Source organism: Streptomyces phyllanthi, assembly GCF_009377205.1.
Taxonomy (GTDB): domain Bacteria; phylum Actinomycetota; class Actinomycetes; order Streptomycetales; family Streptomycetaceae; genus Streptomyces; species Streptomyces phyllanthi.
In genome coordinates this window covers 1-46,516 of sequence record NZ_VJZE01000017.1, presented here as the reverse complement: position 1 = coordinate 46,516, position 46,516 = coordinate 1, and the positions used below count along the sequence as shown (strand labels likewise).

Genomic DNA, 46,516 nt, shown 5'->3' with positions numbered 1-46,516 from the left:
CACCCGGAGCTCCCACGCCCCCTCCCGCGCCGTATGTCGTCCAGTTCGGGTTCGACCGGCACCACGGCGGCCCCGGGCCGGACACCCGTCGAACCTCCTGCTCGACGAGGCCGTCGCCGACGCCCTGCCCGCACACGCGCGACCGCCGCAGCCGCCGCTCCGGACCCCGCGGGAGGCCGACCTCGCGACGACGACTCGGCCCTCGAGCGGATGGCCGACTGGTCGGGAAGTTCAGCGCCGAGTCGAGCGCCCCGGCCGCGGTCGTCGTGCTGCCGGAGGAGTCCGAGCTGCCGGCCGCCCGTCTGCGGGAACACCTTGGGCTGGGCGGGATGAGCACGGACCCCTCACGACTGCTGCGCGACAAGGCCCAGCGGGCCCGCCGCGAGGGGGGGCGAACCTCCGTGGCGGAGCCGTGCACGGGACCGTCGGTCAGACCTGGGTCCGGTCAGGCCGGTCGGGAAGCTTCGGCGCCGCCACCAGGCCTGTGTCCTCGATCGCATCTGTAAGGGAGCCCGCGGCCGACAGAGCCGGCAGCAACAGATGCATTCGGTTCCGGGCTCCGGTTTTCGCGCGTATCCGGCGTATACAGGTGTCGACGGTATGCGGACTGACGTTCATGCGCCGGGCGGTCTCCCCGTAGGTGTCCCCGCGCGCGACGTGTCCGAGTACTTCTCTTTCCCGGTCGCTGATCCGGCGGACAGCTTCCCGTAGTTTACCGCTCACGGATCCGGGCGCCCTTTCTCTGTGTCATTCCTGCGTTCCGGGCCCTGTGGATGCCAGGCTCCGGAACACACCACGGGCCGGTTTCCCCGTACGCACACGCAGGTCATCCCGGGAGACGACCCCAACCGCTGTCGCCGGGCACGACGGAGGACGTCGCCGAGGTGTCGGCGCGGCCGGTGTCGGCGGCAGCAGTCCCGGCAACGGCGCCGACCACCATCATGCAGAGAACGGTGACCACGAACGCGCGGACAGACTTCATGACTTCTCCCGGATTTCAGAGTGAGGAATGCTTGAAAAGTCCCGGCCGGTGTTGTCCGGCCGTTTCCCTTCCGCTCTTCCATGATGGTGGGCGCCCGTCCCGTAATCCACCGACGGAACCATTCACCAAGTTCTCTGGCACTAAAGCGGGGGGTGAACGAAACACCCGCAGGATCTCAATCAAGGTCAATACGGACGGATTGGCTTCCGGTGGCGTCGTTGCGGTTGCCTACGGTCAACGCAACTCGTCAGCTCCGGCTCACCGAAGGCTCTTGACACATCTCCCGGAGCTTCGCCCGGTCGATCTTTCCGTTCCGCGTCGACGGGAGCGCATCCAGTTCGGTGAAGTGTCTGGGGACCATGAACCGGGGCAGACGGGAGGCACAGGCACCGATCAGGTCGTCCTGACCGACCTCCGCGCCGGTCACGCGGGTGTAGAACGCCGCCAGCTGTGTGGAGCGGGCGACCTTGACCCCGACGACGGCGGCTCGACGCACACCGGCGACCCCGGCGATCACGGACTCCACCTCACCCGGCTCGACTCGATAGCCGTTCACCTTGAGCTGGTCGTCGAGCCTGGAGACGAAGTGGAAGTCGGTGCCGTCGAACGTGACCAGGTCTCCGCTGAAATAGCAGCGGCGCATGCCGCCGTCTCGATGTTCGACCTCCCGGAATCTCTTCGCGGTGAGCGCGTCGTCACCGGCGTACCCGATCCCGACGCAGTTACCGGCGATCACCAGCTCCCGTGTCTCGCCGGCCTCGAACGGGCGCAGCCGTCCGTCCACATGGCACAGCAGCTCCGCGTCGACGACCGCGGTGCCGATGGGCGGCCGGTCGGGCCAGTGGGTGACGTCGCCCCTCAGCCGGTACTGAGTGACCACATGGGTTTCGCTCGGCCCGTACTGGTTCACCAGCGTCAGGCCACCCTCGGCACAGAACTTCCGCACCTCGTCGTTGATCACCAACTGTTCGCCTGCCACCGAGATCTCCCGCAGACTCGGTGTCCTTCCGCCCGCGGCACACGCGGCGGTGGCCAGTCCGTGCAATCCGACCACTGGCTGGAAGAGCCGGGCGACGTCATGCTCGCGCATGATGTCGAGCAACGTGAAGGGATCCAGCCTGTCCTGGTCGTTCACCACGATCAGGGTCGCACCGGCCAGCCAGGTCGCCACCATGTCCTCGTACACCATGTCGAATCCGATGGACGACATGTGCAGGGTGTTCGGGGGCCGGTCATGGCTCCACCGCTGGACGTGCCAGTTCCCCAGATCCGCCAGGACCACCGGCGGCACCGTGACAGCCTTGGGTTCGCCCGTGGACCCGGAGGTGGGGATGACGTAGCAGACCGGTCCGGTCGCGAGCTCCTCCCGCCTCGTTCCCCGAATCGATCGGAAGGTGTGTTCCGCGACACCCGACTCGACCGGTGCGCACTCGTCGGCCCGCAGGATCATGGCGCAGCCGGCGCTGCTCACCAGTTTGCCGGTCCAGGCGGGCGGCATGGCCGGGTCGATGGACAGCACGCCGGCTCCGACGCGCCACACACCGAGCACCGCCGCGCAACGGGACCACGAACGAGTCGCATGCACGTCGACGACGTCACCGGGACCGATGCCGTGTTCAGCGAGGCCGCCGGCGATCTCGGCCGACAACTCGGCGAGTTCGGCGTAGGTATGGGCGACGCCGTCGTCGACGACCGCCACCGCGTCCCGGTGCCGGGCGATGGCGTCGACCAGCGTCCGGATCAGTGAGACATCGAGGTCGCTCATGCGATCAGACCGCCCTCGACGAGTCCCAGCGGCCGGTAGTCACGCGACGCCACGAACTCCGGACGCGGGCTGGGCACTTCGCGCAATTCGTTGTCGACACTGTTGTAGGTGACGAACGCCATGGTCCGGTCGGTCGGCGACATGTTCGCACCGGAGCCGTGCGCGATGCAGGGGTGGAAGAACAGCAGGCTTCCAGCACGTCCGACAACGGACCGGATCTCCGCCTCCGCGGTCACCTTGGCCATCTGTTCGGCGTCCAGCGCGAACTTCAGCTTCGCCGACAGGTCGGCCTCCCACTGCGACGAACCCTCGGACTCGGGACTCCACGGGGCTAGCACGCCGTTTCGATGCGAACCGGGCACGACGAGCAGCGGGCCGTTGTGCTCGGTCGCGTCGTCCAGCAGCAGCGCGACATTGACCGCCCGCGGCTCCGGCATACCGTCCTTGGGCCCCCAGACGCTGTAGTCCTGATGCCATTGCCACACTTCTCCGCGAAGCGCCTGCTTGGCGTTGACCTTGCACTGGAACACATGCAGCTTGCTCTCCAGCAGTTCCTCCGCCGCGGAAAGCAGCTCGGGCAGCCGCACCAGCCTGGAGAACAGCGCGCCCGTGGTGTGGCACCCGTGGATGCCCCGCACCGTGGTCCCGTCCTCCTCGAAGATCCGCCCAGGGTGCTCGGTCGCGTAGAGATCGGCCACCTCACGTCGCAGAGCGGCGATCTCGCCGACGTCGAAGACGTCTTCGAGGAGCAGGAATCCTTCGGACCAGTATTCCGATATCTGACTTTCGGTGAGCATAGTGCGATGACCTCTCTGCCTGATTTCTGCGGAGCGATGAAAATCGTTACGTAGGTCTGGTACGGAAAGAAAGGGTTTTGTCCGGGCGGAACAGGCCAGGACGCTTTGCGACAGGGTGCCGCCGTGGCATTACAGCCGCAGCCCCAATTCGTCGATCACCATACTGATGCTGATCACACTCAGCCGCGTATCCCATTTGCCCTCGACGCCGCGGGCCGCGATCCGTTCGAGCGCGTCCGTACGGAAGACACCGCTGGCCGCGACCAGATCGCGCCACCTGGTCATGAGGTGGTCGTGTGCGAGCGCGGACAGACCGTGCGCGGTGAATCCCTGCTTCGCGCGTCGCAGCACGGTTTCCGGGACGATGCCGGCGTAGGCCGATTTGAGGCAGGCCTTTCCCTCGAAATCGGTGACCTTCTCGTCGTCGCCGACGCGCAGCGCCAATTCGACCACGGGATTGCCGAGGAACGGGTACCGGCCCTCCACGGAATTCGCCATCAACATCGCGTCGCCGTGGTCGCCGAGCAGATGACTCCCCAGTTGGACGGAAGTATCGGCCACCGACCGCATCTGCATCGGAGTGAGCAGCGCGGTTTCACCGTCGGAGAACGGAATCAGCCTGTCTCTCCAGAACTCCTGACCGCCGAGCGCTTCGATGCTTTCCGGGGTCAGACCGTCCGACCGCCGGTGGTCCACCTGCCGCCAGTCGACTTCCCAGGAGAAATCGGCCCGCCCCCACGCACTCTCGTTCTCCTCCCGGCTCTGACGTGGCCCCCGGCCGTGCCCGTCGAACGCGTACGAGTCGTAGCCGAAGAACAGCTCGTCGGCTCCCTCCCCCGACAGCACGCCCTTGAGCCCGCTCGACCGGACCTCACGCGAGAGCATCAAGGCCGCCACGTTGTAGGTCTCACGCTGCGGATAACAACAGCGGCGCACCATCTGCTCGAACTCGGCGGTGATGTCCTCGCCGAGACAGGAGATCTCAAGGTGCTCGCTGCCCACCGCGTCAGCCACCTCACGCTGGAAGCGGTGTTCGTCCAGCAGGACGTCGCCGAACACCACCGAGTACGTGCGAAGCGGTTTCTCCACGGCCGCGGCGGCCTCCATGACCAGCGTGGAGGAATCGAAACCGCCACTGAGAAAGGCCCCGATCTCGACGTCCCCGCGCAAACGATCGCGTACCGCCTGCCGGACCCCGTGCCGGATCTCCTCCGCGGTCACCGGGTGCCCGTCCGTCTCGAACTCGCCGTACCGCCAGTAGCGGACCGTCTCACGTCCGCGCCCGCCGAACCGCACCACACTTCCGGGCGGCACGGCATGGACGTCACGCACCAAGGTACGAGGCGCCACGATGTTGCCGAGCTGGAGATACTGATCGACGGCGCCGAGGTCCAGCCGCCAGGTGCCCGGCACCGACCGCACCAATGGTCCGAGTTCCGAGCAGAAGTGCACCTGCCCGTCCGACTCGGTGTAGTAGAGCGGGCTGATGCCGAAGCGGTCCCTGCCCAAGTGGAGGGTGTTCTCGGCGCGATCGTGGATCGCGGTGGCGAACTGCCCGTCGATCAGGCTGAGCCCGGCGGGCCCGTGGCGTGCGAACAGCTCGGGGATGACCGCCACGTCGACACGATTGGCGGTCCGCGCCACGCCGAGCCGGCTTCGCAGCGCGTCGGCGTTGTAGATCTCACCGTTCGTGACGGCGACGAACCGCCCGCCGCTGTCCTCGGCGGGCTGCCAGCCGTCCTTGAGCGCGGTCATGCCGAGGCGGGCGAGTTTCGCCGTCAGCACGGGTGTGCTCAGCGAGTAGGTTTCGTCGGGTCCGCGGTGGATGAGCCGGGAGTGCATGGTCGCCGTGACAGTGCGGTCAAGGCCGCCGTCCGGCGCGAAGGTCCCGCAAAGGCCGCACATCGCGCTACACGCTCCGCTGTCGCAGCTGGTCCGTGAGCGCGCGCAGGTCCTTCGCGCGCAGCACGTCGCGCACCCCGGCGTCCAGCCACCCCAGCTCGCGCAGCTTCGCGACCAGTAACAGCGTCGACGCCGAATCACCGCCCAGCGCGTAGAAGTTGTCGTCCAGCACGGCGTCACCGATCCCGGTGAGGTGGCCCACGAGGGCGAGCACCTGCTGAACGGGGGTCGACACGGCGTCTTCGCCGAGGATCCGATTTCCCCGCAGGGAATCGCGGTCGATTTTTCCGTTCAGGGTGTACGGCAGCGCTTCGACGCGCTCCAGCACCGAGGGAATCTTGTACGGGTCCAGGACCCCTTCGAGATGGCGCCGGAGTTCCCTCGGGTCGGCGCCGCCCAGGTAGTAACAGACCAACGCGTCGCCCCCGGCGGCTTCCGAACCGTCGTGCGACTCCACGGTCACCACCGCCTCGACGACCGATTCCGCCTGACACACGGTGTTCTCGATCTCGCCGAGGTCCAGCCGGTAGCCGCGGAGCTTCACCTGATGGTCCAGCCGCTCCACGAAATACAGATTGCCGTCGCGGAGCTCCGCGATGTCGCCAGTCCGGTATTCCGTACCGTCGCCCGCCGGCCCGAACGGCCGCACCTCGTGCTCGGTCAGGTATCCGGCGGCGACGGCGGGGCCCGTGATGACGATCTCGCCCCGGCGCACCGAGCCGTCGGTCCGAGCAGGCGCGGACCCTTCGTCGATGTCGCGCAAGTGGTAGGCGCAGTCACCCACCACGTCGCCGAGAGGCACCCCGTCACGGCAACTCGCCGGGTCCAGCGGGCCCGTCAGCAGATTGCACACCGTGGTCTCCGTGGCACCGTAGGCGTTGTGCAGCGCGGCCACCTCGGACCATTTGGCGACCACCGCCGACCGGCACGCCCCGCCGCCGTTGATCACGTGGCGCAGCCGCATCGCGCCGCTGGGCTCGGTCGCGGTCAGCGCGAACGGAGTGGTCTTGAGGTGAGTGATGCCGAAGCGCTCCAACGTGTCCCGCAGCTCGGTGCCGGGCGCCAGGCGTGCCTCGTCCAGCACCACGAGGCAGGCGCCGGCCGTCAGGGTCCACAGGATCTCGGTCATGCACCCGTCGAAGGTCAGGCGGGCGAACTGCAGTGTCCGCGAGTCCGGCCCCACGGACAGCCGCTCGACGTGATCCCGGACCACCGCGGCAAGCGGGGCCGGGCGCACCAGAACGCATTTCGGCTCGCCGGTCGAGCCCGAGGTGTGGATGGCGTAGCAGAGCTCGCCCTCGACGTCCAAGACGCCACGCGCGAGATCGGATTCGTCGGCACGCCAGGCCTCCGGGACGTCGGTGAGGTACACATCGCCGTCGTCCCGCGACCGGGCCAGCCGTCGGACGCCGAGCAGTCTGACCTTCTCGGAGTTCGACGCCACACTGTCGCGGCTGTCGAGGAACACGAACGGGCGCCGCGCCCGGAGTGCTCCGATCATCGCCGTGATCGCACCGAGCCCCTTGCTTGCCTCGATCCCGACGAACCCGCCGGGTGCGACCTCCGCGCGCAGGTCCTCCGCGAACACCTGGCTCAGCTTGTCGAACTCGCGATAGCAGACCGTCCGGTCCGCCGTCCGCACGGCGGCACCGTCGGGATTCTCCCGCAGAGCGCGTTCGAACGCGTGTATGAGGGACATGTGACTCCAGTTCCACTCGCCGCCGACTCGCAGGGTCGAGCGGGCTTGAGACAGCAGCCGTCGCAGCGGATCCCGGTACCCGTGGTGCAGGCGGCGCGATCGCTCGCGAGGAGCATCGACCGCAGGGCCTGTTCCACCTGTCCGGCGGTCAGCAGTACGACGTCGTACGGGGCGTTTTCGGCGACCCGCGGCGGGCATGCCCACCTCCGGGTCAGCCGACGGGGTGGGTGAGCGTGCCGACGCCTTCGACCGCGGCCCGCACCGTGTCCCCTGGGCTGATCTGGACGGCACCAGGGGTTCCGGTGCAGATCACCGTTCCCGGTACGAGAGTCCGGCCCATGGTGAAGTACTCCACGAGGTAGCCCAGGTCGTATTTCATGTCCCGCGGCGTCGCCGCCGCGATCACCTCTCCGTTCCTGACGGTGGAGATCCGGATCCCGTCCAGGCTGTCGCCGGGGAACTCGTCCAGGGTCACCAGGGCCGGGCCGATACTGCAGAACGTGTCGAACCCCTTCGCCCACGGGATGTAGCGCGGGTTCCGGCGGATGGCGTCTTCCGCGGTCATGTCGAGGACGGCCGTCACTCCGGCGATGACGGACCGCCACCCGTCGCGGGGAACATCCTTGCAGCGGGTGCCCACGACCAGTCCCAGCTCCGCCTCCGCGGTCACCCGTCGCGACTGTGCCGGCAGCCGGATGGTTCCGCCGTTGCCGATGAGGCACGACGTGGGCCGCAGGTACGATCCGGGGCCGTAGCCGGGCTGTTCGGTGTCCAGGTCCTCCGAGTGCCGCCGGTAGTTGAGCCCGGCGCCCCAGATGCCGGCGTCGCTGTCGACGATGGTCGCCGCGTTGGACAGGTCGACACCGAGGCCGTCGGAACCGGCCGCCTGCCTCCTGACCTGTGCCTCCAGGTCGCCGAAGCGCCGGTCCCCGACCAGGTCCCCGACGCGGGTGAGGCTTTCGTAACCGCTGATCTCCCGCAGCGGGAACCAACGGTCGTCGATTCCCACGAAGACGTCCTGCCCGTTGCCGCTCTTGGCGAGCTTCATCGCGTCGTCCCCTCAGTTCGCCAGCTGCAAGGAACGCGGGCTGTCGCTGTCAGCGATTCGGGCCGCCGCCGCGTGGAAGTCGGCCGCTCGCGGGCTTTCCGCCGCCATCCCGACCGCGGTCTCCATGAGCTGGGCCGGATCGGTGTGGTACTTGGCGGCGAGTTCCTCGACCAGGCCGAAGAAACCCGAGTGGATGCCGATCACCGCGCCGAGGACCTGCATCTTGCGCTCCGCCCCGATCACCTTCATGTTGACCCGGCAGAATTCGGCGAGTTCGGCCAGTTCCTGGTAGTCGAACCGGTCCCTGCCTTCCATGACGTTGATGATCGCGGCGAGGGATTCGGTGGCGGCGTTGCCCGAGCCACGCCCGATTCCGTAGAGCGTCCCGTCGACAATGGTGGCGCCCGCCCGGAAAGCGGTGACGGTGTTGATATTGGCCAGGCCTAGATTGTCGTGTCCGTGGAAGCCGACGACCGGGTACCGTTCGGCGACCGCGCTCACATACCTTTCGACGGTCTCGGGAGTCATCGCGCCGTAGGAGTCGACCACGTAGACGCCCGCGATCTCCGGCCCGACCCCGTCGAGCATGTCGAGCAACCGGTCGACCGGCGTGGCACTGGACTTCATCAAGTTGACGTAGACCTCTCCGCACGCGTCCGCGACCTGCTGGAGGTAGGGCAGGTGATCCTGGACGCGATCCGGTTCGACACCGACCCGGATGAATGACATTCCGCGGTCACACATCTGCCGGATCGTCGCCGGCCGAGTGAACTCGGGCTGCGCGAACATTCCCCATGGTTTCGTGGTCAGCGTCGACCGGGCGAGCTCACACCAGGTGAAATGATCGATGTTTCCGGCTTTTATGCCGGTGCGCTCGGCCTCCAACCCGATCCCGTGACCGATCTCGACCTTGGAAACGGGGGTCTCGTTGAGTCTGGCGAGAAGTTCGACCACGAATTTCTCGTCGAACTCGAAATCAACGGCGTAGGCACCGTCACGCAAGGTGCAGTCGAGCAGTTCCATCTCGGACATCGCCCGGGATCGGCTGTCTTTCATAGGCCTTCGCCCTTCTCGGCTCAGCACGGACATACACACGGACAAACAGATGGCGCGGAGCTCTCCTCTGCCTCACCCCCAGGAGAGCCCGAGTTGCCACTCACGACGGATCGGGTGCGGCCGTTCTCAGATGTGCTGCCGCATCGGGGTGAAGTCCACGAGGATCACCGCACGCTCGCCCGTCTCCGCTCCGGCCCCGCGCCTGATGGGGGACACGTAGTGACTGACCTTCTCGTCGGTGACGGCGTAGGACTCCAGCGGCTTGGTCAGTTCGAACTCCGCCAGAGCCTCGCCGTCGGGCACGTCCGAGGGCAGCTTGCCCCGGTATTTCGGTGGCGCGATCACGTTCACGCCGCCGACGACGTTCCGGCGATAGACCAGATGCGCGAAGACGAACGGTTCGCCGTCCTGATGGAGTTCGTTGGGCGAGGAAATGGCCTCGCGTCCCGGGTCGTCCACCGCCAGCTTGATCAGATGCACCCCGACGTGCAACGGGAACGCCGCGTCGTTCTGCGACCATCGCGTCTGCGCGAAGTCGAAGGAAAGGATCTTGTGGATGATCGGGTTGTTCCGCGCGGATTCGCTCATGGCGGGCAGTTTGCGGACCACGCCGACATACTCGGGATTGTGGTCGGCCTGGTAGTAGCCGTTCATCCAGCCCTGTTCGCCGAAGTGCGTGTTCGGAATCCAGCTGAACTCCCCCGACCATGGGTGGAAAACACCGCGGGCGAAGCGGCGGTTGCGCCCCGCCTCCGTCGCGTAAGGGTCCGGTGGCAGGTCGACGAACTCGGCGCGAAGGCTCTGGAAGGCGGCGTCGGATTCGGCGATCCCGAATTCCTCGGCGAGGTCGTAGCGGGCGAATCCGTGCTCAACGAGGACGGGCGATTCGGTCAGTGTCTGCATGACTGTCCCAAGCAGTAGTCGAATTGGGTGGACTGTGGTGGGCGACGGCTCGGGCCGTCAGACCGTGGCGAGCCCGCGGGCCGGGCGGACGACCACCTGACGCCGGCGTCCGCGCCTGGTGGAGAACTCCACCCGCGGACTGTCGTCGAAGAGGTCGAGGCGGAGCAGCCGTTCCTCGCTCCAGCCGAGCAGCCGGAACTCGCCGGCGCCCAGGTGCAGCAGCTCCACCGGCGGGCGCCCTTCGACGCGCAGGACGAGCCCGTCGTCTTCGGCGGTCACTTCGGCGACGAGGTCGGTGTCCTGGTCGTCGACCACCGCGAGTCCCCACTCCATGAAGGAGAACGGGACGGCGAAGCGGCAGCTGAACTCGGCGAGTTCGGGCGCGGTCAGCGGCAGAACGGGCCGGTAGTAGGCGATGTCGCTGGCCGGCAGCTCCGCCCGGAAGCTCTCCGGGAACAGGGCCAGCAGCCTGTCGTTGGTCGCGCAGTCCGCGACCAGGTGGATCCGGGCCCGGTCACCGGTGTTGCGCACGGAATGCGGTCGGTCGAAGTCGGCGTACCAGAGCGTTCCCGGCTGCCACCGCTGTTCGACCCCGTCCATCACCAGCACCGCCCCGGGATTGGTGACCAGCGGGATGTGCAGCCGTACATAGCCGTAGGGAAGGCCGATCGGGGTGTCCGAGTGTTCCGCGACGGACACCCCGGGAGCCAGGGCCATCAGGCGGACACTGCGCAGTTCTGTACCCAGTTCGGACAGGATCTGACCGAGGTAGGGTGCCTTCGCCATCAAGGGGGTGTCGGCGAACCGGTCACGTCCCGGACCGCCGGGGTCGGTTCGCTGGGGGTCCCCGCCCGGCGCACGCAGGGAAAGGACCTTCCAGTCCACATCGGATTCTTCCCCGACGACGCCGTCCTCGAAGGACCGCTGCAATGCCCAGAACTCGGAACCGCTGAGCTCTGCGAGATCCGCGTTCAGCCGGCCGATATCCAGGTCGTCCCGCAACATCACCGCGGCCGGAAGGTTCCTCAATGAGCCGCCGTCTTGCATGAAAACCTCGCTTCAATGAGCCTTGTTCGCTTTGGCTTTGCTATCGGTATCTTACTTCTGCGCCACGCCGATAAAAGCGTCTGACAGCGTGCGGAAGCGGCCAGGCCCCTTTAGGACATGACCTTTCCGGCCTCGGCTGCAAAAATCGCACGCTCGGATTCGGGGAAGTCACGCATTTTTCGGATCGGGCTGAATAGCAGAATGACCGTCGACAGTACTTGCAAGCCGCTCATCATCCACAGCGTTTCCCGGACACCGGACAATTCGCCGAGCGCGCCGCCGAGCAACCCGCCGACAGCGATGGCGCCGAAGCTGATCACGGCCGCGCTCGCACTGATGCGCCCGATCAGGTCCGGCGGGCAGTACCGCTGGCGGAAGGTGTCGGTGATGATGCTCGCCGCGACCACACCCGCGCCGCCACCGACACCGCCGACGACGAAGAACGCGAGGCCGGCACCCGGGCCGGTCAGCGGAAAGAGCAAGGTGAAGGGCGCGGCACCCACCTGACAGATCAGCGCGGCCCGTGCGGTGCCGAATCGCTGGGACACCCGGTTGGACAACAGCACTCCGAGGACCCCGCCGAGACCGCACAACGTCAGCACCGCGCCGACCACGGCCTCGCCGGCACCGACTGTCCGGACCAGGAACGCCACCTCGATCGAACTCATTCCGGTCAACGCGATGTTGGACACCGCGCTGAAAACCGCGAGGGTGCGCAGAACGGGGTCCTGGAACAGGAATCTCAGGCCGTCGCCGACCTCGGTGCGCAGCCGGCGCCGCCGGACCGCCCGGGGCGGCGGCTCGGTCGTCCGGACAGCCCGCAGACAGAGCCAGGACACCGCGAAACTCAGCGCGTTGGCGAGCAGTCCGGCGACGGCGCCGAAGGCCTGCACCAGCAGCCCGGCCAGGCCGGGGCCGATGACCTCGGCTGTCGACTCACTGCCCTGCAACCGCGCGTTGCCTGCCAGCAGCTCCGCGTCGGAGAGCAGTGTCGGCAGATACGCACGGTGCGCGGTGGTGAAGAAGACATTGGCACAACCGCCGATGAAGGCGGCCACGAGCAGGTGGGGAATGGTGAGTACGCCCGCCCAGGCGGCGACCGGAACACTGCCGAAAGCGACGAAGGAAACGGCGTCGCAGAACAGCATCACCGGGCGGCGGGGCAGGCGGTCCACCCACGCCCCCGCGGGCAGACCGAGTACCAGCCAGGGCAGATAGGCGACCGACGTCAGCAGTCCGATGACGAAGGTGTCCGCGTGCAGCGTGACGACGGCGACCAGGGGCAGCGCCACCACGGCGATCCCGTTGCCGAGCAGGCTCGTGGTTTCCCCGAACCAGAACAACCGGAACTCGCGCCCGGCCACCGAGCCCTGGTAGGGCTTGCCGGTCATCGTTCTCCCGCCGTGGGCCGCGAACCGTCCAGCAGGGCGAGTTTCCCGGCGAGGACGGCGCCGATCCGCGCGATGTGCTTCGCCTGGGTGATCTCACCGTGGCCACAGGCGATCTCGTGCACCTCAAGCCGTCCGGTCACGTGGTCGCGCCAGGATTCCGGCGTGGGCGCATCCTCCGGTTTCCCCTCCGTGGCGGAGAAGAACACCATGTCCCCCCGGTACGTCCGGGGCCGGAGTTCCTCGTAGATCCGGTCGTTGTCCACGAACACCCGGGCCAGGGCGGCGGCCTCCGACTGCGTCAGCCATTCGAGTGTGCTGCCCGGCCGGCGGACCGTCCGCTCGTAGTCGTCGTAGCTCAGTGGTCCCCCGCCGAATGCGGAAAGGTCGTACCCCAAGGAGTCCAGCAGCTCGGTGAACGTCTCCGAACCGCCGTCGACGAGGGGCCGGTAGCCGGGTACCGAGTCGGGCGGGTAGCCGTCGAGCAGTGCGAGCAGGTCGACCTCGGCTCCCCCGGCCTGCAGATCGGTCGCCATCAGGTGAGCGAGCACGGCGCCGAAGGACCATCCGACCAGCCGGTAGGGCCCTTCGGGTTGGACGGACCGGATCTGCTCCACGTAGTCCTTGACCATCTCACGCCAGGACCGGCCGTTCGCCGTCGCATCGGTGAGGCCCTTCGCCTGCAAGCCGTACACGGGGTAGCCGGCGTCGATGTGGCTGAGCAGCCCCGCGTAGACCCAGCTGATCCCGGCGGCCGGATGCACGCAGAAGACCGCGGGCCGATCGGCTCCCGTCCGCAACGGGAGCAGGGACGACAGCGGGTCGTGTCGCGCGCCGTCGGCCAGCCGGTCCACCAGGTCCGCGACGGTGGGCGCCTGGAACAGGTCCAGGATGGTGAGGTGCCCGCCCAGCACCGCCCGCACCCGGGAGAGCAACCTGGTGGCGAGCAGGGAGTGACCGCCCAGTTCGAAGAAGCTCTCCTCGGCGCCGACCCGGCTCAGCCCCAGCACCTCCGCGAACAATCCGCAGAGGACTTCCTCGTAGGGTCCGCGCGGGCCACGCGACGCCGGACGGTGCGCGAAGTCCGGGGGCGGCAGCGCGTCCCGGTCGAGTTTCCCGTTCGGCGTCAGCGGTAGCCGTACCACCGACTGGAAGAAGGACGGGATCATGTGGTCGGGCAGGATCGAGGACAGCCGTCTGCGCAGGTCGCGCGTGTCGAGCTCGTGGTCCGCGGCCGGCTGCACATAAGCCACCAGCCGCTTGTCGCCCCCGGCGTCCTCGCGCACGGCCACGGCAGCCTGCGCCACATCCGGGCACCGGGTCAGCGCGGCCTCCACCTCGCCGAGTTCGATCCGGAAGCCCCGCACCTTGACCTGGTCGTCGATGCGGCCCAGATAGTCCAGCCTGCCCTGGTGATCCCACCGGACCAGGTCACCGGTGCGGTACATGCGGCTGCCCGTCTCCCCGTCCAGGACGTAGGGGCAGGCGACGAACCGTTCGGCGGTCGTGGCCGGGCGGTTCACGTAGCCGCGGGCCACGCCGGGTCCGGTCACGTACAACTCGCCCGGGACACCGGGCGCGACGGGGCGCAACCGCTCGTCGAGCACGAAGACCCTGGTGTTCCCGATCGGCTTGCCGATCAGCGGGTGCGGGCTGTCCGCGGCGTCCCACCACAGCGCGTCCAGGGTGCATTCCGTGGGACCGTACAGGTTGTAACAGAGCGTCCCGGGCGCCTCCCGGACGCGGGTCCACAGCGACTGCCCGGCGGCTTCCCCGCCGAGCAGCAGCACCAGCGGCGCGTGCGGTCCGGACATCAGGCCCTCGTCGAGCAGGTGTTCCGCGTAGGTGGGGGTGACGTCGAGGACGTCGATCCCGGCGGCCCTGACGTAGGCGGTCAACGCGACGGCGTCCCGTCGGATGTCGTCGCGGACGACGTGCAGTTCGTGGCCGGCCAGCATCCAGAACAGTGCCTCCCACGACGTGTCGAACGACAGCGAAGCGGTGACGGCGGACCTCAGCTGCCGGCGCGCGGTGGCCTCGGTGCGCGCGAGCAGACCCGCGCGGTGGAAGGCGTACAGGTTGCTCAAAGCGGAATGCGGCGTCAGTACGCCCTTGGGGCGGCCGGTGGATCCGGACGTGTAGATGACGTACGCCGCGCTTTCCGGCAGTACGCGACAGTTCAGGTTGGCCACGGGACCGGCCGGCGTCTCGATCCGGTCGGCGAACACCGCGGGCAACTCACCGAAGCTGTGCGCGGCCGCGGTCACGGTGTCCGTGACGACAGCGACCGGCGCGGCGTCCCGCAGCATGTGCCCGATCCGGTCCGGTGGATATTCGAGATCGACGTGCAGATAGGCCGCACCGGTCTTGAGTACCGCCAGCATCGCCACGACGGACTCGGCCGACCGGGGCAGGGCCAGCGCGACCAGCCGCTCCGTCCCGGCTCCCTGAACGCGCAGTCGGCGCGCGAGCAGGTTGGCGCGATCGTTGAGTTCGGCGAAAGTGAGCCTCGTGCTCCCGCACACCACCGCGGTCGCTCGCGGCGTTCGCGCGGCCTGCGCCTCGAACACCTCCGGCACGGTGGCCGGCGACGCGGGCCGGGCAGTGTCGTTCCACGCGACGAGGACCTGGTGGCGGTGCTCGGCGGACAGCGGGTCGGCTTCGCCGATGGGCCGTTGTGGCGCTGACACGAGTTGCCGCAGCAACCGGGGCAGGGCATCGGCGATGTGGTCGGCGGTGGCCCGGTCGAACAGGCCGGTGGCGTACTCGAGGGCGCCGTCGATGCCCGCGGCGCTCCCGTCCGGGGTGTAGTGCTCCCGGAAGTCGGCGGACAGGTCGAACTTCGCGACCTCCCAGTCCAGTCGCTCCTCGGTGCAGGTCAGGCCCGGCAACGAGAGCGTGGCCTCCTCCCCCCTGGACAGGGTCAGCATGACCTGGAAGAGCGGATGCCGTGCCAGTGACCGTTCCGGGTTCAGGTCCTCGACCAGCCGCTCGAAGGGAATGTCCTGGTGGTCGTAAGCGGCGAGATCCGCGTCCCGCACCCGGTGCAGCAGCTCGCTGAAGGTCGGATCACCGGACACGTCGCTGCGCAGCACCAGGGTGTTCACGAAGAAGCCGACCACGCCTTCCAGCGCCTCGTCCAGCCGCCCCGCCACCGCGGTGCCGATCGGGATGTCCGTACCGGCCCCCAGCCGGGACAGCAGTACCGCCAGCCCGGCTTGCAGCACCATGAACGTGGTGCACCCGTGGTCGGCGGCGACCGCGAGCAGACGGCGGTGCAGCTCACCATCGAGCTTCAGCGGTACCGCGTCCCCGCGGTGATCGGCCACCGCGGGGCGCGGCCGGTCGAACGGCAGGTCCAGCTCGGCGGGCAGCCCGGCCAGCTGCTCCCGCCAGAAGGCCAGCTGCGTCGCGAGCAGGCTCGCCGGATCGTCCTGGTCACCCAGCAGCTCCCGCTGCCATACCGCGTAGTCCGGGTAACTCACCGGCAGTGGCGTCCACTGCGGGGACTCACCCGCGGCCCGGGCTTGATAAGCGGTGGCCAGGTCGGCGAGCAGCGGCTGCCAGGACCACTCGTCGCAGGCGATGTGGTGGATCACCAACGCCAGCACGTGTTCCCGTGGCGCCGGCGCGAACACCGTCGCTCGGATCGGGAGATCCGTCGTCAGGTCGAAGCCGCGGTCGAGGGTGGAGGCGAGCGCGTCGGCGAGCCCGGCCTCCTCGCATGCGACCACGTCGAGCTCAGGTCGTCGGGCGAGCACCCGCCGTACGGGTTCGCCGTCGACCCCGGGGTATACCGTGCGCAGCACTTCGTGCCGGTCTACCAGGTCGGTGAGCGCCGCTGCCAGGGCTGTGCGGTCCAGTTCGCCTCTCGCCCGGATCACGAGCGGGCAGTTGTAGACCGCCGACCGGCCGTCCACGCGATTCAGGAACCACAGCCTCCGCTGGGCGTAGGACACGGGGGACACGGGTCACTCCTCAGGAGGCAGAGCCGGACGCGACGGAATGGATCGGAGCGATCCGGCTCGGGAGGGCCCGCCAGATCTCCGGGGTGTAGAAGTGGCCGCCGCCGAGCACGTCGTGCCGGTACGGGCCGGAGGTCAGTCCGCCCCACCGGGAACCCACGTCGGCGCTGATCAACGGATCGTCGGCACCGGAGAACACCTGCAGCGGCACGCTCACCCTGGCGCCGGCATGGACGAAGGTGTCCCGGACAGCGATGTCGGCCCGCATCACCTCCAGCGCCAGCTCGGTCAGGTCGTCGTCCTCACGGACGTGCGGGGGCAACAGGCCGTATGTCCCCATCCACTCCAGCAGCCGCTCGTCGTCGTCCTGGTGTGTGGGAAAACGTTCGCTGTCGGTCAGGCCGCGGTCCGGGGCGTTGCAGGAGGACAGGACGAGCGCTTCGGGCTTCCGCGCCTCGTCCGTCTCCAGCCGGGCGGCGACGTCGAAGGCCATCCAGCCGCTCATGCTGTGCCCGAAGAGGACATACGGGCCGAGATCGGCCGTGCGCAGCGATTCGGTGACGCCGGTGGCCAGTTCGTCCCAGTCGCGGGCGAAGGGCTCGGTGAACCGCCCCTCCCTGCCGGGGTAACAGAGCACGACCAGGTCCGTCCCGGCGGGCATGCCCGCCGTCCACGGCCGATACGCGGCCGTGCCGCCGCCGAAGAGGCTCAGGCCGACCAGAGTCCGTCCGGCGTCCGGCGTCCGGTGCAGGGGCACCATCGTGGTGTCCCGTACGCCGCTCACTGTGACACCCCGGTGGGCATCGGCTCGGCGTGCCGGTGATGCCCCGCGCGCGGCCGGGCGCCGGTGTGGCCGGCGTCGCGGAACCGGCCCGGTTCGGCCACGGCGGGCCTGTCCTGTTCGCGGGTCACCGGCACGGTCTCGAACCCGGCGGCACCGCTCTCGCTCGCTGCCATCGATCAGGCCTCGCCCATCGTGGCCGCCAGGCCGGCGGGCCGCATGTCCGTCCAGTTCTCCTCGACATACTCCAGACAGGCGGTCCGCGTTCCCACTCCGAACACGGTGGACCATCCGGCGGGCACGTCGATGTCCGCGGGCCACAGGGAATGCTGTCGCTCCGCATTGGCCAGAACGAGATAGGAGCCGTTCTCGTCGTCGAACGGGTTGTTCATGGAACTGTCCTTCCGTGGTGATCAGGCCGGACCGTGGAGATCGGCCCGATGATGTGACGTGACGTCAGAGTCGCGATGCGACCCGCCCGTTCGGCGGTCAGAGCCAGCCGAGCCGGGCGGCCTTGACCCCGGCCTCGAAGCGGCTGCGAGCGCCGAGGCGCTCCATCAGCGCCGCCATCATGCGTCGAGCGGTCCGGTGCGAAACATGCAACTGGCCTGCGGCGGCGGCATCGGTACACCCGTTGGCGACCAGCCTGAGCAGCGCCCGTTCCGTGCCGTTCAGGGTGTCGCCCGCCGCCGGCCGCTGGGCATCCAGCGGTGTGGCCAACGACCAGGTCTGTTCGAACAGAACGACCATGGGGGCGACGAGGCCGGGATCGGTGACATGGAGCGCGCCCGCGGTCGTGTTCTCCGGGTCGACGGGTACCAGTGCGACCGAACCGTCGACCAGGATCATTCTCGGCAGCGGGGTCGCGGAGCTGCGGAACTGGCCCCCGTTGCTGTTCAGCCAGTGCACGTGTGCCATCGTCGCGGCGTCGTAGGAGTCGGTGTCCGTGCCGACGGTCCGGATCGACACCGCGCGGCTCAGCAACGCCGCGTCGTTCCGGCGCGCGGCCATGAGTTCCGGCGCCGACTGCGCGCCACCGGGCCGGAACGTCAGCACCTCACGGGTGGCTTGCCCCGCCAGCCGGTCCACCCGGCACTGCACCTCGTCCATCCCCAGGAGCCGCTCGACCTGTTCGACCCTGCCCGACAGGCCGGAGGCGCCGGACATGAGCAGGCGGACGACCTCGGCGTGGGTTTCGGCGATCCGCCGCTGCCGACGCATCAACTCCTCATGCTGGCCGGCCAACGACTGCTGCAAGCTCAAGATCGGGTCCACCACGGCGAATCGGCCCGGCACCTCGAAGGAGTGCCGCAGCAGGCCGAGTTCGACCAGCCGGTCGAGGCAGGCACGGACCTGGTCGAGCGCGACGGCCAGCCGGTCGGCGATCTCCTCGGCGGCCGGCGCGGGTGATGCGCGCATCTCCCGGTACACCGCTTCTTCCATCAGTTCCAGTCCGAACATGGTGAGCATGAGGTCCGTCTCCCAGGTGTGTCGGTGAACGCCCCACTGTCAGCGGGAAGTGGCGGGCCGCAGCGCGGGCCGGGCGGGCCGGGCCTTCGCGAGGTATTCGGCGACCCCGGCGACGGTCGGGGCTCGGAAGAACTCGCGGACCGGCAGCTCCAGCCCCAGGGTCGAACGCACCCGGGAGATCAGCCGGGTCGCCAGCAGCGAATGCCCGCCCAGGGCGAAGAAGTTGTCGTCGATGCCGACCGAGTCCAGACCGAGCACCTTGGCGAACAGCTCGCTGAGCACCTCCTCGTTCGCCGTACGCGGGCCGGTGGTGGCCGGCGCCGCGCCCCGCGACGGAGCCGGGCATGCGGTGACATCACCGGACCGCCGGTCCTGGACGGGTGGTACGTCGAGGTCGGCGACCCGTTGTTCCGGGTCTTCGGCCACCTGCGTGAGCAACCGGCGCAGGCCGTCGGCGAGCCGCTCACCCGTCGAGGCGTCGAACAGCGCGGTCGAGTACATCAAGGCCCCGACCAGCCCGGCCGGTGCTCCGTCCTCGTCGAGCCGCTCCTCCACGTCGATGACCAGGTCGAATTTCGCGGTGGTCGACGGGACCGGCCATTCGGTCGCCCGCAGACCGGGGAATCGCGGAACGGCGGTCGCGTGCTGGAGCTGGACCATGATCTGGAAGAGCGGGTGGCGGCTGGGCGAGCGTGGTGGATTCACCTCTTCGACCAGCCGCTCGAACGGGACGTCCTGGTGCTCGTAGGCCGCCAGGTCGGTGGCCCGGACGCGACGGAGCAGCTCCGCGAAACTCGGGTTCGCCGAGACGTCGGTCCGCAGGACCACCGTGTTGACGAAGAACCCGACGACGTCGTCGGCCGCGTCGTCCGTCCGGCCGGCCACCGGGGTGCCGATCGGAATGTCCGCCCCCGCGCCCAGCCTGCTGAGCAGGGCGGCACATCCGGCCTGGAGCACCATGAACAACGTGCAGTTGTGCTCCTTGGCGACCGCGAGCAGGCTTCGATGGAGTTCAGGACCCCACTCGACGGTCGCCGATGCTCCCGCGTAGTCGCTGGTCCCGGGCCGGGGCCGATCTGTCGGCAAGGTCAGTTCCACCGGGAGATCGGCCAGTTGCGCGCGCCAGTGGCTCAGCTGACGGGACAGCACGCTGTCCTGGTCGTCCTCACTGCCCAGCAGATCCCGTTGCCACAGCGCGTAGTCGGCGTACTGCACCGGCAGCTCGTCCCACTGTGGAGCCTCGCTCCGCGTGCGGGCGGCATAGGCGGCGGAGAGATCGCGCATGAGCGGTCCGAGCGACCAGCCGTCGCAGATGATGTGGTGGAACACCAGCAGCAGGACGTGATCCTCCTGGCCCGTCGTGAACAGGTGGGCGACCATGGGAGGCTGTGCGGCCAGATCGAACCGATGGTCCGCGGCGGCGCGCATCGCCGCCTCGACCTCGGCCTCGGACACCTCTCGGTGCACCAGTCCCGGCCGAACCGCTCCCGGCGCGAGCACGGACTGCACCGGCCGGTCGCCCCGTTCGACGAAGACCGTCCGCAGACTCTCGTGTCGATCCGTGATGTCGGACAACGCCTGTTCGAGAGCTTCCCGGTCCAGCGGACCGGACAGGCGCAGAGCGACAGGAAGGTTGTAGCTGGTGCCGGTCTCCTCCCACTGGCTCAGGAACCACAGCCGCTGCTGGGCGTAGGACAGCGGCAGCACGTCCGGGCGTTCCCCCGCCCGGAGCATCGGCCTGCCGGGGAGCATGTCGTCGAGGCTGTCGGCCAGCCCGGCCACGGTCGGGGTGCTGAACAGCAGACGGGCCGGCAGTTCCACGCCCAGAACGGAGCGCGCCTTGCTGCTCAGCCGCACAGCCAGCAAGGAGTGGCCGCCGAGATCGAAGAAGCCGTCGTCGATCCCCACCTCGTCACGGCCGAGCACTTCCGCGAACAGCCCGCACAGGAGCTCCTCGCGGAGGTTGCGCGGCGCGCGCCGGGTGCCGGTGGGGTACGTCGGTTTCGGCAGCGCGGCGCTGTCGAGTTTCCCGTTCGGTGTCAACGGCAGGTCATCGATCACGACGATCGCGGCGGGCACCATGTAGTCCGGCAGGTTCTGCCGTGCGAACTCGCGCAGTCGTCTCACGTCGAGTTCCGTGTTCCGCGCGAGAACGTATCCGACGAGACGTTTGTCCCCGGGCCGGTCCTCGCGCAGGACCGCCACCGCGTGCGCGACGCCCTCGTGGCGGGCCAGTGCCGCCTCGACCTCGCCGAGTTCGACCCGGAAACCGCGGATCTTCACCTGGTCGTCGGCCCGGCCGAGGAACTCCAGCGCGCCGTCGTCGGTCCACCGGACCAGGTCACCCGTGCGATACATGCGCCGGCCCGGCCTGAACGGGTTCGCCACGAACCGTTCCGCGGTCAGGCCGGGACGGTTCACGTAACCTCGCGCCAGCTGGGCGCCCGCGACGTACAGTTCGCCGACCACCCTCGGCGGGACGGGACGCAGTCCCGGGTCGAGCACGAACACGTCCACCCCGGCGATCGGACGGCCGACCAGGGGTCGGTCACTCTCGTCCGATGACCAGAAGAGGGAGTCCACCGTGGTCTCGGTCTGTCCGTAGATGTTGTAGACCGTGATCCCCTCGGTTTCCCGGATCCGTGCCCACAGCTTCTCGCCCACCGTTTCCGCGCCGGTCATCACCACCGCCGGCGGCGTTCGGGCCGGGTCGAGCATCCCCTGCTGGATCAGCTCTTCGGCGTAGCTGGGCATCACGTCGACAGCGTCGATGCCGCACCGGTCCATGTACCGGGCCATGGCGGCGGGGTCGCGGCGGGTGTCGTCGCCGATCAGGTGGAGTTCGTGGCCGACGGCCTGCCACAGCAGACCGACGACCGAGGTGTCGAAGGAAAGGGACGCGGTCAGCGCCATCCGGCAGCGTCGCGAGCCGCGGATCCGCTCGGCGGTGGCGATGACCTCCGCGCGGTAGAAGGCGAGCAGGTTGGCCAGCCCCCCGTGGGTCACCATCACGCCCTTGGGCAGGCCGGTCGACCCCGAGGTGTACACGACGTATGCCGGATGGTCCGCGGAGATCGCGATCTCGAGTTCTTCCGACGATTCGTCGTCGAGCGCGGGGCCGTCGACGAGCACCGGTTCGCGTGCGGGCAGCGACTCGGCGAATGCGCTGTCGGTGACGACCAGGGCGGCGGCGGAGTCCTCCAGCAGGTGGGCGATCCGCCGAGCCGGGTACGCCGTGTCGACGAACAGGAATGCGGCGCCCGACTTCAGTACCGCCAGTAGCGCGACGACCAGGTCCGTGGACCTGGGCAGGGCCACGGCCACCACCTGGTCCGGGCCCGCGCCCCGGCTGACGAGGTGGCGAGCGAGCCGGGTGGCACGTGCGTCGAGCTCGGCGTAGGTCATCGCGGTGTCCTCGAAGACCAGCGCCGTCGCGTCCGGCGTGCGGGCTACCTGCTCCTGAAACGCGTCGGGCAGGAACACGGTCGGCGGCGCGGGCACCGGACGCTCGGCGAGGAGGCGCCGCCGTTCCCCGTCCGAGAGCACGTCGACAGCGCTGATCGGTCGTTCCGGGGCGGCGAGCACCTGTTCCAGCAGCCGTCGCAGGCGCATCACGAGCTGTTCGGCGGTGGACCGGTCGAACAGCTCCTCGGCGTACTCGAGGTAGCCGGTCAGCCCGGCCGGTGCGCCCTGGGCATCGCGCTCGTCCACCAGTTCAAGACTGAGGTCGAACTTCGCGACGTCCCAGCTCACTGGGGCCCGTTCGCCCTCCAGTCCGGCGAAGTCCGGGGTGGTGGTCTCGGCGTGCTGCACCTGGATCATGATCTGGAACAGGGGGTTCTGGGACAGCGATCGTTCGGGCCGCACGTCCTCGACGAGACGCTCGAACGGGACGTCCTGGTGGGCGAATGCCTCCAGGTCGGTGTGCCGGACCCGTCGCAGCAGTTCGGCGAACCCGGGATCGCCCGCGGTGTCGGTGCGCAGCACCAGGGTGTTGACGAAGAACCCGACCAGATCGTCGAGCGCACTGTCCGGCCGGCCTGCCACCGGGGTGCCGAAGGGGATGTCGGTGCCGGCGCCCATACGGGTCAGCAGTGCCGCGAAAGCCGCCTGCACCACCATGAACAGCGTGCAGTCGGCGGACCTGGCGAGTTCGAGCAGCCTGCTGTGCAGTTCCGGCTCCCAGTGGACGGCTACGATCCCGCCGGACTGCACCGCCACCGCGGGGCGCGGCCGGTCCACCGGCAACGTCAGCTCCGACGGCAGATCGGCCAGTTGCGTTCGCCAGTAGTCCAACTGACGGCTCATCAGGCTTGCCGGGTCCTCGGGGCTGCCGAGCAGCTCTCGCTGCCACAGCGTGTAGTCGGCGTAGCGCACCGGCTGCGGCGGCCAGTCCGGTGCGTTCCCGGCGCATCGGGCGGTGTAAGCCAGGCCGAGGTCCCTCAGCAGCGGACACAGGGACCACCCGTCGGCCGCGATGTGCTGGATGACCATCAGCAGTACCTGCCGCTCATGGCCGAGCAGGAACAACGTGGCCCGGACCGGCGCGTCCTCGGTGAGGTCGAACCGGTGACGGACCCGCTCCGCCATGGCGCCGGCGAGGTCTGGCGGCGCCACCTCGACGACCTCGATGCCGGGAACCGCATCCAGAATCACCGGGTGCGGCTCACCGCCGTCCTCGGGAAAGATCGTGCGCAGGCTTTCGTGCCGTTCCGCCACGTCGGCGAACGCCTGTGCCAAAGCGTCCTGGTCCACCGGCCCGGTGAGACGGACCGCGACGGGCACGTTGTACGTTCCTTCGCCGCGTTCCATCCGGTTCAGGAACCACAGCCGTCGCTGGGCGAACGACAGCGGCACGGGCTCCGCCCCTGCTCGGGCGGTCAGCGCGGGACGCGCGGCCCCGGTCAGCCGGGCCAGTCCGGCCACCGTGGGTTCGGCGAACAGGTCCCGGATCTCGAACCCCTCCCCCAGGACCGACCGGATCCGGGAGAGCAGCCGGAGCGCCAGCAGGGAGTGCCCTCCCAGGTCGAAGAAGTGATCGTCGATCCCCACGCGGGGCACCCCGAGCACCTCGGCGAAGAGTTCGCACAGGATCTCCTCACGCGGACTCCGCGGCTCTCGCACGGCGTGCGCGGCCAGGTCCGGCTCCGGCAGCGCGGCACGGTCGAGTTTCCCGTTCATCGTCGTCGGCATGGTCTCGACCAGGACCACCGCGGCGGGGACCATGTAGTCGGGCAGGCTGTCCGACACGAACCGGCGAAGCTCCTGGGCCGTGAGGCCTAGGGACCGGGCCACGACATACGCGACCAGGCGTTGGTCACCTGGCCGGTCCTCCCGGAGGACGACCGCGGCCTGGACCACCTCCGGGTGGCCGGCCAGCACCGCTTCGACCTCGCCGAGCTCCACGCGGAAGCCACGGATCTTCACCTGCGCGTCCGCGCGGCCGACGAACTCCAGCTCCCCGTCGGCGGTCCACCGGGCCAGGTCGCCCGACCGGTACATGCGCTTCCCCGCCGAGAACGGGCAGGCCACGAACCTCTCGGCGGTCAGCGCGGGACGCCCGGTATAACCCCTGGCGAGCTGGACCCCGCTCAGGTACAGCTCGCCCACGACCCCCGGCGGCACCGGCCGCAGCCTGCCGTCCAGCACGAAAGCCGACACATTGGCCAGCGGCCGGCCGATCGGCACGGAACTTCCCTCATCGCCACGGCGGCACTGCCAGTAGGTCGCGTCGACAGCGGCTTCGGTCGGCCCGTAGAGGTTGTGCAGCTCGGTGGAGCCGAGCGTGGCGAACAGTTCGCGTTGTGTTTCCGCGGGCAAGGCCTCACCGCTGCAGATGATCTCGCGCAGGCCCGTGCAGCCGGCCGCGCCGGGCTCCCGGAGGAACGCCTGCAGCATGGAGGGCACGAAGTGCGTGACGGTCACCGATTCACGCCGGATCAGCTCGGCCAGATAGGCGGGGTCGCGGTGTCCGCCGGGCTTCGCCAGGACCAGGGTCGCCCCGGAGATCAGCGGCCAGAAGAACTCCCAGACCGATACGTCGAAACCGGCCGGGGTCTTCTGCAGGACCCTGTCGGCATCGGTGAGTCGATACTGCCCTTGCATCCACAGCAGACGGTTGACGATGGCCGCGTGCGGGACCACGACCCCCTTGGGCCGTCCGGTGGATCCGGAGGTGAAGATGACATAGGCGGAGTGCTCCGGACGCGGCCGTACCGGCCGGGCGGAGACGGACGCGATCGGCTCGTCGAGCAACAGCCTCGGTGTGGAGCCGGGAAGGGCGCCGGCGCTCTTGCAGTCGGTCAGCACGAGTATCGGCCCGGCGTCCGCGACCATCGCGGCGATCCGCCCGGCGGGGTGGTCCAGATCCAGCGGAAGGTAGGCCGCGCCCGCTTTGACGACAGCGAGGATCGCGACCACCAGATCCACCGAACGGGGCAGTGCCACGGCCACGACCCGGTCCGGGCCCGCACCTCTGTGGGCGAGCTGCGACGCCAGCCGGTCCACCCGCTCGTCCAGCTCGGCGTAGCTCAGTCGCTCGTCGGGCGCCACCAGGGCCAACGCGTCCGGGGTGCGCCGGACCTGCTCCGACCACAGCTCGGCAAGCGTCACCTCAGGCAGCTCGACCGCGGTGTCGTTCCACTCCCGTACAACCCGGTCGCGCTGATCGGGCGCCAGCATGGTCAGAGCGGAGAGCGGCTGATCCGGATCCGCGGCCACCTGTTCCAGCAGCAGCACCAGCCGTTCGGCGAGTTCGGCCGCCTGGGCGGCGGTGAACAGGTCCGGGCGGTAGTGCAGGCGCAGTGCGAGCCGCTCGCCCGGTTCGACGGCGAGGGTCAGCGGAAAGTGCGCGCTGTCACGGAACGTGACGCCCACCTCGAGTTCGCCGTCGGGCGAGTCGACCTTGTAGTCATGCATCGGGAAGTTGTCGAAGACCACGTTGGTGTCGAAGAGCGCGGTGGGAAACCCGGTCAGGCGCTGGATCTCCGTCAAGCCGAGGTGATCGTGGTCGAGCGATGCGGCGCGTCCCGCCTGGATCTGCTCGAACAGCGCGCTCACCGAAGCCGCCCGGTCCAGCCGCACCCGCACCGGAACCGTGTTGATGAGCATCCCGATCATCGAGTCCGCGCCGGTCAGCTCCGCCGGACGGCCACTGACCGTCGAGCCGAACACCACGTCGTCGCGCCCGGTGAGCGAACCGACCAGGATGGCCCAGACCCCTTGGCACACCGTGCTGAGCAGGACGTGGTCCCGCCGGGCGCGCGCGGTCAGCAGCGCCGTCGTCTCCGACGGCAACAGCACCGCCACCTCCTCCGGCGGCGGACCGGTCCGGGAGTCGGCGGACGCGACGAAGGTGGGCTCGACGACCCCCTCCAGGGCCGCCGCCCAGTGCCGCTCCGCTCCGGCCCGGTCCTGTTCCGCCAGCCACGCCAGGTAGTCCCGGTACGGACGCACCGGCGGCAGGCCGGCGGTGCCGCCTGCCCGGGAGTACACCGCGAACAGCTCCTGGAACAGCAGGGCGAAGGACCACCCGTCCAGCACGAGGTGGTGGGCGGTCACGAGAAGCCGGTGGCGGCGGGCGGTGTGCCGGATGAGTGTGAACCGGATCAACGACGATCCGCCGACGTCGATGCCTCGTGCCCAGTCCTGCTCGGTCAGTTCGGCGAATCGTTCTTGCGCGCCTTCCTGACCGATTTCGATCTCCCGCCAGTCCAGCGGGACATCGCGGCGGACCACCCGTATCGGTTCACCTGTCTTCCGGTACCGGAATCCGGACCGCAACGTGGCGTGGCGCCGTATCACGGTCTCCGCGGCCACTCTCAGGAGCGCGGAATCCACCGGTCCGTTGAGGTCCACCACGAATTGCGCGAGGTAAGGGCTGCGCGCTTCCCGGTCGAACAGCGCGTGAAAGAGAAGCCCTTCCTGCAGGGGCGACAGGGGGAGGACGTCCTCGACCACCGATTGGCTCATCTTCAGTGTCAACTTCCTCAGAAAGCCCGCAGATCGGATTCGATTTCTTCGAGTTCGTGCTGGCTGAGCGAACTCAGGGTCAGGTCGGACGGGGTGAGTCCGCCCGCTCCGGGTTCGCGGGCGTGCGCGACCAGGGCCCGGAGCATCCGGAACCACGTGTCCGCCAGCTCGCGTGTGTCCGCTTCGGACACGACGCTGTCGGCCCAGGTCCAGGTGGCACGCAGCACCGGACCGTCCGCCTGGTCCACCGTGGCCACGTTGACCTCGATGCTGTGGGCCATGGGCATACCGGGTCCCACATCGTCCAGGCCGGTCCCGTATTCCGGTACGACCGACCAGTCGGCGTCGTCCGCGACCTCGAAACGGCCCAGGTAGTTGAAGACGAACTCCGGCTGGGCGGCCTTCTCCAGCAGCGCGCCGGTTTCCGGGTTCAGGTAGCGGAGGAGGCTGTACCGGACCCCCTTGTCGGGGATGCCGCGCACTTGCTCCTTGATCCGCTTCACCGCGCTCCCCACCGCCGGCCCGGCGGCGTGCACATCCGCCCAGTCCAGCTCCCCCAGGTCAAGCCTGATCGGGAACAGGCTGGTGAACCAGCCCACGGTCCGGGAGAGGTCCAGGTCCGCGAGCGCGCCTTCCCTGCCGTGGCCTTCCAGATGCAGCAGTGCGGTGCCGTCGCCCGCCGTGCCGCGTCCGCGGTGCCAGTCGCCCATCGCCAGCGCGAGACCGGCGAGGAGAACGTCGTTGATGCCGGCGTTGAACAACGACGGCACCGTGGTCAGCAACACCTCCGTGAACTCGGCCGGCAGGGACTCGGTGAAGCACCGGTCCCGGCCTTCCCAGTCATGACCGGGCACCCTCGGCCGGTCACCGAACCGGGCGGCGCCGGGACGCAACCGTTCGAGCCAGCCGGGGAGTTCCGCGACACTGGCCTGCGCGTGCGCTTGCTCGCCGAGCACTTCGGACCAGCGGCGGAACGAGGTCGGCACCGGATCGAGAGCGATCGCGCCGTCTTCTTCGGCCCCCCGCCAGGCCGTCGCGAGGTCGGAAGCCAGGATGCGCCAGGAAATCGAGTCGATGGCCAGGTGATGGACGACCAACGCGAGCTTGCCCTGGCGATCCGGCCCGGCGTCGAACCACACGGCCTGAAAGACGTTGCCCTCCCGCGGGCGAAGCCTGTCGCGCGCCACGTCCGACTCCTGTCGGACCAGCGCGGCCCAGTCATCCTCGGGGCGCCCCGCAACATCGATCCGCCGGACGGCCGAGGCCGCGTCGACCGCGCCCACCGGCAGGGTTTCGAGCACCCAGTCCTCCTCGCCGTCGAGCACGGACAGCCGCAGGCGCAGGATGTCGTGGTGGTCGAGCAAAGCCTGCGACATCGAGACCAGGCGGGCTTCTGTCAGCCCCGAGGGCGTACGCAGGACCGCGAACTGGTTGTAGGTGTCTACCACACCACCGCGTTCCCGGAACCAGTGCATGATGGGAGTGGTGACGACCGGCCCCACCCCGCTGTCCGCGACGGACCTCGGCTCCTGCTCCACCGTGGTGGCCGCCTCCGCCAGTGCTTCCATGTCCCGGTGCGTCAGCACATCGCCGACGGTGATCCGCAGACCGGCTTTCCGCGCCTGGCTGACGAGTTGCATCGCGATGATGCTGTCTCCGCCGAGCGCCACGAAACTGTCATCGATCCCGACATCGCTCACCCTGAGCAAGTCGGCGACCAGTTCACACAGGACACGCTGGCGCCGTGTGACCGGAACTCGCCCGGCCACACTCGAATTCGGTTCATCGAAAGGGCTGGTCACGTATTCCCTCATTCCGAGTCCGGTCTGGAATCAGGAACGAAGTTATCGAGGGCCGGTCGCCGTAAGCGGCAGTCAAAGCGGCAATTCGAAGCAGAACCACGAAGGAACGCATGTGAAGTGCCGGTGAGATTGCCGCCGGACGCGACGGCGCAGGTCAACACTGACAGGCGCGACGTTCGGACGGAATCACATCGAGAAGAGGCTCAGCGGTGACAATCCAGCAACCGGTCCAGCCGGCGGTCGACCTTGCGATGTTCGGCGGTGGCCGGGCCGTACCCAGGGAACTCCGGATCAAGCCCTGGCCGATGGTGACCGAGCAGGACGAGCAGGCGGTCCACCGGGTACTGAGGTCCGGCCGGTTCACCTCCGCCTCGTCAGGAGAGCAGGAGATCGCGGAGCTGGAGCGGGAGTGGGCGCAGCACGTCGGCACGGAGCACTGTGTGGCGGTGAGCAACGGAACCGCGGCGCTGTCGGTCGCGCTGAGCGCCGTGGGTGTGGGGCCTGGTGACGAGGTCATCGTGCCCGCCCTGAGCTTCATCGGCAGTGCCACCGCTCCGCTCCACCTCATGGCCGTACCGGTTTTCGTGGACATCGACCCCGCCACGTTCAATCTGGACCCCGCGGCGCTCGAAGTCGCGATCACCAGCCGGACCAAGGCGATCGTCGTGGTCCACCTGCACGGTCTGCCCGCCGATCTGGACCGGATCACCGCGATCGCCGCCCGGCACGGGGTCGCCGTGGTCGAGGACGCCGCACAGGCGCACGGCGCCCGGTACCAGGGCCGGGCCGTGGGCTCGATCGGTGCTGTGAACACGTTCAGTCTCAACGTCAGCAAGAATCTCGCCACGTGCGGTGAGGGCGGCCTGATCACGACCGATGACGCGGACGTGGCGACGAGGGCGACCATGCTGCGGCAGTTCGGTGAACTCATTCCGGCGAACGGCGAACGCAGCTACGTCGCGCATCTGCTGGGCTGGAACTGCAAACCGAACGCGATGCAGGCAGCCTTCACCCGTAGCCGTCTCACACGGTTCCCCGCCGAAGCGGCCGTCCGCGAGGAAAACGTCCGCCGGCTGCTGGGACGGCTGGCCGCGTACCCCGGCTTCCTGGTGCCCGAAGTCCCACAGGACCGCACCCATGCCTGGCACATCCTGCGCTTCCGGGTGAAGCCCGCCGACTTCGGACTGGCCGACGAGTTCGCGGGCCCGCTGCGCGCTGTCGTACAGCGGGCCTTGCGTGCCGAAGGGGTGCCCGCCGCGCCCTACCAGCTACAGCCGTTGCCCGCGCAACGGGTCTTCACCGAACAGCGCGGGTTCGGCGCCTACCCGTGGGCGTTGCCCGGCGTCGCGGCCCGCCCCTACCGCGCCGAGGACTTCCCGGCCACCCTGCGGGTCCTCGACGATTCCTTCACCCTTCAGAAAGCGCACCTTCATCCGGAATCAGGACCGTTGCTCGCCCGCTACGCCGACGCGTTCGAGAAGGTCTGGCAGCACCGCGACGCGCTGGCCGCCGTCGCCACGACGACGGCCTACCGGCCGCACTGGGAACGCGCCTCGGAGATCGCCGACGCCGAATGGGCCACGGCGTTCTCTGATCGATGACCGCATCCGAGTTCCGGACCACGGGGTGGCGTGAGGGGCGATCCGGGCTGTCCGTGGCCACTTCGACGGCAGCGGGTTCACGCCAGCAGCCGTCGCACGTGCTCAGCCACCGTCGCGCCGGAAATCCCGTTGCGCGCCAGCAGATGCCGGTGTCCCCCGGTACCGGCGGCGAACCGGTCGGCAACCGCCACCCGCCGTACCGGACAGGCGACACCCAGGTCGGCCACGACCTCGGCCACGGCGGAACCGAGGCCCCCGGCCGCCCAGTGTTCTTCGATGGTGACGATGCCGCGCGTGCGGGTGGCAGCCGCGACGATCGCCTCCTGATCGAGCGGTTTGATCGTGTGCATGTTGAGCACGGCCACGTCGATTCCGGCACTGGCCAGTTCGTCGGCGGTCTCGACCGCGGTGAGCACGGGATGCGGTCCGGTGGCGATCAGCGTCACGTCGGTTCCCCGGCGCAAGGACTGCGCGACCCCGATCCGCACCGGCTCCGATCGCGGCGCCAGGCCCGGCGTCGCGCCGCGCCCCAGGCGCAGATACACCGGTCCCGGCAGCTCCGCGCAGGCTCGGACCAGGCTCTCGGTGGCGGAGGCGTCCGCGGGTACCAGCACCGTCATGTTCGGCAGCATCCGCATGATCGCGAGGTCTTCCAGCGAATGGTGGGTGGAACCGAGATGGCCGGCGGAGAGCCCACCGTGGGTGGCGACGATCCGCACCGGCAGGTGGTTCCAGGCGATGTCGAGCTTCACCGCTTCCAGCGCACGGGTGGCGGCGAAGGTCGCCATGGTGTTGACGAAGGGAATCCGGCCGGACCTGGCCAGTCCCGCCGCCACACCCATCAGGTTCTGTTCCGCGATACCGAGGTTGAGATACCGCCGCGCGGCCTCACCCCACGAGGTGGCGGAGAACAGACCGGTGTCGCTGTCCAGGCACACGTAGCGTGCGTCCTCGCCGACCAACTCGACCAGGACGTCCCGGTATACCTCCCGGGCCGCGCGGTCCTCGTGCGACACGGTGGGTTCGGCTGTCACGACGGACATGTCGTCTCCGTTCGGGGTTGTGCGCCGCGTATCACCGCCGCACGAGCACGCCGGTACCCGCGCTCGGTGAGTCGGACGTAGTGGCTGCGGGCCTGACCCTCGATGTAGGGCAATCCTTTGCCTTTGACCGTGCGGGCCAGCAGCACGGTCGGCTTGCCCGGGGTGTGCGGGATACGCGACAGGGCCGTCCGCAACTGGCTCGTCTCGTGCCCGTCGACCTCGAGTACCGTCCACCCGAAAGCGCGCCAACGGTCCCCGAGCGGCTCCAGGCCCACGGTCTCCTCCGTGTCACCGCTGATCTGCAGCCCGTTGCGGTCCACGATCGCCACCAGCCGGTCCAGTCGCTGGGCACCGGCAGCCATGGCGGCCTCCCAGACCGAGCCCTCCTGCAGTTCACCGTCGCCGAGCACGACGAAGCAACGCCGGTCGCTCCCGTCCAGCCGTGCGGCGAGCGCGAAGCCGACGCCGAGCGGCAGTCCGTGCCCGAGTGACCCGGTCGGCATCTCGACCCCGGGGACGGCCGGATTCGGGTGTGCGGTGAACATGCTGTCCGGAGCGCCGTAGCTCGCCAGCAGCTCCTCGGGGAAGAAGCCTCGCTCCGCCAGGGCCGCGTACAGTCCGATCGCGCCGTGTCCCTTGCTCAGCAGCAGGATGTCCCGGTCAGGCGCCTGCGGCCGCCGCGGGTCGATCCGCAGCACGTGGTGGTAGAGCGTCACCAGGATCTCGACCATGGACATCGATCCGCCGAGGTGGCCGCCTTCCGGATTGGCGCACATCCGCACGATGAGTTCCCGTGCCTTGCGCGCGTGGTCGTCAGTCATCGGCTCTCTCGGGTGAGATGCTCATCCAGTTCGGCCAGCGCACGGGTCAGCACCCGGATGCCGAACAGGTACTCGGACAGTTTGATGTGTTCCCGGTCGGAATGATCGAGGCTGCTGTCCCCTGGCCCGTAGGTGGCCATCGGCATCGTCCACTTCTCCGCCAGTGTGTTCATGTCGGAGGTACCGGTCTTCACCTTCGCCCTCGGGCTGCCGCCCTGCGCTCGGATCGCGACCGAAAGTGCCCGCACCACCGGATCGTTGCGGCCGACACGGCAGGCACGCACCGTGTTGACGGCCTGGAGCGTGCCCCGGTCCAACCGCTCGGACAACGCGGTCACCAGACTCTCGCCGTCGAAGCCCGGGGGAGTGCGGATGCTGAACTCCGCGGTGGCGGAGGTCAGTCCGCCGTTGATCGACGTCAAGGTCGGGCCAGGACAGTCGAATCGGGCATGGCTCGCCTCCGGGCCGAGCAGTTCCAGTAGTTCTGTCCACGCCCGGGTCGCCAGCTCGGACGCCTTGGGCACGACGTTGCTGGGGTGGGTCGCCTCGCACCGCACGTGGTAGCGGAGGTCGATTTTTCCCTTGTACCCCAGGACGACCGTGTCGCAGCCACTGGGCTCGCCGATGATCAGCGCGTCCGGTGGCTCGTGCGTACGGCGGATCTCCACCGCGCCCCGGGACATCGTGGTCTCCTCCTCGACCGCGCCCACGACCACGATCCGGCCGCGGAACCCGGTACTGCCGGCTGCCGCGCAGATCATCGTGGCGAGCGGCCCCTTGGCGTCGACCGAACCCCTGCCGTACAGGCGATCGCCGACCACCCGCACCGGGATGTCCCCCGGCACGGTGTCCATGTGCCCGAGCAGCATCACCGTCGGCCCCGGGCCACGCCGGATCTCCCCGACCGCGTTGCCCGCCTCGTCGATCCGCGCGGTGAGACCGGCTCCGCGCATGGCGTCCACCACGTGACCGGCCAGCTCCGACTCCGCGTAGGACGGTGAGGGAATCTTCAGCATGCCGTGGAGCAGTTCGATCGCGGTCGTGTCGGAAAACCCTGTCACTCTTCCTCCAGCAGCACTTCGGTGCACGAGCCCGCCAGGGCCTCCTGGACCGGATGCGGTCGACGGCCGTCCGCGATCAGGACGCGGTTCGCGCCGGCCAGCAGTGCCTCCCGAGCCGCGATCAGCTTGATCCCCATTCCTCCGGTGACCACCGGAGGTGCTCCCTGGCGGGGAACCCGGCAGACGGGGAGCACCGACCGTTCGTCGTGCCGGTCGGCCAGCACCCCCCTCGCCCCGGTGAGCAGCAGAAGGGTGCTCGCCCGGACGGCGCCCGCGATGGCCGCAGCGGCGCGGTCCGCGTCCGTGTTGACCACGCGGCCGTCCTGGGCCACGGCCGGCGGCGACACCACAGGCAGCAGCCCCGCCGTGAGCACCGTGGACAGCAACTCGCCGTTCACTTCGGTGATCCGTCCACTGTGGTCGTCCCTGACCACGACCCGACGTCCCCCGACGAGTGCGCGGTGCGCCGACTTGCGGGCGGCCACGAGAAGTCCGGCGTCCAGGCCGGTCAACCCGACCGCGCTCACTCCGCATGCGCGCAGGGCGGCCAGCAGACGGGGTTTGACGGAGCCGGCCAGTGCCAGCTGCACCACTTCGAGCGTTCGCTCGTCGGTGTACCGGGTCGACACCCCGTCCGGGGCGACGAGCCGGCGGGAAGGAACTCCGAGGCGTTCGGCAAGCCTGTCGATGTCCGCCGAACCGCCGTGGGCAAGGATCACCGGCCTGCCGCCGCGGTGCACGGCGGCGACGTCCGCGCAGATCGCCTCCGATCGCACAGCGGCGTTTCCGCCACATTTGACCACAAGTATGTCCCGCATTCGCTTCATGAGCCTCAAGTCAGTTCGGATGCAATCCGGGGAATTCCAGTCCTGTGCGTTCCGGCCAGCCGAAGCGGACGTTCAGGCATTGCACCGCGCCGCCCGCGCCGCCCTTGACCAGGTTGTCCAGCGCTCCGATCAGGACCACGGTGCCGTCATCCGCGGACACCGCGAACCCGACGTCGCAGAAGTTGGATCCGGTCAGGATCTTCGGCTCCGGCAGCCGGTACAGGCCATGACGCTGGGCGATGACCCGGACGAACGGCTCGTTCCTGTACGCCGCGCGGAACGCGGACCGGACATCTCTTTCGGACACGCCGGACGCCAGCTTCGCGTGGCACAACACCTGCACGCCGCGGACCGCCTCGACGCCGGTGGCGGTCATCCGCACGGTGCGATCGGTGGCCTGGGCGATCTCGGCCTCGTGCCGATGCCGGGAGGGAGCGAACACCCTGAGGGCACCGCTGCGTTCGGCATGGGCGCCGGCGGGTCCGCTGGAAACCCCCGATCCGCTGGAACCGGTTCTGGCGTCCACCCGGACCGTGCCCTCGATCAAGCCTGCCTGGGTCATCGGCCGGACCGCGAGAATGCCGGCGGTGGCCATGCAACCGGGAATCGAGATCCGGTCGCTTGTGGCCAGTTCGGCGCGATGCCATTCAGGCAGCCCGGTGGTGAATTCGGGAATCAGATGCGGTGCGGTGTGCGTGGCTCCGTAATAGAACGCATAGGTTTCGGGATCGCGTAGGCGGAAATCGCCGGACAGATCGATGACGGTCTCGGCCAGCTTCAGGAAACCGGCCATCTTCCCCATCGTCTCCCGATGCGGAGCGGCCAGGAAGAGCACCTCGAAATCGACACTCTCCAATGCGTCGTGGCCGACGAAGCACATGTCCGTGTGGCCGCGCAGATTGGGATGGGGACCGTCGACCCGGCGCCCGGCGAGGCGGTCGGACGTGGCGGCCACGACCGTGACCCGCGGATGACCGAACAGCAGGCGAAGCAGCTCGCCGCCGATGTAGCCGGATGCCCCGACGATCGCTACTCGGAGCATGAGCGTGACTTCGCCAGGAGGTGGTCGACGATCCGGTCGGCTACGGAGACCGTGTCGCCGAGAGCCCGCTGCAGACCGGAGAACTCGACACCGTGGTTGACCTCCAGGACAAGGACCTCTCCCGTCTCGTCCTCGATCAGGTCGACACCGGCGATCTCGGCCTCCACGGCCTGCGCGGCCAGGACCGCGAGTTTCGCGATGTCCGGTGTCAGGGGACACGGTTCACTCACGGCACCCCGCGCCACGTTGGTCCGCCAGTCCTCACTGCGCCGGTAGGTCGCGGCCAGCGCTTCGCCGCCCACCACGACGACCCGGATGTCCCGCCCCGGTTTGGCTATCCACTCCTGCAGGTAGACGATCCGCGCCTGCGGTGAGGGCAACGCGGCGACGTACTCCAGTACGGTTTCCGCGGTCTGCCGGTCCGGCAACGCGGCGACCAGCCGTCCCCACGAACCCTGCAAAGGCTTCACCACAGCCGGATAGCCGATGGTCTCCAATGCCGTCAGCGCCGCTTCCGGGGTCAGCCCGAGGGCCGTTCGAGGCGTCGGGAGTCCGGCTTCGACCAGCGCCGCGGACGTGCGCCACTTGTCCCCGCACAGCTCGGTCGCCCGCGCCGAGTTGACCACCGTCGCACCCGCCGCCTCCAGCGCGCCCGCCGCGTACGTCGCCCTGGCGAGCCCGATCTCCCTGTTCAGCACGATCGGGCGAGGGCCACGGTCACCGAGTTGGTGCCACCACTCACGGCTGTCGATGTGCCGATGGGCGATCCCTCTGCGATCGAAGGCTTCGAGGATGCTTTTCTCGCTGGCCCGCACACGAGAAGCGAGTACTGCGAAGCGCACGGCGCGGCTCACTCCCCCCAGTCCTCTTCGATCTCCGGCGCGAGCGCGGCCCGTATCGGATCCAGCGTGAGGATCTCCAGTTCGCTGGCACACTCACCGCATTCCACGATTTCGCCAATCACCGGTGTTCCGGCGGGAACCACCGAGTTCTCGCATTCCGGGCAGGTGACCATTCCAGTCCCTTTCGTTGATCGCCACAAGACACGGGTAAACGTAATGGCCGTTCCGGGCCTCGGTAGGCAGAACCAGCGGCAGTCTCAGCCGGCCTGGCTTGCCCCCGTCAGGGTTCGGTCCTTCACGTACAGGAGCCGCACCAACTGCAGCGCCGTGAACTGCTCCGGCAGGTGGGCGCCCGCCGGCCGCACAAGGCCGTGGACCAGCAGCGCGTGCAAGGCGGCGGCCGGATCCGGGACAAGGTGATCGATGTCCGCGACAGTCCAGTGCGGACGGTCTGCCACCTCAGCCAACACGTGGCGGTAGCGCTCGGCCACGATGTCGACGCTGCGCACCAGGGAACGCAGCAGGTCCTGGCAGCCGCAGCCCGCCGGCGAGGAGAGGAGAGAGGAGTCATGACCGGCTCGGGCCAGCAGGAGTTCAGGCGGGTACACCAGGCACCAGCCCGCCGCGTACTCAAGTGCCCTGGGTACGCCGTCGAGCCAGCGGCACAACCGCACCACCGCGTGCGCGTTGTCCTCCCGAAGCCGGAACCCCGGCCGTGACCGGCGCATGTGGGACAGGAACAACGCCACGGACGCGACCTCGCTCAAACGGGCGTAGTCATAGTCCCGCGCCTCCCCCGGCACGGCCATCGCGGTGAGCGGCAGTACGCGCTCGCCTGGCAGGTATCGCGGCGCCAGACCGGTCACCACGACGCGCAGACCCGGACAACGCCGGAGCAGTTCGCCGACGTCCACCCGGCCGGGACCCGGAGCGTCGTCGCCATCGATCACCAGCAGCTCGTGATTCTCGCCGATCGCCCCGGCGAGGTCGTCGGTCAGGTCGGTGGCACGCGTCGGCGGCTCGTCGGAACCGGAGCCCGCCGCGGGGATCACACCGCAGCAATGGGGATCCCCGGCCGAGGCGTGCCACCCGACCCGCCAGCCCTTGGCGCGCAGCACCTGGGCCGCCTCAAGCACCAGATGCGTCTTGCCGATGCCGCTGATTCCGACCACGCTCACCAGGCGGTGACCGTGCACGGTCACCTGATCGAGCAAGACCTGCAGCTCCGCTTCCCGGCCCACCAGCGCGCCGGGCGGAGCGGGCGGCGCGGGCAGTTCGAACAGCGAAACCCGCTGGTCCGCCGGGCTTCCCCCGGCGACGTGCAGTTGCAGGCGCTCCGGATCGCCCAACCGCAACGCGTCGGCAAGCAGCCCCACACTCTCCCGCCGGGGCCGTCGCACCCGGCCGCTTTCCAGGTCCCGGATCGCTCGGACGCTCAACGTGGCGAAGTCTGCCAGCTGTTGCTGGGTCAGCCCGGACCGGCCCCGATGGCCCTTCAGGAGCTCAGCGAAGGGTACTGCTTCGGGACCCCCCTCCGACGGTCTCGGCACCGGCCGCTTTTGTGGGCCACGAGCTGCGCGTTCGCTTAGCGAAGGTCCAGGTGCCGCGTTTTTTCCGACGGTGTGCTGACTGACGTTCATGCGCCGGGCGATCTCCCCGTAGGTGTCCCCGCACACGACGTGTCCCAGCACTTCTCTTTCCCGGTCGCTGATCTGGCGGACAGCTTCCCGTAGTTTATTGCTCACGGATCCGGGCGCCCTTTCTCTGTATGATTCCTGCGTTCCGGGCCCTGTGGATGCCAGGCTCCGGAACACACCACGGGCCGGCTCCCCCGTACGCACATGCAGGTCATCCCCGGGGAAGACCCCAACCGCTGTCGTCGCCGCCGGGCACGGTGGAGGACGTCGCCGAGGTGTCGGCGCGGCCGGTGTCAGCGGCAGCAGTCCCGGCAACGGCGCCGACCATCATCATGCAGAGAACAGTGACCACGAACGCGCGGACAGACTTCATGACTTCTCCCGGAATTCAGAGTGAGTAATGCTTGAAAAGTCCCGGCCGGTGTTGTCCGGCCGTTTCCCTTCCGCTCTTCCAGGATGGTGGGCGCCCGTCCCGGAATCCACCGACGGAACCATTCACCAAGTTCTCTGGCACTAAAGCGGGGGGTGAACGAAACACCCACAGAATCTCAATCAAGGGCAATACGGACGGATGTGGGTGTCCGAAGCCCTACCGCGGCGAGCACCGCCGGCACCATTCCCTCCGGCGGGCCACTCGCCGGCAGGACGCCGTCGGCCGGATGCGCGCGCTCAGCGCCCTGATACAGGGCGAGCACGAACACCGGCACTCCTCCTGCGCCGTGACCGTGTACAGCGCACGGCCGTCCGGCTGCGGGCACCACAGTGAGTCCCTTGCCGTAAAGCGGAAACCGCCGAAAAGGAAGGTCACTCGCCGCTTCGCCACGAAGCAGGGAGAAATTCCTCCCCCTCACAGAACGCCCCTGCGGTGCGATGCTCTACGGCGTCCCCACCCCGCAGGGGTCGCACGTCGCCCTGAAAAGAGAATGCCACCGAATGTCACCCCGGACCGACGACCGACCCCGCAATCTGCCTTTCGTCGTCCTCGTGCTGTCCGCCGGAACGTTTCTCATGGGCACCACCGAATTCGTCATCGCGGGCCTGCTGCCCGAGATCGCCGGTGATCTGAATGTCTCCCTGTCTCAGGCAGGTCTGCTGATCACGGCGTTCGCGGCAGGCATGATCGTCGGCGCACCGACGATGGCCATCGCGACACTGCACCTGCCCCGGCGCTCCACGCTGATCCTCGCGCTCGTCGTCTTCGCCCTCGGCCACCTGGTCGCCGCGCTCAGCTCGTCCTTCGCTCTTGTGCTCGCGGCCCGCGTGGTGACCGCACTGGCCACAGGGACCTTCTGGTGCGTCGGCGCGGTCGTGGCCACGACCGCGGCAGGGCCGGCAGCGACGTCACGGGCCCTGGGCATGCTCCTGGGAGGTCTGACCGTGGCCACCGTGGCCGGCGTGCCTCTGGGCGCGTGGCTGGGGCAGCTGTCGGGCTGGCGCGGGCCGTTCTGGGTGCTGGCCGCGCTGTCAGCCGGCGCGGCGGCGGTCGTCGGCCGGTACATCCCTGCCGACGAGCGACGCGAAGCGCCTTCCGTCCGGGCCGAGTTCGCCGCGCTGCGGGATGTCCGGGTCTGGCTGACGCTGAGTGCCATGACGCTGCTGATGGGCGGTGTCCTGGCGACGTACACCTATATCTCGCCCCTGCTCACCGAGCGGGCCGGCATCCTCGCCGAGGCCGTGCCCATGGTCCTGACCGGCTACGGCCTGGGAGCTCTGCTGGGCACCACGGTCGGCGGGCGCCTGGGCGACCGTCGCCCCCTTGTCACGCTCATCACGGCCGCCGCCACGACCACGCTGGTCCTGCTGTTGCTGACCTCTCTCTCCACAAGCCCCGTGGCGACCGTCGTCCTGGTGACACTCATGGGGATGACCGGCTTCGCCGCGAACCCGGCGCTCGGCGCACTGGCCCTGCGCTTCGCCGGTTCCGCGCCCACCCTCGCCTCCGGCCTCAGCGGCGCGGCACCCAACGTGGGCATCGCCATCGGCTCCTGGACGGCGGGCATCGCCCTGACCTCACCACTGAGCCAGGCCGGGCCCCCGCTGGTCGGCACCGTGGCGGCCGCCCTCACCCTCGTACCGCTGACCGCGCTCGCGCTGATGCGCGCCACCCGCTCCGAGACTCCCCCGCCTGAGCCCCGAGCAGCCGCGGACCAGCCGACCGGGTGCGGACTCCAGGACCTTGGCTGACACGGCGCTCGGCTCGTCCCACGCGTGAGCAGCAGGTCACGCTCGCGGACCGACAGAGCGTGCGGTACGGCCCGGCGGGGTCAGCGTCGGTGTGGGCGCGGCACCGGTCAGCGGAGGGACGATGAGGGCGACATGTTCTGGTCGGCGGCCCAGGAGGCGAGAATGCGCAGCCGCTCGTGGGTGGGAGAACCGGGGGCGGCGGTCCAGACGGTCAGGTGCTGGTCGGGATCGGTGTTGGCGGTGAGGGTGTCCCAGTCCAGGACGAGTTCGCCGACGACCGGATGGTTGAGGGTCTTCGTGCCCACGGTACGGGCGGCGACCTTGTGATCGCCCCACCACCGGGCGAACTGCTTGTCACGCGTGGACAGTTCACCGACGAGCTCGATCAGACGCGGGTCCTCGGGATACTTCGCCGCCTCCATCCGCACCTGCGCCACGGCGATCCGCGCCGAGCCCTCCCAGTCGGCGTAAAGGTTACGCATCGCCGGATCGGTGAAGATGAGCCGCGGGTAGTTTCGGTGCCTCTCCGGAATACGGGAGAAATCCGTGACGAGCGCGGCCGCCGGCGCGTTCCACGCCAGAATGTCACCGCGCCGGCCTTGCACGATGGCCGGGGTGGCGGTGAGGTCGTCCAGCACGCGTTGCAGCTGGGGCTGGACCTTCTGCCTGCCGTGGCGGCGGGTGCGGGTGGTGGTCTTGCCCGCGAGCTGGAACAGATAGCCCCGCTCGTCGTCGTCCAGGTGCAGTACGCGGGCGATGGTGTCCAGCACGGGAGCCGACGCCTGCATACGGCCCTGCTCCAGACGCGTGTAGTAGTCCGTGCTGATCGAGGCGAGCTGGGCGACCTCCTCACGGCGCAGCCCGGCCACCCGGCGGGGACCGCCCGTCTCCGGCAGCCCGACCGTGCGCGGGCTCAGTTCCGAACGGCGCTTCTTGAGGAATTCTCCCAGTTCATTCAGGGTGACATTGCTGGTCATGCTTCCCAGCATGACATCGATCGCACCTGGGGAAGGGGGGAGAATTCCCTCCCTGGATGTTCCTCTCCCCGGATAGATTCCTCCGCTTCTCGCCCCCGTCCTCGCGTGTGAGGCTCGATCGTGAGCAGCCTGGCCGGCGCCCGCACGACATCCACACCGGGCGTGACGGCTTCCGCCACTACTCCGAGCCCCTGCCCGACTGAACCCTGGACGCCCCGTGATGCCGACCGCCCTCCCCGCTCTGGCGGCCCGTGGCGCCGTAGCCGCGGCCCTGCTGCTTGCCGTGACCGCCTGCACCGAAGACTCGCCACCCTCCCAGTCCTCGTCCCGGCCGACGTCCTCGTCCCCGCCAACGCCCTCGTCCCCGAGTACGCCGGAGCGGACACCGACGACAAGTCCCGCACCCACCACGTCCCCTGGCAGGTCCACCGCCATGAACATCCGGATCACCATCGACGGCACCCCGGTCGACGCCACTCTCAACGACAGCGCTGCCGCCCGGGACTTCGCCGCCCAGCTGCCCCTCACCCTGAACCTGACCGACTTCCATCAGAACGAGAAGATCGCCGACCTGCCGCGTCCGCTGTCCACCTCCGGTGCCCCGAGCGGAGTCCGTCCCCGTACCGGTGACCTCGCCTACTACGCGCCCTGGGGCAACCTCGCCATCTACTACCGCGACGGCTCACCCAGCATCGGCAACGACCTGATCGTCCTGGGCCACATGCCCGAAAGTGCCACCGAGCCGTTCGCCGACAACGACGAAGTCGGCGTCACCATCGAAGACGCCTCCTGACCCTTGCGGCAGCCAGGTGGCCGACTCCGCCCGCTCCGACGGCCTCCCCGTCCCCGGGGTCGGCGTCGACCGATGGGCACCACCATCACCGCCGCCGCGGCAACCGCCCTGGTGCTGGCCACCGCCCTGGTGCTGTTCCTGATGAGGACTCCTCCCTCGGGCTGACCGGTCCGCCCCTGGTCGGCACGGTCATCGCCGTACTCACCCTGCTCCCGCTCATCGCCCTCGCCGTCCGCGGCACCTCCGGCAGGAGCCCAATCATGGCTCAGCGCACTGCCGCGGCCCACGCGCTGGATGACGTACCCGCGCAGACACCGTCGCATCACTGAGTCCGGTCGCATCCGCCACGAGCCGACGCCATGTTTCCGCCGCACCGAACGGGAGGATCCACCATGAGCGCCAACGACCATGCCTTCACCGGCAAGGTGGCGTTCGTGACCGGGGCCGCATCCGGCATCGGCCGCGCCACCGCCCTCGCCTTCGCCCGCGCGGGCGCCCACGTCGCACTCGCCGACCTGTCGTCAGAGGGGCTCAAGGAGACCGCACGGCTCATCAAGAAAGAGGGCGGACAGGTCCTGGCCCTGACCTGTGACGTCACCGACGAGGCCGCGGTGAGGTCCGCCCTGGACGACACCGTCCGGGCATGCGGCCGCCTCGATGCCGCCTTCAACAACGCCGGGATCGAGCAGGCGGTGAAACCCGCCGTCGACGTCACCAAGGACGAATGGGACCGCGTCCTCGGTGTCAGTCTCACCGGCACGTTCCTCTGCATGAAGCACGAGATCGTCCTGATGCGACAGCAGCGGTCCGGCGTCATCGTCAACGCCTCGTCGGGCGCAGGCGTCAAGGGTTTCAAGGGCTCGGCGGCTACACCGCGGCCGAGCACGGCGTCATCGGCCTGACCCGTTCGGCCGCCCTCGACTACGCGGCCTCGGGCATCCGCATCAACGCCGTCTGCCCCGGCATCATCGACACCGCGATGATCGAACGCTTCGCGCAGAGCACCCCGGAGGCCGCGAGGCCCTCATCGCGGACGAGCCGATCGGACGTCTCGGCACACCGGAGGAGATCGCCGCCGCCGTGCTCTGGCTGTGCTCGGACGCCGCGTCCTTCACGACCGGCCACGCCCTGGTCGTCGACGGCGGCCAAACCGTCAGAAGGCGGCCGCGCCTGGCCGGCCTCCATTCCACCGGCACGGGCCGGATCGTGGCCCGGCGCACGGCCCTGCCAAACGCCCGAGGAGCCCGCGCCGACGCCGCCCCCGCACTGACCGCGGGTCCTCCGCCGCACGACCACCGACACGAACCGGCGCACAGAGCAAGCGCGCAGACCTCGCCACAAACCCGGGAACGAGAACCGGACCTCAGAACGACCCACGACGGGAGAGCACGAGATGAACCCCACCTACGACTTCACCGGCCAGGTCGCCTTCGTCACCGGGGCCGGCTCCGGCATGGGCCTGGCCACGGCCCGCGCCTTCGCCGAATCCGGAGCCGCCGTCGCCCTCACCGACATCGACGAAGCCGCCCTGAACGCGGCCGCGAAGGACCTCACCGCCGCGGGCCACCGGGTCCTCGCCCTCAGCTGCGACGTCAGCGACGAGGAACAGGTCGCCGCCGCGGTCGACCGCACCGTGGAGACCTTCGGCCGCCTCGACATGGCCTACAACAACGCCGGCATCCAGATCCCGCCCAGCGACGCCGCCGACGAACCCGCCGAACGCTTCGACCGCGTCAACTCCATCAACCTGCGTGGCGTGTGGGCCTGCATGAAGCACGAGCTGCGGCACATGCGCGCCCAGGGCAGCGGTGCCATCGTCAACTGCTCCTCGCTCGGCGGCCTGGTCGGCCTTCCCGGCCGCGCCTCCTACCACGCCTCCAAGCACGGAGTGATCGGCCTGACCACCAGCGCCGCCCTCGAATACGCCCCGCGCGGCATCCGCGTCAACGCCGTCTGCCCCGGCACCATCAACACCCCCATGGTCAGCGACATGATCGCCAAAGGTGAGCTCGACCTCGCCGAGGCCCAGGCCAACCAGCCCATCAACCGGCTCGGCACCGCCGAGGAGATCGCTCAGGCCGTCCTGTGGCTGTGCAGCCCCGGAGCCGGCTTCGTCGTCGGCGTCGCCCTCCCCGTCGACGGCGGCTACGTCGCCCGATAAGGACGGGCCACGACGCCGGCATCGGGCCGGCACCCCGAACCCCGCTCGTAAGCAACGATGTGTGAGACGCCATGAAGGTCGTCAAGCAGCAGCCCAGCAGCAAGGCCCCGGCGGACTGGTTCACCGGTGACGTGTGGTGGGACGTCATCGTGGGCGGCCAGGAGCCGTCCCGGATGCGCGTCGACCTGGTCCGCTTCTCGCCGGGCGCGCGCACCAACTGGCACTCCCATGTGCTGGGCCAGGCCCGCACATCGTCTCCGGCGTCGCCCTGACGGCACCCGGGACGGCACGACCGTCCAGGCCCACCCGGGCGAGACGGTCACCTGCCCGCCAGGCGAGGAGCACTGGCACGGAGCCGTCCCCGACCGGTTCATGGAGCACGTCGGCTTCGAGCCGTTGGCGGAGGCTTGGCGGCTCGTGAGGTGGAGCAGGATGAGCTGTTCGGGGTGGAGGTCGGGGATCTGGATGCCGACGTGTTCCAGGACGCTGCCGGGCAGGGTGATGCCGTCCGTGGTGCACCAGGCGGGGGTTCCGCGTTCCATGCCGGGGGTGTGGTCGCCCGGGGCAGCGGGCGCAGGTGGTACTGGTGTTCGGGTCGAGGCCGGGCAGCCGTAGCGTGCCGGGGTGGGCGGCGACCGGGGTGGCCACGGAGGTGAGGGCGAAGACGGCTTCGGTCCGGTCGGCGCCTTGGCGGTGCCCGGCCAACCCTGGCTGTCCCGGCCATCCGGTGCCGTGCTCGGGCAGCGAGGAGACCCACGGTACGACGTCGTCGGACCCCGCGATGTAGGGGCGGGATCAGGAGGTGGCGCACGGCAGTTCGTGGGTCCGCGGGCTGGTGTACCGCTTTCCGTGCTGCCGTCGCCCTTGCCCTCCCACAGGGCGAGGCCACGGGCGCAGGCCCGGGCTCTCGCCCGGCATCGGGCCGCCTCCACAGCGCCAACCGCGGCCGATGAACTGGGAGCAGATCGCCGACCAGACCGTCGCCGTCCCGCGCGTCCAAGCCGACCGCGACGCCCACAAGGCGACCAGTCCCGCATTCCCCGCAGGGACTGCAGCGGGGCACATTCACCGGCTGCGGCTCGGCCGAGCCTCGCTGCCGGCGTCCTCCGTTGCCGCCCAGGCAGCCAGCAGCCGCAAGGCATCGTGTGCGGGCGTGTACTGCTCAGCGCTGTAGGCGGTGAGGGTGAGGCCGGGCTGTGCGGGCAGCTCCATGGCATCGAAGTCGAGGGTGATCTCGCCGACGACCGGGTGACGGAAGCCTTTGCGGCCGGTGTGGTGCAGACGGACGTTGTGTTTGGCCCAGGCGGTGCGGAACTCGTCGCTGAGGGTGACCAGTTCACCGATCAGGCCGGTCAGCTCGCTGTCGTGCGTGGCGCGCCCGGCTTCGGTGCGCAGCAGGGAGACGGTGGTGTTGACCGAGGCGTCCCAGTCGGGGAAGAAGTCGCGTCCGTTGGGGTCCAGGAACTGGAAGCGGGCGATGTTGACCGGGCGTGGGGCGGCGCCGGTGAACAGGGGGGCATACAGGGCGCGGCCGAGGGGGTTGGTGGCGAGGATGTCGAGGCGGCCGTTGCGGATGAAGGCGGGGCTGTCCGTCATGGAGTTGAGGACGCGCAGGACGCTGTCGGGCAGCGGGCCGCGGGCGCGTTTGGCGCGGCGGGCGGGGCGTTTGGCGACGGCGCGGGCCAGGTCGTGGAGGTGGGCGCGTTCGGCGTCGTCGAGCTGGAGGGCGTTCGCGACGGAGTCGAGCACTTCCTCGGAGGCTCCCGCGAGGTTTCCCCGTTCCAGGCGGACGTAGTAGTCGACGCTGACGCCGGCGAGCAGGGCGACTTCCTCGCGGCGCAGCCCGGGCACACGCCGGTTGCCGCCGAAGGCGGGCAGGCCCGCCTGCCGCGGGGTGATCTTCGCGCGGCGGGAGACCAGGAATTCGCGGATGTCGCTTTTGGTGTCCACGCAGCCAGGCTAGGACGCCCGGCGCAGGGGTGGGGGGCCCTGTCAGTACCTGTAATGGCCGTACCTTCCACGCGCGCGTGATCCGCGGTTTCCTCGGTAGTGGTCGCGGTTGCGGCCCCGGTGGACACCTCGGAGGACGAGGTGTGGACCTGCCGGAACGGGCCTTTCCCCGCGCATTTGGAGTGACCCGGTTTGTGAACCTTTCGTGAAGTGAGGAGTTGTCCCATGGCGAAGCAATCCGCGCCCCGAGAGCTGGCCACGATCGCGCCGAAGCTCGTTCAGGTCACCGATGACGTGCTGTTCGGTGATGTGTGGGAGCGCCCTGAGCTGTCGCCCCGGGACCGCAGCCTGGTCACGGTGAGTGTGCTGGCGGCGCTCTATCGCACCGAGCAGCTGCCCTACCACCTGGGCAAGGCCCTGGAGAACGGGCTGAGCGTCGAGGAGCTGTCCGAGGCGATCACCCACCTCGCCTTCTACGCGGGCTGGCCGAACGCGATGACCGCGATCACTCAGCTTAAGAAGATCGCCGACGAGCGACCCGCCGCCTGACCACGCGGCCCGATACCTGGCACAAGGAGCACCACCCCATGGAACTGCTGAAGAAACCCGCGACGATGAAGCTGCCCGCCGAGTGGTTCACCGGCGACGCCTGGGCCGATGTGATCTACCGCGGCGAGGAGCCCTCGCGGGCCCGCGCGAACGCGGTGCGCTTCGCGCCCGGCGCCCGTACCGCCTGGCACTCCCACGGCCTGGGCCAGGCCCTCTACATCGTCGAGGGCATCGCCCTGATCCAGTCGCGAGGCGGCGAGATCCTCGAAGCCCACCCGGGCGACACGATCTGGACCCCGGCCGGTGAGGAGCACTGGCACGGCGCGGCCCCGGATCACTTCATGACGCACATCGCGCTGTGGGAGACCGACGAGGTCGACTGGCTGGAGCACGTCAGCGACGCCGAGTACGGCGGGCCGCGCACCAGCACCCGCCGCTGAGCACCCCAGCCC

General features: G+C 69.3%; 36 protein-coding genes and 2 pseudogenes. 8 read left to right on the top strand and 30 right to left on the bottom strand.

Features of this window, described 5'->3' with window-relative positions; all coding sequences use genetic code 11:
* Positions 1–429 precede the first annotated feature (429 nt).
* From FNH04_RS05030 to FNH04_RS04955, 18 genes are all read right to left on the bottom strand, one after another.
* The gene (locus FNH04_RS05030) at positions 430–723 is read right to left on the bottom strand and encodes a response regulator transcription factor (protein ID WP_322722599.1); all 294 of its coding nucleotides are present in this window, start codon (positions 721–723) and stop codon (positions 430–432) included.
* A 103-nt stretch (positions 724–826) separates the two neighbouring features.
* Positions 827–982, bottom strand: coding sequence for a hypothetical protein (locus tag FNH04_RS46400; protein ID WP_194236561.1), 156 nt, complete (start codon positions 980–982; stop codon positions 827–829).
* A 247-nt stretch (positions 983–1,229) separates the two neighbouring features.
* Positions 1,230–2,747 (bottom strand): AMP-binding protein, encoded by a 1,518-nt coding sequence (locus tag FNH04_RS05025; protein ID WP_152780701.1) that lies wholly within the window; start codon positions 2,745–2,747, stop codon positions 1,230–1,232.
* Positions 2,744–3,544 carry a phytanoyl-CoA dioxygenase family protein gene (locus FNH04_RS05020; protein WP_152780699.1) on the bottom strand — a complete coding sequence of 267 codons (801 nt, stop codon included), beginning with the start codon at positions 3,542–3,544 and terminating at the stop codon, positions 2,744–2,746. Before FNH04_RS05020 ends, FNH04_RS05025 begins: the two co-directional genes overlap by 4 nt.
* Positions 3,545–3,673: 129 nt before the next feature.
* Positions 3,674–5,449, bottom strand: coding sequence for an asparagine synthase (glutamine-hydrolyzing) (gene asnB, locus FNH04_RS05015; RefSeq protein ID WP_152780697.1), 1,776 nt, complete (start codon positions 5,447–5,449; stop codon positions 3,674–3,676).
* A gap of 4 nt (positions 5,450–5,453) precedes the next feature.
* Positions 5,454–7,145 (bottom strand): non-ribosomal peptide synthetase, encoded by a 1,692-nt coding sequence (locus FNH04_RS05010; RefSeq protein ID WP_152780695.1) that lies wholly within the window; start codon positions 7,143–7,145, stop codon positions 5,454–5,456.
* A 211-nt stretch (positions 7,146–7,356) separates the two neighbouring features.
* Positions 7,357–8,193, bottom strand: coding sequence for a fumarylacetoacetate hydrolase family protein (locus FNH04_RS05005; protein WP_152780693.1), 837 nt, complete (start codon positions 8,191–8,193; stop codon positions 7,357–7,359).
* Between the two features lie 12 nt (positions 8,194–8,205).
* On the bottom strand, positions 8,206–9,216 hold the full coding sequence (locus FNH04_RS05000; RefSeq protein ID WP_228031146.1) for a beta/alpha barrel domain-containing protein: 1,011 nt from the start codon (positions 9,214–9,216) through the stop codon (positions 8,206–8,208).
* Positions 9,217–9,375: 159 nt separating this feature from the next.
* Positions 9,376–10,152: a 2OG-Fe dioxygenase family protein gene (locus FNH04_RS04995; protein ID WP_152780689.1), complete on the bottom strand. Its 777-nt coding sequence runs from the start codon at positions 10,150–10,152 to the stop codon at positions 9,376–9,378.
* Between the two features lie 57 nt (positions 10,153–10,209).
* Positions 10,210–11,181 carry an aspartyl/asparaginyl beta-hydroxylase domain-containing protein gene (locus tag FNH04_RS04990; RefSeq protein WP_228031145.1) on the bottom strand — a complete coding sequence of 324 codons (972 nt, stop codon included), beginning with the start codon at positions 11,179–11,181 and terminating at the stop codon, positions 10,210–10,212.
* A gap of 128 nt (positions 11,182–11,309) precedes the next feature.
* A complete protein-coding gene (locus FNH04_RS04985) occupies positions 11,310–12,590 on the bottom strand; it encodes an MFS transporter (protein ID WP_152780685.1) in 1,281 nt (426 codons plus the stop codon).
* Complete coding sequence (locus FNH04_RS04980) at positions 12,587–16,555, bottom strand: non-ribosomal peptide synthetase (protein WP_322722598.1); 3,969 nt, start codon at positions 16,553–16,555, stop codon at positions 12,587–12,589. The genes FNH04_RS04985 and FNH04_RS04980 overlap by 4 nt, the downstream gene beginning before the upstream one ends.
* Positions 16,556–16,565: 10 nt before the next feature.
* The gene (locus tag FNH04_RS04975; protein ID WP_322722597.1) at positions 16,566–17,336 is read right to left on the bottom strand and encodes a thioesterase II family protein; all 771 of its coding nucleotides are present in this window, start codon (positions 17,334–17,336) and stop codon (positions 16,566–16,568) included.
* On the bottom strand, positions 17,333–17,509 hold the full coding sequence (locus FNH04_RS46395) for a hypothetical protein (protein WP_194236560.1): 177 nt from the start codon (positions 17,507–17,509) through the stop codon (positions 17,333–17,335). Before FNH04_RS46395 ends, FNH04_RS04975 begins: the two co-directional genes overlap by 4 nt.
* Before the next feature lie 3 nt (positions 17,510–17,512).
* On the bottom strand, positions 17,513–17,725 hold the full coding sequence (locus tag FNH04_RS04970) for an MbtH family protein (RefSeq protein ID WP_152780683.1): 213 nt from the start codon (positions 17,723–17,725) through the stop codon (positions 17,513–17,515).
* A gap of 97 nt (positions 17,726–17,822) precedes the next feature.
* A complete protein-coding gene (locus FNH04_RS04965) occupies positions 17,823–18,803 on the bottom strand; it encodes a helix-turn-helix transcriptional regulator (RefSeq protein ID WP_152780681.1) in 981 nt (326 codons plus the stop codon).
* Positions 18,804–18,842: 39 nt separating this feature from the next.
* Positions 18,843–26,774 (bottom strand): amino acid adenylation domain-containing protein, encoded by a 7,932-nt coding sequence (locus FNH04_RS04960; protein WP_152780679.1) that lies wholly within the window; start codon positions 26,772–26,774, stop codon positions 18,843–18,845.
* 17 nt (positions 26,775–26,791) lie between these two features.
* Positions 26,792–28,588, bottom strand: a complete 1,797-nt coding sequence (locus tag FNH04_RS04955) for a condensation domain-containing protein (RefSeq protein WP_152780676.1) — start codon at positions 28,586–28,588, stop codon at positions 26,792–26,794.
* A 197-nt stretch (positions 28,589–28,785) separates the two neighbouring features.
* Between FNH04_RS04955 and FNH04_RS04950 the strand changes: the two genes are divergently transcribed.
* Entirely contained in the window at positions 28,786–30,177 is a 1,392-nt protein-coding gene (locus FNH04_RS04950) for a DegT/DnrJ/EryC1/StrS family aminotransferase (protein ID WP_322722596.1), read from the top strand.
* Positions 30,178–30,254: 77 nt separating this feature from the next.
* Here the strand turns inward: FNH04_RS04950 and FNH04_RS04945 are convergent, their stop codons facing one another.
* The 10 genes from FNH04_RS04945 to FNH04_RS46385 form a co-directional block, all read right to left on the bottom strand.
* A complete protein-coding gene (locus FNH04_RS04945) occupies positions 30,255–31,220 on the bottom strand; it encodes a transketolase family protein (RefSeq protein ID WP_152780674.1) in 966 nt (321 codons plus the stop codon).
* On the bottom strand, positions 31,208–32,041 hold the full coding sequence (locus FNH04_RS04940) for a transketolase (protein WP_152780672.1): 834 nt from the start codon (positions 32,039–32,041) through the stop codon (positions 31,208–31,210). Before FNH04_RS04940 ends, FNH04_RS04945 begins: the two co-directional genes overlap by 13 nt.
* Positions 32,038–33,102 carry a M20/M25/M40 family metallo-hydrolase gene (locus FNH04_RS04935; RefSeq protein WP_322722595.1) on the bottom strand — a complete coding sequence of 355 codons (1,065 nt, stop codon included), beginning with the start codon at positions 33,100–33,102 and terminating at the stop codon, positions 32,038–32,040. Before FNH04_RS04935 ends, FNH04_RS04940 begins: the two co-directional genes overlap by 4 nt.
* Positions 33,099–33,920 carry a [LysW]-aminoadipate kinase gene (locus tag FNH04_RS04930; protein ID WP_152780669.1) on the bottom strand — a complete coding sequence of 274 codons (822 nt, stop codon included), beginning with the start codon at positions 33,918–33,920 and terminating at the stop codon, positions 33,099–33,101. The genes FNH04_RS04935 and FNH04_RS04930 overlap by 4 nt, the downstream gene beginning before the upstream one ends.
* A gap of 19 nt (positions 33,921–33,939) precedes the next feature.
* The gene (argC, locus tag FNH04_RS04925) at positions 33,940–34,971 is read right to left on the bottom strand and encodes an N-acetyl-gamma-glutamyl-phosphate reductase (protein ID WP_152780667.1); all 1,032 of its coding nucleotides are present in this window, start codon (positions 34,969–34,971) and stop codon (positions 33,940–33,942) included.
* Complete coding sequence (locus FNH04_RS04920; RefSeq protein ID WP_322722594.1) at positions 34,959–35,825, bottom strand: RimK family alpha-L-glutamate ligase; 867 nt, start codon at positions 35,823–35,825, stop codon at positions 34,959–34,961. The genes argC and FNH04_RS04920 overlap by 13 nt, the downstream gene beginning before the upstream one ends.
* The gene (locus tag FNH04_RS04915) at positions 35,822–35,986 is read right to left on the bottom strand and encodes a lysine biosynthesis protein LysW (RefSeq protein WP_073720752.1); all 165 of its coding nucleotides are present in this window, start codon (positions 35,984–35,986) and stop codon (positions 35,822–35,824) included. The genes FNH04_RS04920 and FNH04_RS04915 overlap by 4 nt, the downstream gene beginning before the upstream one ends.
* Positions 35,987–36,070: 84 nt before the next feature.
* The gene (locus tag FNH04_RS04910) at positions 36,071–37,453 is read right to left on the bottom strand and encodes a helix-turn-helix domain-containing protein (protein WP_228031144.1); all 1,383 of its coding nucleotides are present in this window, start codon (positions 37,451–37,453) and stop codon (positions 36,071–36,073) included.
* Positions 37,454–37,661: 208 nt separating this feature from the next.
* Positions 37,662–37,823, bottom strand: coding sequence for a hypothetical protein (locus tag FNH04_RS46390; protein ID WP_194236559.1), 162 nt, complete (start codon positions 37,821–37,823; stop codon positions 37,662–37,664).
* Between the two features lie 175 nt (positions 37,824–37,998).
* A complete protein-coding gene (locus FNH04_RS46385) occupies positions 37,999–38,151 on the bottom strand; it encodes a hypothetical protein (RefSeq protein ID WP_194236558.1) in 153 nt (50 codons plus the stop codon).
* A 232-nt stretch (positions 38,152–38,383) separates the two neighbouring features.
* Here FNH04_RS46385 and FNH04_RS04905 point away from each other — a divergent pair, with 232 nt between their 5' ends.
* The gene (locus FNH04_RS04905; protein ID WP_228031142.1) at positions 38,384–39,634 is read left to right on the top strand and encodes an MFS transporter; all 1,251 of its coding nucleotides are present in this window, start codon (positions 38,384–38,386) and stop codon (positions 39,632–39,634) included.
* 107 nt (positions 39,635–39,741) lie between these two features.
* Here the strand turns inward: FNH04_RS04905 and FNH04_RS04900 are convergent, their stop codons facing one another.
* Positions 39,742–40,623: a helix-turn-helix domain-containing protein gene (locus FNH04_RS04900; protein ID WP_152780665.1), complete on the bottom strand. Its 882-nt coding sequence runs from the start codon at positions 40,621–40,623 to the stop codon at positions 39,742–39,744.
* Positions 40,624–41,044: 421 nt separating this feature from the next.
* On the opposite strand from FNH04_RS04900, the gene FNH04_RS04895 reads away from it, so the two are divergent.
* The 4 genes and pseudogenes from FNH04_RS04895 to FNH04_RS04875 all read left to right on the top strand — a co-directional run.
* Positions 41,045–41,404 (top strand): cyclophilin-like fold protein, encoded by a 360-nt coding sequence (locus FNH04_RS04895; protein ID WP_152780663.1) that lies wholly within the window; start codon positions 41,045–41,047, stop codon positions 41,402–41,404.
* Positions 41,405–41,796: 392 nt separating this feature from the next.
* Positions 41,797–42,559, top strand: a pseudogene (locus FNH04_RS04885) (glucose 1-dehydrogenase); the annotation flags it as partial.
* A 238-nt stretch (positions 42,560–42,797) separates the two neighbouring features.
* Positions 42,798–43,565 carry an SDR family NAD(P)-dependent oxidoreductase gene (locus tag FNH04_RS04880; RefSeq protein ID WP_152780661.1) on the top strand — a complete coding sequence of 256 codons (768 nt, stop codon included), beginning with the start codon at positions 42,798–42,800 and terminating at the stop codon, positions 43,563–43,565.
* A 71-nt stretch (positions 43,566–43,636) separates the two neighbouring features.
* A pseudogene (locus FNH04_RS04875) lies at positions 43,637–43,949 on the top strand (cupin domain-containing protein); the annotation flags it as partial.
* A 681-nt stretch (positions 43,950–44,630) separates the two neighbouring features.
* Here the strand turns inward: FNH04_RS04875 and FNH04_RS04870 are convergent.
* Complete coding sequence (locus FNH04_RS04870) at positions 44,631–45,515, bottom strand: helix-turn-helix transcriptional regulator (protein ID WP_322722593.1); 885 nt, start codon at positions 45,513–45,515, stop codon at positions 44,631–44,633.
* A 225-nt stretch (positions 45,516–45,740) separates the two neighbouring features.
* On the opposite strand from FNH04_RS04870, the gene FNH04_RS04865 reads away from it, so the two are divergent.
* Entirely contained in the window at positions 45,741–46,064 is a 324-nt protein-coding gene (locus FNH04_RS04865; protein WP_152780659.1) for a carboxymuconolactone decarboxylase family protein, read from the top strand.
* 38 nt (positions 46,065–46,102) lie between these two features.
* Positions 46,103–46,504, top strand: coding sequence for a (R)-mandelonitrile lyase (locus tag FNH04_RS04860; protein ID WP_152780657.1), 402 nt, complete (start codon positions 46,103–46,105; stop codon positions 46,502–46,504).
* Positions 46,505–46,516 lie beyond the last annotated feature (12 nt).

Bases quoted from the DNA above. Each gene is read 5' to 3' on its own strand.
- FNH04_RS46395 (WP_194236560.1), bottom strand. From the start codon at position 17,509: ATGGCAGCGAGCGAGAGCGGTGCCGCCGGGTTCGAGACCGTGCCGGTG.
- FNH04_RS05025 (WP_152780701.1), bottom strand. From the start codon at position 2,747: ATGAGCGACCTCGATGTCTCACTGATCCGGACGCTGGTCGACGCCATC.
- FNH04_RS04905 (WP_228031142.1), top strand. From the start codon at position 38,384: ATGTCACCCCGGACCGACGACCGACCCCGCAATCTGCCTTTCGTCGTC.
- argC (WP_152780667.1), bottom strand. From the start codon at position 34,971: ATGCTCCGAGTAGCGATCGTCGGGGCATCCGGCTACATCGGCGGCGAG.
- FNH04_RS04915 (WP_073720752.1), bottom strand. From the start codon at position 35,986: ATGGTCACCTGCCCGGAATGCGAGAACTCGGTGGTTCCCGCCGGAACA.
- FNH04_RS05020 (WP_152780699.1), bottom strand. From the start codon at position 3,544: ATGCTCACCGAAAGTCAGATATCGGAATACTGGTCCGAAGGATTCCTG.
- FNH04_RS04995 (WP_152780689.1), bottom strand. From the start codon at position 10,152: ATGCAGACACTGACCGAATCGCCCGTCCTCGTTGAGCACGGATTCGCC.
- FNH04_RS46390 (WP_194236559.1), bottom strand. From the start codon at position 37,823: ATGAAGTCTGTCCGCGCGTTCGTGGTCACTGTTCTCTGCATGATGATG.
- FNH04_RS05000 (WP_228031146.1), bottom strand. From the start codon at position 9,216: ATGGAACTGCTCGACTGCACCTTGCGTGACGGTGCCTACGCCGTTGAT.
- FNH04_RS04880 (WP_152780661.1), top strand. From the start codon at position 42,798: ATGAACCCCACCTACGACTTCACCGGCCAGGTCGCCTTCGTCACCGGG.
- FNH04_RS04895 (WP_152780663.1), top strand. From the start codon at position 41,045: ATGAACATCCGGATCACCATCGACGGCACCCCGGTCGACGCCACTCTC.
- FNH04_RS05010 (WP_152780695.1), bottom strand. From the start codon at position 7,145: ATGTCCCTCATACACGCGTTCGAACGCGCTCTGCGGGAGAATCCCGAC.
- FNH04_RS04865 (WP_152780659.1), top strand. From the start codon at position 45,741: ATGGCGAAGCAATCCGCGCCCCGAGAGCTGGCCACGATCGCGCCGAAG.
- FNH04_RS04940 (WP_152780672.1), bottom strand. From the start codon at position 32,041: ATGACTGACGACCACGCGCGCAAGGCACGGGAACTCATCGTGCGGATG.
- FNH04_RS04945 (WP_152780674.1), bottom strand. From the start codon at position 31,220: ATGTCCGTCGTGACAGCCGAACCCACCGTGTCGCACGAGGACCGCGCG.
- FNH04_RS04960 (WP_152780679.1), bottom strand. From the start codon at position 26,774: ATGAGCCAATCGGTGGTCGAGGACGTCCTCCCCCTGTCGCCCCTGCAG.
- FNH04_RS05005 (WP_152780693.1), bottom strand. From the start codon at position 8,193: ATGAAGCTCGCCAAGAGCGGCAACGGGCAGGACGTCTTCGTGGGAATC.
- FNH04_RS46400 (WP_194236561.1), bottom strand. From the start codon at position 982: ATGAAGTCTGTCCGCGCGTTCGTGGTCACCGTTCTCTGCATGATGGTG.
- FNH04_RS04985 (WP_152780685.1), bottom strand. From the start codon at position 12,590: ATGACCGGCAAGCCCTACCAGGGCTCGGTGGCCGGGCGCGAGTTCCGG.
- FNH04_RS04965 (WP_152780681.1), bottom strand. From the start codon at position 18,803: ATGCTCACCATGTTCGGACTGGAACTGATGGAAGAAGCGGTGTACCGG.
- asnB (WP_152780697.1), bottom strand. From the start codon at position 5,449: ATGTGCGGCCTTTGCGGGACCTTCGCGCCGGACGGCGGCCTTGACCGC.
- FNH04_RS04930 (WP_152780669.1), bottom strand. From the start codon at position 33,920: ATGCGGGACATACTTGTGGTCAAATGTGGCGGAAACGCCGCTGTGCGA.
- FNH04_RS04860 (WP_152780657.1), top strand. From the start codon at position 46,103: ATGGAACTGCTGAAGAAACCCGCGACGATGAAGCTGCCCGCCGAGTGG.
- FNH04_RS04955 (WP_152780676.1), bottom strand. From the start codon at position 28,588: ATGAGGGAATACGTGACCAGCCCTTTCGATGAACCGAATTCGAGTGTG.
- FNH04_RS04900 (WP_152780665.1), bottom strand. From the start codon at position 40,623: ATGCTGGGAAGCATGACCAGCAATGTCACCCTGAATGAACTGGGAGAA.
- FNH04_RS04970 (WP_152780683.1), bottom strand. From the start codon at position 17,725: ATGAACAACCCGTTCGACGACGAGAACGGCTCCTATCTCGTTCTGGCC.
- FNH04_RS04910 (WP_228031144.1), bottom strand. From the start codon at position 37,453: ATGAACGTCAGTCAGCACACCGTCGGAAAAAACGCGGCACCTGGACCT.